This window comes from Methylomarinovum tepidoasis (genome assembly GCF_030294985.1).
GTDB classification, from domain to species: Bacteria; Pseudomonadota; Gammaproteobacteria; order Methylococcales; family Methylothermaceae; genus Methylohalobius; species Methylohalobius tepidoasis.
Window position 1 is genome coordinate 847003 of sequence record NZ_AP024718.1, and the last position, 52171, is coordinate 899173.

At 64.2% G+C, this 52171-nt stretch carries 71 protein-coding genes, 1 tRNA gene, 1 pseudogene and 1 riboswitch (2 of these 74 running past the window's edge); of the genes and pseudogenes, 50 read left to right on the forward strand and 23 right to left on the reverse strand.

The annotated features are described in order from the left end of the window. Positions 1 to 35, forward strand: partial view of a DUF2231 domain-containing protein gene (locus MIN45_RS04220; protein WP_286293554.1) — the 3' portion only. Its footprint begins 556 nt before the window's first position; only the last 35 of its 591 coding nucleotides appear in the window; its start codon lies beyond the left edge, outside the window; its stop codon occupies positions 33 to 35. Here the strand turns inward: MIN45_RS04220 and MIN45_RS04225 are convergent. Further along, on the reverse strand, positions 29 to 1114 hold the full coding sequence (locus MIN45_RS04225) for a sulfite exporter TauE/SafE family protein (RefSeq protein WP_286293555.1): 1086 nt from the start codon (positions 1112 to 1114) through the stop codon (positions 29 to 31). The two genes, MIN45_RS04220 and MIN45_RS04225, sit on opposite strands and share 7 nt — an antisense overlap. A 301-nt stretch (positions 1115 to 1415) precedes the next feature. Between MIN45_RS04225 and MIN45_RS04230 the strand changes: the two genes are divergently transcribed. The 5 genes from MIN45_RS04230 (at position 1416) to MIN45_RS04250 (ending at position 5569) form a co-directional block, all read left to right on the forward strand. Beyond that, positions 1416 to 1661 (forward strand): hypothetical protein, encoded by a 246-nt coding sequence (locus MIN45_RS04230; protein ID WP_286293557.1) that lies wholly within the window; start codon positions 1416 to 1418, stop codon positions 1659 to 1661. A gap of 117 nt (positions 1662 to 1778) precedes the next feature. Next, positions 1779 to 1961 carry a heavy metal translocating P-type ATPase metal-binding domain-containing protein gene (locus MIN45_RS04235; RefSeq protein WP_286293558.1) on the forward strand — a complete coding sequence of 61 codons (183 nt, stop codon included), beginning with the start codon at positions 1779 to 1781 and terminating at the stop codon, positions 1959 to 1961. Positions 1962 to 1970: 9 nt separating this feature from the next. After that, positions 1971 to 2393, forward strand: coding sequence for a hypothetical protein (locus MIN45_RS04240; RefSeq protein ID WP_286293559.1), 423 nt, complete (start codon positions 1971 to 1973; stop codon positions 2391 to 2393). Continuing rightward, positions 2393 to 2989 (forward strand): hypothetical protein, encoded by a 597-nt coding sequence (locus tag MIN45_RS04245; RefSeq protein ID WP_286293560.1) that lies wholly within the window; start codon positions 2393 to 2395, stop codon positions 2987 to 2989. Before MIN45_RS04240 ends, MIN45_RS04245 begins: the two co-directional genes overlap by 1 nt. 141 nt (positions 2990 to 3130) lie before the next feature. Further along, positions 3131 to 5569, forward strand: a complete 2439-nt coding sequence (locus tag MIN45_RS04250) for a heavy metal translocating P-type ATPase (RefSeq protein WP_286293561.1) — start codon at positions 3131 to 3133, stop codon at positions 5567 to 5569. Between the two features lie 94 nt (positions 5570 to 5663). Here MIN45_RS04250 and MIN45_RS04255 read toward each other — a convergent pair whose 3' ends face one another. After that, positions 5664 to 6299 (reverse strand): integrase core domain-containing protein, encoded by a 636-nt coding sequence (locus MIN45_RS04255; RefSeq protein WP_286293563.1) that lies wholly within the window; start codon positions 6297 to 6299, stop codon positions 5664 to 5666. Between the two features lie 223 nt (positions 6300 to 6522). Here MIN45_RS04255 and MIN45_RS04260 point away from each other — a divergent pair, with 223 nt between their 5' ends. The 9 genes from MIN45_RS04260 to queE are packed head-to-tail and all read left to right on the forward strand — an operon-like array spanning position 6523 to position 12796. Further along, entirely contained in the window at positions 6523 to 7227 is a 705-nt protein-coding gene (locus tag MIN45_RS04260; RefSeq protein ID WP_286293564.1) for a ribulose-phosphate 3-epimerase, read from the forward strand. Then, a complete protein-coding gene (gene ybgC / locus MIN45_RS04265) occupies positions 7220 to 7621 on the forward strand; it encodes a tol-pal system-associated acyl-CoA thioesterase (protein WP_286293565.1) in 402 nt (133 codons plus the stop codon). Before MIN45_RS04260 ends, ybgC begins: the two co-directional genes overlap by 8 nt. Continuing rightward, entirely contained in the window at positions 7621 to 8292 is a 672-nt protein-coding gene (gene tolQ / locus MIN45_RS04270) for a protein TolQ (protein WP_286293566.1), read from the forward strand. Before ybgC ends, tolQ begins: the two co-directional genes overlap by 1 nt. Beyond that, complete coding sequence (gene tolR, locus MIN45_RS04275) at positions 8289 to 8708, forward strand: protein TolR (RefSeq protein WP_286293567.1); 420 nt, start codon at positions 8289 to 8291, stop codon at positions 8706 to 8708. Before tolQ ends, tolR begins: the two co-directional genes overlap by 4 nt. Further along, positions 8705 to 9562, forward strand: a complete 858-nt coding sequence (tolA, locus tag MIN45_RS04280) for a cell envelope integrity protein TolA (RefSeq protein WP_286293568.1) — start codon at positions 8705 to 8707, stop codon at positions 9560 to 9562. The genes tolR and tolA overlap by 4 nt, the downstream gene beginning before the upstream one ends. A gap of 6 nt (positions 9563 to 9568) precedes the next feature. Then, on the forward strand, positions 9569 to 10858 hold the full coding sequence (tolB, locus tag MIN45_RS04285; RefSeq protein ID WP_286293569.1) for a Tol-Pal system beta propeller repeat protein TolB: 1290 nt from the start codon (positions 9569 to 9571) through the stop codon (positions 10856 to 10858). Between the two features lie 16 nt (positions 10859 to 10874). After that, entirely contained in the window at positions 10875 to 11426 is a 552-nt protein-coding gene (pal, locus tag MIN45_RS04290; protein ID WP_286293570.1) for a peptidoglycan-associated lipoprotein Pal, read from the forward strand. Further along, positions 11416 to 12147, forward strand: a complete 732-nt coding sequence (gene ybgF / locus MIN45_RS04295) for a tol-pal system protein YbgF (RefSeq protein WP_286293571.1) — start codon at positions 11416 to 11418, stop codon at positions 12145 to 12147. Before pal ends, ybgF begins: the two co-directional genes overlap by 11 nt. A 4-nt stretch (positions 12148 to 12151) precedes the next feature. Continuing rightward, on the forward strand, positions 12152 to 12796 hold the full coding sequence (queE, locus tag MIN45_RS04300) for a 7-carboxy-7-deazaguanine synthase QueE (protein WP_286293572.1): 645 nt from the start codon (positions 12152 to 12154) through the stop codon (positions 12794 to 12796). 8 nt (positions 12797 to 12804) lie between these two features. Here the strand turns inward: queE and MIN45_RS04305 are convergent, their stop codons facing one another. Then, positions 12805 to 13335, reverse strand: coding sequence for a Uma2 family endonuclease (locus MIN45_RS04305; RefSeq protein ID WP_286293573.1), 531 nt, complete (start codon positions 13333 to 13335; stop codon positions 12805 to 12807). A 35-nt stretch (positions 13336 to 13370) separates the two neighbouring features. Between MIN45_RS04305 and queC the strand changes: the two genes are divergently transcribed. Further along, complete coding sequence (gene queC / locus MIN45_RS04310) at positions 13371 to 14093, forward strand: 7-cyano-7-deazaguanine synthase QueC (protein WP_286293574.1); 723 nt, start codon at positions 13371 to 13373, stop codon at positions 14091 to 14093. On the opposite strand, the gene MIN45_RS04315 is transcribed toward queC, so the two are convergent. The 3 genes from MIN45_RS04315 to MIN45_RS04325 form a co-directional block, all read right to left on the reverse strand. Then, positions 14059 to 14628, reverse strand: coding sequence for a Uma2 family endonuclease (locus MIN45_RS04315; protein WP_286293575.1), 570 nt, complete (start codon positions 14626 to 14628; stop codon positions 14059 to 14061). The genes queC and MIN45_RS04315 overlap by 35 nt on opposite strands. 176 nt (positions 14629 to 14804) lie before the next feature. Further along, positions 14805 to 16673 (reverse strand): TonB-dependent receptor plug domain-containing protein, encoded by a 1869-nt coding sequence (locus tag MIN45_RS04320; protein ID WP_286293579.1) that lies wholly within the window; start codon positions 16671 to 16673, stop codon positions 14805 to 14807. Between the two features lie 62 nt (positions 16674 to 16735). Next, positions 16736 to 16926: riboswitch (cobalamin riboswitch) on the reverse strand. Between the two features lie 25 nt (positions 16927 to 16951). Beyond that, positions 16952 to 17521, reverse strand: coding sequence for a hypothetical protein (locus tag MIN45_RS04325; protein WP_286293580.1), 570 nt, complete (start codon positions 17519 to 17521; stop codon positions 16952 to 16954). Positions 17522 to 17585: 64 nt separating this feature from the next. On the opposite strand from MIN45_RS04325, the gene MIN45_RS04330 reads away from it, so the two are divergent. Further along, positions 17586 to 18368, forward strand: coding sequence for a secretin N-terminal domain-containing protein (locus MIN45_RS04330; protein ID WP_286293581.1), 783 nt, complete (start codon positions 17586 to 17588; stop codon positions 18366 to 18368). On the opposite strand, the gene MIN45_RS04335 is transcribed toward MIN45_RS04330, so the two are convergent. Genes MIN45_RS04335 through MIN45_RS04345 form a run of 3 tightly spaced genes read right to left on the reverse strand, consistent with a single transcriptional unit; the run spans position 18340 to position 20978 of the window. Further along, a complete protein-coding gene (locus tag MIN45_RS04335; RefSeq protein WP_286293582.1) occupies positions 18340 to 18954 on the reverse strand; it encodes an NUDIX domain-containing protein in 615 nt (204 codons plus the stop codon). The two genes, MIN45_RS04330 and MIN45_RS04335, sit on opposite strands and share 29 nt — an antisense overlap. Positions 18955 to 18966: 12 nt before the next feature. Further along, positions 18967 to 20301, reverse strand: a complete 1335-nt coding sequence (locus tag MIN45_RS04340; RefSeq protein WP_286293583.1) for an ATP-binding protein — start codon at positions 20299 to 20301, stop codon at positions 18967 to 18969. After that, a complete protein-coding gene (locus tag MIN45_RS04345; RefSeq protein WP_286293584.1) occupies positions 20298 to 20978 on the reverse strand; it encodes a response regulator transcription factor in 681 nt (226 codons plus the stop codon). Before MIN45_RS04345 ends, MIN45_RS04340 begins: the two co-directional genes overlap by 4 nt. A 112-nt stretch (positions 20979 to 21090) precedes the next feature. On the opposite strand from MIN45_RS04345, the gene MIN45_RS04350 reads away from it, so the two are divergent. Genes MIN45_RS04350 through MIN45_RS04365 form a run of 4 tightly spaced genes read left to right on the forward strand, consistent with a single transcriptional unit; the run spans position 21091 to position 23357 of the window. After that, on the forward strand, positions 21091 to 21384 hold the full coding sequence (locus MIN45_RS04350; protein WP_286293585.1) for a PilZ domain-containing protein: 294 nt from the start codon (positions 21091 to 21093) through the stop codon (positions 21382 to 21384). Between the two features lie 10 nt (positions 21385 to 21394). Then, positions 21395 to 21799 carry a 6-pyruvoyl trahydropterin synthase family protein gene (locus tag MIN45_RS04355; protein ID WP_286293586.1) on the forward strand — a complete coding sequence of 135 codons (405 nt, stop codon included), beginning with the start codon at positions 21395 to 21397 and terminating at the stop codon, positions 21797 to 21799. 5 nt (positions 21800 to 21804) lie between these two features. Next, positions 21805 to 22257: a DUF1249 domain-containing protein gene (locus MIN45_RS04360; protein WP_286293587.1), complete on the forward strand. Its 453-nt coding sequence runs from the start codon at positions 21805 to 21807 to the stop codon at positions 22255 to 22257. Positions 22258 to 22274: 17 nt separating this feature from the next. Beyond that, positions 22275 to 23357 carry a TRAP transporter substrate-binding protein gene (locus tag MIN45_RS04365; RefSeq protein WP_286293589.1) on the forward strand — a complete coding sequence of 361 codons (1083 nt, stop codon included), beginning with the start codon at positions 22275 to 22277 and terminating at the stop codon, positions 23355 to 23357. Between the two features lie 2 nt (positions 23358 to 23359). Here the strand turns inward: MIN45_RS04365 and MIN45_RS04370 are convergent, their stop codons facing one another. After that, positions 23360 to 23536, reverse strand: coding sequence for a hypothetical protein (locus MIN45_RS04370; protein ID WP_286293590.1), 177 nt, complete (start codon positions 23534 to 23536; stop codon positions 23360 to 23362). A gap of 66 nt (positions 23537 to 23602) precedes the next feature. Between MIN45_RS04370 and MIN45_RS04375 the strand changes: the two genes are divergently transcribed. Next, positions 23603 to 24265, forward strand: coding sequence for an alpha/beta hydrolase (locus tag MIN45_RS04375; protein WP_286293592.1), 663 nt, complete (start codon positions 23603 to 23605; stop codon positions 24263 to 24265). On the opposite strand, the gene MIN45_RS04380 is transcribed toward MIN45_RS04375, so the two are convergent. Both MIN45_RS04380 and MIN45_RS04385 read right to left on the reverse strand, forming a co-directional pair. Continuing rightward, a complete protein-coding gene (locus MIN45_RS04380) occupies positions 24262 to 26280 on the reverse strand; it encodes a class I adenylate cyclase (RefSeq protein WP_286293593.1) in 2019 nt (672 codons plus the stop codon). The genes MIN45_RS04375 and MIN45_RS04380 overlap by 4 nt on opposite strands. A gap of 7 nt (positions 26281 to 26287) precedes the next feature. Next, the gene (locus MIN45_RS04385; protein WP_286293594.1) at positions 26288 to 27067 is read right to left on the reverse strand and encodes a GGDEF domain-containing protein; all 780 of its coding nucleotides are present in this window, start codon (positions 27065 to 27067) and stop codon (positions 26288 to 26290) included. Between the two features lie 163 nt (positions 27068 to 27230). On the opposite strand from MIN45_RS04385, the gene MIN45_RS04390 reads away from it, so the two are divergent. Continuing rightward, positions 27231 to 29276, forward strand: a complete 2046-nt coding sequence (locus tag MIN45_RS04390; RefSeq protein ID WP_286293595.1) for an EAL domain-containing protein — start codon at positions 27231 to 27233, stop codon at positions 29274 to 29276. Here MIN45_RS04390 and argH read toward each other — a convergent pair. Beyond that, the gene (argH, locus tag MIN45_RS04395) at positions 29243 to 30655 is read right to left on the reverse strand and encodes an argininosuccinate lyase (RefSeq protein WP_286293597.1); all 1413 of its coding nucleotides are present in this window, start codon (positions 30653 to 30655) and stop codon (positions 29243 to 29245) included. The two genes, MIN45_RS04390 and argH, sit on opposite strands and share 34 nt — an antisense overlap. 78 nt (positions 30656 to 30733) lie before the next feature. On the opposite strand from argH, the gene MIN45_RS04400 reads away from it, so the two are divergent. The 5 genes from MIN45_RS04400 to MIN45_RS04420 all read left to right on the forward strand — a co-directional run bounded on the left by MIN45_RS04400 (position 30734) and on the right by MIN45_RS04420 (position 33877). Continuing rightward, positions 30734 to 31558, forward strand: a complete 825-nt coding sequence (locus tag MIN45_RS04400) for an HAD-IIA family hydrolase (RefSeq protein WP_286293599.1) — start codon at positions 30734 to 30736, stop codon at positions 31556 to 31558. 49 nt (positions 31559 to 31607) lie between these two features. Then, entirely contained in the window at positions 31608 to 31811 is a 204-nt protein-coding gene (locus tag MIN45_RS04405; RefSeq protein WP_286293602.1) for a YgaP family membrane protein, read from the forward strand. Between the two features lie 87 nt (positions 31812 to 31898). Next, positions 31899 to 32879 carry a tyrosine-type recombinase/integrase gene (locus MIN45_RS04410; protein ID WP_286293605.1) on the forward strand — a complete coding sequence of 327 codons (981 nt, stop codon included), beginning with the start codon at positions 31899 to 31901 and terminating at the stop codon, positions 32877 to 32879. A gap of 104 nt (positions 32880 to 32983) precedes the next feature. Next, positions 32984 to 33613, forward strand: coding sequence for a hypothetical protein (locus MIN45_RS04415; RefSeq protein WP_286293607.1), 630 nt, complete (start codon positions 32984 to 32986; stop codon positions 33611 to 33613). Between the two features lie 63 nt (positions 33614 to 33676). Beyond that, on the forward strand, positions 33677 to 33877 hold the full coding sequence (locus tag MIN45_RS04420; protein ID WP_286293610.1) for a helix-turn-helix domain-containing protein: 201 nt from the start codon (positions 33677 to 33679) through the stop codon (positions 33875 to 33877). Positions 33878 to 33887: 10 nt separating this feature from the next. Here the strand turns inward: MIN45_RS04420 and MIN45_RS04425 are convergent, their stop codons facing one another. The 5 genes and pseudogenes from MIN45_RS04425 to MIN45_RS04440 all read right to left on the reverse strand — a co-directional run bounded on the left by MIN45_RS04425 (position 33888) and on the right by MIN45_RS04440 (position 35875). Continuing rightward, complete coding sequence (locus MIN45_RS04425) at positions 33888 to 34199, reverse strand: BrnA antitoxin family protein (RefSeq protein WP_286293612.1); 312 nt, start codon at positions 34197 to 34199, stop codon at positions 33888 to 33890. 13 nt (positions 34200 to 34212) lie between these two features. Continuing rightward, positions 34213 to 34476, reverse strand: coding sequence for a BrnT family toxin (locus MIN45_RS04430; protein ID WP_286293613.1), 264 nt, complete (start codon positions 34474 to 34476; stop codon positions 34213 to 34215). Between the two features lie 54 nt (positions 34477 to 34530). Beyond that, positions 34531 to 34737, reverse strand: a pseudogene (locus tag MIN45_RS04435) (ISAs1 family transposase); the annotation flags it as partial. Between the two features lie 128 nt (positions 34738 to 34865). Then, on the reverse strand, positions 34866 to 35126 hold the full coding sequence (locus tag MIN45_RS12415; RefSeq protein WP_422732681.1) for a YrrC family ATP-dependent DNA helicase: 261 nt from the start codon (positions 35124 to 35126) through the stop codon (positions 34866 to 34868). Then, positions 35123 to 35875: a metallophosphoesterase family protein gene (locus tag MIN45_RS04440; protein ID WP_286293615.1), complete on the reverse strand. Its 753-nt coding sequence runs from the start codon at positions 35873 to 35875 to the stop codon at positions 35123 to 35125. The genes MIN45_RS12415 and MIN45_RS04440 overlap by 4 nt, the downstream gene beginning before the upstream one ends. A gap of 173 nt (positions 35876 to 36048) precedes the next feature. Here MIN45_RS04440 and MIN45_RS04445 point away from each other — a divergent pair, with 173 nt between their 5' ends. The 7 genes from MIN45_RS04445 to MIN45_RS04470 all read left to right on the forward strand — a co-directional run bounded on the left by MIN45_RS04445 (position 36049) and on the right by MIN45_RS04470 (position 38594). Further along, a complete protein-coding gene (locus tag MIN45_RS04445) occupies positions 36049 to 36273 on the forward strand; it encodes an AbrB/MazE/SpoVT family DNA-binding domain-containing protein (protein WP_286293617.1) in 225 nt (74 codons plus the stop codon). Beyond that, positions 36270 to 36665, forward strand: coding sequence for a type II toxin-antitoxin system death-on-curing family toxin (locus tag MIN45_RS04450; RefSeq protein WP_286293619.1), 396 nt, complete (start codon positions 36270 to 36272; stop codon positions 36663 to 36665). Before MIN45_RS04445 ends, MIN45_RS04450 begins: the two co-directional genes overlap by 4 nt. A gap of 60 nt (positions 36666 to 36725) precedes the next feature. Beyond that, positions 36726 to 37097 carry a hypothetical protein gene (locus MIN45_RS04455; RefSeq protein ID WP_286293620.1) on the forward strand — a complete coding sequence of 124 codons (372 nt, stop codon included), beginning with the start codon at positions 36726 to 36728 and terminating at the stop codon, positions 37095 to 37097. A gap of 193 nt (positions 37098 to 37290) precedes the next feature. Continuing rightward, positions 37291 to 37539 carry a type II toxin-antitoxin system HicA family toxin gene (locus MIN45_RS04460; protein WP_286293622.1) on the forward strand — a complete coding sequence of 83 codons (249 nt, stop codon included), beginning with the start codon at positions 37291 to 37293 and terminating at the stop codon, positions 37537 to 37539. After that, a complete protein-coding gene (locus MIN45_RS04465) occupies positions 37536 to 37871 on the forward strand; it encodes a type II toxin-antitoxin system HicB family antitoxin (protein ID WP_286293624.1) in 336 nt (111 codons plus the stop codon). The genes MIN45_RS04460 and MIN45_RS04465 overlap by 4 nt, the downstream gene beginning before the upstream one ends. A gap of 235 nt (positions 37872 to 38106) precedes the next feature. Then, positions 38107 to 38244 carry an antitoxin MazE-like protein gene (locus MIN45_RS12420; protein WP_422732682.1) on the forward strand — a complete coding sequence of 46 codons (138 nt, stop codon included), beginning with the start codon at positions 38107 to 38109 and terminating at the stop codon, positions 38242 to 38244. After that, complete coding sequence (locus MIN45_RS04470; protein WP_286293626.1) at positions 38241 to 38594, forward strand: hypothetical protein; 354 nt, start codon at positions 38241 to 38243, stop codon at positions 38592 to 38594. Before MIN45_RS12420 ends, MIN45_RS04470 begins: the two co-directional genes overlap by 4 nt. Before the next feature lie 48 nt (positions 38595 to 38642). On the opposite strand, the gene MIN45_RS04475 is transcribed toward MIN45_RS04470, so the two are convergent. From MIN45_RS04475 to MIN45_RS04490, 4 genes are all read right to left on the reverse strand, one after another. Continuing rightward, on the reverse strand, positions 38643 to 39038 hold the full coding sequence (locus tag MIN45_RS04475) for a type II toxin-antitoxin system VapC family toxin (protein ID WP_286293627.1): 396 nt from the start codon (positions 39036 to 39038) through the stop codon (positions 38643 to 38645). Beyond that, positions 39028 to 39291, reverse strand: a complete 264-nt coding sequence (locus MIN45_RS04480) for an AbrB/MazE/SpoVT family DNA-binding domain-containing protein (RefSeq protein ID WP_286293630.1) — start codon at positions 39289 to 39291, stop codon at positions 39028 to 39030. Before MIN45_RS04480 ends, MIN45_RS04475 begins: the two co-directional genes overlap by 11 nt. 213 nt (positions 39292 to 39504) lie before the next feature. After that, positions 39505 to 40709, reverse strand: a protein-coding gene (locus tag MIN45_RS04485) for an IS3 family transposase (protein WP_286293631.1) whose coding sequence is annotated in 2 segments (ribosomal slippage) — positions 39505 to 40460 and positions 40460 to 40709 — 1206 coding nt in all. Because the reading frame shifts where the segments join, the coding sequence is not laid out codon by codon here. Between the two features lie 295 nt (positions 40710 to 41004). Next, positions 41005 to 41994, reverse strand: a complete 990-nt coding sequence (locus MIN45_RS04490) for an IS481 family transposase (protein ID WP_286293632.1) — start codon at positions 41992 to 41994, stop codon at positions 41005 to 41007. Between the two features lie 620 nt (positions 41995 to 42614). Here MIN45_RS04490 and MIN45_RS04495 point away from each other — a divergent pair. From MIN45_RS04495 to MIN45_RS04565, 15 genes are all read left to right on the forward strand, one after another. Further along, positions 42615 to 43859: a tyrosine-type recombinase/integrase gene (locus tag MIN45_RS04495; protein ID WP_286293633.1), complete on the forward strand. Its 1245-nt coding sequence runs from the start codon at positions 42615 to 42617 to the stop codon at positions 43857 to 43859. A gap of 2 nt (positions 43860 to 43861) precedes the next feature. Beyond that, positions 43862 to 44098: a type II toxin-antitoxin system Phd/YefM family antitoxin gene (locus MIN45_RS04500; protein ID WP_286293634.1), complete on the forward strand. Its 237-nt coding sequence runs from the start codon at positions 43862 to 43864 to the stop codon at positions 44096 to 44098. After that, positions 44091 to 44345, forward strand: a complete 255-nt coding sequence (locus MIN45_RS04505; RefSeq protein ID WP_286293635.1) for a Txe/YoeB family addiction module toxin — start codon at positions 44091 to 44093, stop codon at positions 44343 to 44345. The genes MIN45_RS04500 and MIN45_RS04505 overlap by 8 nt, the downstream gene beginning before the upstream one ends. Before the next feature lie 99 nt (positions 44346 to 44444). Then, on the forward strand, positions 44445 to 45140 hold the full coding sequence (locus MIN45_RS04510; RefSeq protein WP_286293637.1) for a hypothetical protein: 696 nt from the start codon (positions 44445 to 44447) through the stop codon (positions 45138 to 45140). Between the two features lie 71 nt (positions 45141 to 45211). Beyond that, positions 45212 to 45409 carry a helix-turn-helix domain-containing protein gene (locus tag MIN45_RS04515; protein WP_286293639.1) on the forward strand — a complete coding sequence of 66 codons (198 nt, stop codon included), beginning with the start codon at positions 45212 to 45214 and terminating at the stop codon, positions 45407 to 45409. Between the two features lie 271 nt (positions 45410 to 45680). Further along, positions 45681 to 46097, forward strand: coding sequence for a hypothetical protein (locus MIN45_RS04520; RefSeq protein WP_286293641.1), 417 nt, complete (start codon positions 45681 to 45683; stop codon positions 46095 to 46097). Beyond that, entirely contained in the window at positions 46090 to 46455 is a 366-nt protein-coding gene (locus tag MIN45_RS04525; RefSeq protein ID WP_286293642.1) for a hypothetical protein, read from the forward strand. The genes MIN45_RS04520 and MIN45_RS04525 overlap by 8 nt, the downstream gene beginning before the upstream one ends. Before the next feature lie 69 nt (positions 46456 to 46524). Beyond that, on the forward strand, positions 46525 to 46992 hold the full coding sequence (locus tag MIN45_RS04530; RefSeq protein ID WP_286293644.1) for a DNA primase: 468 nt from the start codon (positions 46525 to 46527) through the stop codon (positions 46990 to 46992). Next, positions 46989 to 48479 carry a DUF3987 domain-containing protein gene (locus MIN45_RS04535; protein ID WP_286293645.1) on the forward strand — a complete coding sequence of 497 codons (1491 nt, stop codon included), beginning with the start codon at positions 46989 to 46991 and terminating at the stop codon, positions 48477 to 48479. Before MIN45_RS04530 ends, MIN45_RS04535 begins: the two co-directional genes overlap by 4 nt. Before the next feature lie 254 nt (positions 48480 to 48733). Continuing rightward, the gene (locus MIN45_RS04540) at positions 48734 to 48997 is read left to right on the forward strand and encodes a hypothetical protein (RefSeq protein ID WP_286293646.1); all 264 of its coding nucleotides are present in this window, start codon (positions 48734 to 48736) and stop codon (positions 48995 to 48997) included. Continuing rightward, the gene (locus tag MIN45_RS04545) at positions 48997 to 49506 is read left to right on the forward strand and encodes a hypothetical protein (RefSeq protein WP_286293647.1); all 510 of its coding nucleotides are present in this window, start codon (positions 48997 to 48999) and stop codon (positions 49504 to 49506) included. Before MIN45_RS04540 ends, MIN45_RS04545 begins: the two co-directional genes overlap by 1 nt. Continuing rightward, positions 49503 to 49895 carry a single-stranded DNA-binding protein gene (locus tag MIN45_RS04550; protein WP_286293648.1) on the forward strand — a complete coding sequence of 131 codons (393 nt, stop codon included), beginning with the start codon at positions 49503 to 49505 and terminating at the stop codon, positions 49893 to 49895. Before MIN45_RS04545 ends, MIN45_RS04550 begins: the two co-directional genes overlap by 4 nt. A 15-nt stretch (positions 49896 to 49910) precedes the next feature. Continuing rightward, positions 49911 to 50318 carry a terminase small subunit gene (locus tag MIN45_RS04555; RefSeq protein WP_286293649.1) on the forward strand — a complete coding sequence of 136 codons (408 nt, stop codon included), beginning with the start codon at positions 49911 to 49913 and terminating at the stop codon, positions 50316 to 50318. Positions 50319 to 50408: 90 nt separating this feature from the next. Next, complete coding sequence (locus MIN45_RS04560; RefSeq protein ID WP_286293650.1) at positions 50409 to 50753, forward strand: hypothetical protein; 345 nt, start codon at positions 50409 to 50411, stop codon at positions 50751 to 50753. A gap of 358 nt (positions 50754 to 51111) precedes the next feature. Next, positions 51112 to 51588 carry a DUF1441 family protein gene (locus MIN45_RS04565; RefSeq protein WP_286293651.1) on the forward strand — a complete coding sequence of 159 codons (477 nt, stop codon included), beginning with the start codon at positions 51112 to 51114 and terminating at the stop codon, positions 51586 to 51588. A gap of 525 nt (positions 51589 to 52113) precedes the next feature. Here MIN45_RS04565 and MIN45_RS04570 read toward each other — a convergent pair. Next, positions 52114 to 52171 (reverse strand) — tRNA-Phe (locus MIN45_RS04570) (it continues 18 nt past the right edge of the window).

Below are 52171 nucleotides of genomic sequence, written 5' to 3' on the forward strand. Positions count from 1 at the left end.
CGCCCGGGCATGAGCACCATCACCACGCTCACTGAACCGTGAACGCCCCCCAGCGTTGGGGTTCGGTGCAGCGCCACAGGATCAGCCCGGTGCGGGGCGGGGCGAATTCCACCGCATGCAGGCCCGGCGTCAGCGCGATCTTCAGCCCGAAGCTGGGCACTTCCAGTTCACTGCGGCAGAAGGCGTTTTCCGCCACCTGGATTTCCCAGCGCACCGGTACGCCGACCTGAAGCACGAAGTGGTCCGGTTCGAAATCCTCGGCGGTGACCTGCATGCGGACGATCCGCAGCGGTTTTACCGGGGAGCGCATCCGGCTCACCCAGGTTTCGGCGCGGGCGATCAGGCTGGCAATATCGTAATCGCTGCGGGTCAGGATCAGGCCGCGGTTGAGCATCACCGCCCCCATCAGGATCACCACCACGCTGGAGAATTTCACCAGCACCGGCCCGACGCTCTTGGACAGGGTGCTGGCGAAGACCCCGAAACCCAGCATCACCGGCAGGGTGCCGATGCCGAAACAGAACAGCAGCGCCGCCCCTTGGCGCGGATCGCTGGTGCCGGCGGCGAGGATGTACATGGCCTGCAGCGGCCCGCAGACGATCATCAAGCCGTTGAGCAGGCCGATGACGAAAGGGTGGCTGCGCTTCTTGTACTGGCGGCCGATAAAACGCATCAGCGCCGGGGGGGTGCGCAGCTGTACCCGCAGGCGGACGATGCCCAGCAGGTTGAGGCCGAACAGGACCAGAAAGATCCCGGCGGCGATGGCGATCGCCCCCCTCAAGCCCGGGGTGAAGGCGACGATGCCGCCGAGTGCGGCAAATGCCGCACCGATGGCGGTGTAGGACAGGGTCTTTCCCAGACCGTACCAGAAGTGGGAGAGATAGCGGGGCCGTCCCAGGGCGGCATCCTGGGTGGTGTAGCTCAGCACCAGGGCGCCACACATGCCCACGCAGTGGAAACTGGTCATGAAGCCGATCATGAGCGCCAAGGCGTAATTGACCTGGGACAGGGGGTGGTGGCTGTGAAAGCCCGACCGGGCGTCGAGCCAGACGATGAACAGGATGCCCAGCAGGCCGAAGGCCAGGCCGAGCCAGCGTTTTAACCTTGCAGGCATGGGACGGAAATCTCCGCGATTGATCGGCGTTGAACCTTTGAATAAAGCAAAAATCATGCAATTGTGGAATCCAGACCCCTGCACCGTTTGCCTGCTGCCGGTTTTACTGTGAAGTCAGGAGGGGATACAGCACTCAGACTGTGGCATATCCCGCAAAGTGTGGGATATGCCACAGTCTTTTCCGGAATCGTTTCAGGGGATTTTGGATGGGGTTAAGCGGAAACAATGGGTTGAAAAACGTGGCACATTGAATGCTAATTACGGTCATAGTGTTATCGACCGCATTCACGAGGTGACTGCCATGAGCGAAAAAGCCATTGCCACGGTTTCCCAGGCATCCCAATACGATACCGGATCGCTGCTGCTGGGGACGACCCTGACGGTCGCCGCCCTGATCCTGGTGCCCGCCATGGCCTCCCGGCTGGGATTGGGTTCGGCCCTGACCGGGGCGATGCGCATGGCGCTGATGCGCGCCTCGAGCCGAGCGGTCAGTGGCGGCAAGGCCGAGGAATGTGGCGATGCGGGCGGGGGGTTCAGCTGTCATTGAGTTTCCGAATCTTCCAACCTGTCGGCTGGAGAAGGGCGCCAGGGAAGGCGCCCGTTTTTATCCCCCAAGGCCGGTGTTAGAATCGCAGGGTCGGTATTGCAACCCCAAGTGGATTGAATGAGCGAAGAAAAACCCAGCTGCGATCTCTGTTCCCTGCCGGTGGAAATCCCCGATTTCGAATTGAAGACCAAAGACGGCGTCAAGCGCTTCTGCTGCGAGGGCTGTCTGGGGATCTACCGCATGCTGCACGAGGACGAGATCGTCGAAGATCCGCAAACCGCGGAAGAAAAAACCAAGTAGGAGGCGATCATGGCCCACGTACACGGTGACAACAAAAAAATGGCCGAGGCGGCCGCCAAGGCGGCAATGCCGGGACCGATGGCGCCCCACGGTCCCATGCCGATGGGGCCCGGACCCCACGGCCCGATGATGGAAATGCACAACATGATGCACGGTGCCGCCGGCAATCCCGGCGCCCATGTGGTCAAAGCCGCGGCCCAGGGGGCCGCCGTCACTGCCGGAGGAGGTCTGATGCGTCGTCTGTCCCGTCACCCGTTGTTGATGTTCGGTCTCGGCGTGGTCGCCGGGGTCGTGGTGTACAAGTACCGTAAGGAAATCATCGCCACGGTCGCCAGCGTCGGCGAGAAAGGCAAGGACTTCGTGCTGAGCACCAAGGAAAACCTGGAAGACATCGTCGCCGAAACCCAGGAAGAAGGCGAAAGCAAGTCCTGATGCTCACCCGCAAGATCGTCCTGCGCTACCGTGCCCCCGGGCACGTGCGCTTCCAGCTGCCGCCGCAGTTGTGCCAGCCGCCGGCAGCTCAGGAACTGGTGGCGGCGCTGCGGCAGGTGGACGGGGTGTACCGGGTGCGTCTCGGCGGCAACAAGCTGTCGATCCGCTATCACGAGCCTTTCGTATCCTTCCGGGAGCTGGCCCATCGCCTGCACCGCATCGTCACCGAACTGGAACGCAGCGGCAAGCTGAAAGCCCGCCCGCCGGCGCTCCGCCGCCCGCTGCTGACGCGGGTGAAGGAAAGCCGGCCGGTGGCGTGGCTGCGGCATCAGCTTCAGGCCCTCAGGGAAACCGCCACCGCCTTCGGCATTCTCGCCCGCCGCGGGGTGCTGGGGAAAGGCGGCGCCATCATCGAGGATCCGCGGAAGTTCGCCTTCGAGTTCGCCAACGACGTGCTGGTGCTGTATCTCATCAGGATCCACTGGCACCGCATCGTCCACGACTGGATCCCCCATCCGGTCAAGAACCGCTACAACTGGGCGGCGGTGTTCTACCTGACCTATCTGCTGGTGAAGTCGCGGCTGCCGAAGCATTAGCCATATTCACGCTGTGGTGGGGCCGCAGGGAACGGGTTCCGGAGACGCCGTGAACCCTTCCCTGGGGGCTCGATACTCGGCCATCCAGGCCGAGTACGCTCCTCCACCCGTTCCCTGCGGCCTCAGAATTGGGGAAATACGATGCCGAAACATTTCCAGATCGCCCACCGGTTGAGAAGAAGGATCCGTATCGTCTCGCCCGTGCTCAAGGGCGATCCGGAAAAGACCTACCTGTTCGAGATCCTCCTCACCAAGCGGCCGGAGGTCAAGCAGGTCAAGGCGGTGCCGGAGATCGGCTCGGTCACCATCTGGTTCGATCCCAAGGCCCTGCCGGCCGAGAACCTGCTCAGGATCTGCGACGCCATTTTGGAAAACCTGGCCACCGCCAGACCGCGGATCGTCGAGAAAAAGCCCGTCGATCCCAACGCCCCGGTGGTGGAGACCCAGCTCGCCGTCGAGGGCATGACCTGCGCCTCCTGCGCTTTGCTGATCGAAATGCTTTTGCAGCGCGATCCGCGCATCCGCGAGGTGCAGGTCAACTTCGCCAGCGAGACCGCCACCGTCTGCGGGGCCTTACCCAAGGAGGACATCTACCGCCTGATCGAGAAGCTCGGCTACCGCGCCCATCCCCTCGATACCCTGAGTCAGCGCAAACTGCTGATGGAACGCGAGCGCCGGCGCATCGAAGAGGCCCGGAGGCGCTTTGCCCGTGCCGCCCTGCTCAGCGCTCCCGCCATCGTCATCGCCATGGTCATGCCCAAAGCGCGGATCTGGCACTGGGTCCAGTTCTTCCTCACCACCCCGGTGGTTTTCGGCAGCGGCCGGCCTTTCTTCGACAAGGCCCTCGCCCTGGCCAAGCAGCGCCGCGCCAACATGGACACCCTGGTGGCCCTGGGCACCGGCGCCGCCTACGGCTACAGTGTGCCGGCCCTGCTGTTGGGGCGCCACCGCGAGCTCTACTTCGAGGCCGCCGCCGGCATCATCACCTTCGTGCTTCTGGGGCGCTGGCTGGAGGAGAAGGCCAAGGGCCAGGCCCACGAGGCCATCTTCAAACTGCTCGACCTGCAGCCGGAGACCGCCACCCGGATCCGCGACGGCAGGGAGGAGACCGTCCCCATCGACCAGATCCAGGTGGGCGACATCCTCCTGGTCCGGCCCGGCGAGCGTATTCCCACCGACGGCGAGGTGATCGAGGGCACCACCACCGTCGACGAATCCATGCTCACCGGTGAGCCCATGCCGGTGGTGAAAAATCCTGGCGATAAGGTGTATGGCGGCTGCATCAATGGCCCTGGGGCCTTCAAGATGAAGGCGACCGCGGTGGGGCCGGACACGGTGCTGGCGGGCATCGTCCAAATGGTGGACCAGGCCCAGGCCAGCAAGCTGCCGATCCAGAAGACCGTGGACAGGATCTCCGCCGTGTTCGTGCCCACGGTGATGGGGATCTCGGCCCTGACCTTCGGCGGCTGGCTGGCGGCCGGGGCCCGTTTCACCACCGCCCTCGGCAACGCCATCTCGGTGCTGCTGATCGCCTGTCCCTGTGCCCTGGGGCTGGCGACCCCGGCGGCGATCATGGTGGGCACCGGCCAGGCGGCCCGCCGCGGCATCTACATCAAGAACGGCGAGAGCCTGGAACTGGCGGCCCATCTGACCGCCGTCGTCTTCGACAAGACCGGCACCATCACCGAGGGCCGGCCCCAGGTGACCGACTTCGTGCCCTTGAGCGACCGGGTCGAGGACACCACCCTGCTGGCCTGGATCGCCGGGGCCGAGGTGCGCTCGGAACACTTCCTCGCCCGTGCCATCGTCGAGTACGCCCAGGACCAGGGCGTGGAACCGGCCCCGGCGGAAGACTTCGAAACCCGGCCCGGAGAGGGCATCGCCGCCGAAGTGGACGGCCACCGGCTGCTGATCGGCAATCAGGCTTGGCTGGCGCGTCACGAGGTACCGCTGGAAGGGCTGGAAACCGCGGTGGAACGGCTGGCCGAAGCGGGCAAGACCCCGGTATTCGTGGCCCTCGACGGCTGGCCGGCGGCGCTGATCGGCATCGCCGACCGGCCCCGGCCCAACGCCCGCACCGCCATCGAGCGCCTCCACCGGATGGGCATCCGCACCCTGATGGTGACCGGCGACGTGGAAACCGCGGCCCGCTGCATCGCCCGGCAGGTCGGAATCGACGAGGTCGTGGCCCACGCCAGGCCCGACGACAAGCTCAGGATCATCCGCCGGCTCCAGGCCGAAGGCGAAAAGGTGGGGATGATCGGTGACGGCATCAACGACGCCCCGGCCCTGGCGGCCGCCGACGTCAGCTTCGCCGTCGGCAGCGGTACCGACATCGCCATCCACGCCGCCGACATCACCCTGGTCCAGGGCGACATCGAAAAGGTCGCCGAGGCCATCGACATCTCCGCCTTCACCCTGCGGGTCATCCGCCAGAACCTGGCCTGGGCCTTCGGCTACAACACCGTGGCGATTCCGGTGGCGGCCCTGGGCCGGCTCAATCCCATGATCGCCTCCGGCGCCATGGCCCTCAGTTCGGTGTCGGTGGTGCTCAATTCCCTGCGGCTGCAGCGGCGCTGACGATGACGCGAAGCATCCTGCTGGTAGGATGGCTGGTACCGGCTCTGGTTTGGGCCGATCCGGTCGGCCTCGCCGTCGATCTTCAGGTGCAGACTCAGAAAGTGTCAAGCCCCGTGAGATTATATACACGTTTTTTGAAGAGTTCCGGCCGCTTCTTCTGCCAGTCTTTGAGAGCCTGTACTGGTGAGATGTATCCCAGGGCCTTCTGGGGGATCTGATGGTTGTAGACGCTGGCATACTGCATCAGGGCCCGTTCCAGATCCTGGCTGCTGCGGAAGCGGGTGGTTTTGAGGATTTCGGCGATCCGACCGTTGAAGCGTTCTACGGAGGGGGCGTTTTCTCCTTCCTTGGCGGCGATCAGTTCCTTGAGATTGGAGAGGCCATGGCGACGCAGCAGCCGGTCCAGGGCCGAGCGGGACATCTCGGGATGGATGAAGCGGTGAACGACCGCCAGCAGGTCGTCCAGGGGCAACAGCAGGGTTTCGCGCAGACAGACGACGATCGCTTCCTGCTGCGGGGTCAGGGGGGCATGGATGCGATGGGGCCGGTGCGAGGCGTCCTCGACCGAATCGCGCTGGCGCCACTTGCGGATGGTATGACGATGAACCTCGTATTTCCTGGCCAGGACCGTGGCCGGCAGCTTGGAGTTCTGGATCTCCCGGCGGATCTCGGGCGTGGTGCGGGCTTTCTTGTGGAGACGAGAGACCCAGGCTTCCTCCTCGTCCGTCAAGCTTGAGTCGTCTTTCCGGCCTGGGACTCTGCCATCAGCTCGCTCAGAACATCCCAGGCTCGGAACAAAGGATAGCTCCTCTTGGGGATATGATCACACGGGACCCAACACCTATGATCTTTGAGTGAGCGCTCATTCATGCGATTGCCCTGGAATGGTTGGTTTCTTGAATCGGCATGATGGTAAGATTCGCCCCATGGATCTTGGCCCGGAAAGCGGTTTTTTGTCTCAGATCGAAATCCTCCCCTCCCTGATCTGCGCCGATCCCAACCGCCGCCTCGAGGCGGTTCGGGAACTGGAATCTCTCGGGGTGGACGGTCTGCACGTGGACATTCTCGATGGTCACTTCAGCCCTTCGCTGCCGCTGGGGATCGAGGCGGTCAGACAGCTGCGGCGGGAGACCGGACTGCCGTTCGACGCCCACCTGATGGTGGCCGACCATGCCTATTTCATCGACGCCCTGCTCGACTGCGGGGTGCAGCGCCTCTGTTTCCATGCGGAAGCCGAACCCCACATCGACCGTTGGTTGCAGACGATTCAGGCGGCTGGGGTCGCGCCCGGGGTGGCCTTGAAGCCGGCTACTCCGTTGAGCGTGCTGGAATACTGCCTCGAGCGCATCGATTTCGCCCTGCTGATGCTCATCAATCCCGGCTTTGCCGGTCACAAGGGGGAGGCTCAGGTGCCTTACGCCCGGCGCAAGGTGGCCGCTTGCCGCCGTTTCCTCGACGAACGCGGGGCAGGCCATGTCGCCATCGAGATCGACGGCCGGGTCGGCTTCGACAATCTGGCCGATCTGGTGGCGGCCGGGGCTGACCGGCTGGTGGCCGGCACCCGCAGCCTGTTCCACCCCAAGGGCAGCCTGGCGGACAATCTGGCCCGGATGCGGCGTCTGGCCGCCGAGGGACTGAAAAGGAGGAAGGATGGCTGAATTTACCTGGCCGGTGCGGGTCTATTACGAGGACACCGACGCCGGCGGCGTGGTCTATTACGCCAATTACCTGAGATTCTTCGAGCGGACGCGGACGGAATTTTTGCGCGCCCTGGGGTTCGAACAGGATGAACTGAGCGCGCGGGAGGGAATTTTGTTCGTGGTGCGCTCGGTACAGGCCGATTACCGCCGTCCGGCCCGTTTCAACGATCTGCTGACGGTAAGCTGTGAGGTCGCCGAGGTCAAACGTGCCAGCCTGGTGTTCTTCCAGCAGGTGCGGCGCGGCGATGCGGTGCTGTGCGAGGCGGCGGTGCGAATCGCCTGTCTCGACGCCCGCAGTTTCCGTCCCAGACCGATTCCCCCCGCGCTGATACAAAGGATTAAGGATTATTGATGGGCAGCATTTCGATCCTGGATCTGATCGCCGGCGCCAGCCCGGTGGTGCAGGCGGTGATGGCGCTGCTTTTGACCGCCTCGCTGGCTTCGTGGGCGCTGATCTTCCGCAAGTCGCGTCAGCTGGGCGAGGCGGGACGGGCGGCGGAGGCGTTCGAGGCCCGCTTCTGGTCCGGCATCGATCTGGCGGATCTTTACCGCCAGCTGGCCAAACGTGAGGCGGTGGCCGGAATGGAGGCGGTGTTTTTCGCTGGCTACCGGGAATTCGCCCGCCTGTTCCGCCAGAACGCCCCGGCAGGATTGCTGGCGGAGAACGTCGAACGCGCCATGGGGGTGGCCATCGGCCGCGAGCTGGACCGCCTCGACCAGCACCTGCCCCTGCTGGCCACGGTCGGTTCCACCAGCCCCTACGTGGGCCTGTTCGGCACCGTATGGGGGATCATGAACGCCTTCCGCGCCCTGGGCCACGTGCAGCAAGCCACCCTGGCGCTGGTGGCGCCGGGCATCGCCGAGGCCCTGGTGGCCACTGCCATGGGGCTGTTCGCCGCCATTCCGGCGGTGATCGCCTACAACCGCTACACCAGCCGCATCGACCGCCTCGGACGCCGCTACGAACGTTTCGCCGACGAGTTCCTCTGCCTGTTGCAGCGCAAGGCCCTGGAAAAAGCATGAAATCCCGCACGCCGCGCCGCCGTCCGCTGGCGGACATCAACGTGGTTCCCTACATCGATGTCACTCTGGTGCTGCTGATCATCTTCATGGTCACCGCCCCGCTGCTGCAGAACGGCGTGGACGTGAATCTGCCCCAGGCGGCCGCCAAGCCGGTTCCGCCCACGGACACCCCGCCGCTGATCGTCACCGTCGGGGCCGATGGCGGCTTCCGGGTCGATCTGGGCGGCGAGCGGGAAACCGTGGACGTCAAGACCCTGCTGGCCAAGGTGCAGGCGGTGCTGAAATACAAGCCCGGCACCAAGATCCTGGTGGCCGGCGACGACAAGGTGGCCTACGGGCGGGTGGTCCAGGTGATGGCGGCGCTGCAGCGGGCCGGCGTGGAACAGGTGGGGTTGCTGACCCGGCCGCCGTCATGAGGGACTGGCTGATTCCCTGGCTCAAGTCCCTGGGACTTCACGGCGTGTTGCTGGCGGCGCTGCTGCTGGGCTGGCGGTCGGCGCCGACACCGCCCCCGGCCCCGCCACCGCCGCCGGAAATCATCGAGGCGGTGGCGGTGGACGAGGCCGCGGTCCAGGAGCAGCTCCAGCGTCTCAAAGCCAGGGAACAGGCCGAAGTCCGGCGCCGTGAGCGGCTCAAGCGCCAGCGTCTGGCCGAGGAGCGGCGGCTGCGCCGATTGCGCCGCCGTCAGCAGGAGGAGCGCAAGCGTCTTCAGGCCCTGGCCGAAGCCAAACGCCGCAAGGCGGCCGAGGAAGCCCGGCGCCTGGCGGAACTGAAGCGGCGCCAGCGCGAGGAGGCCGAGCGCCTCAAGCGCCTGGAGGAAGCGCGCAAGGCGGCGGAACGCAGGCGTCTGGAGGAACAGAAACGCCGGGAGGCGGAAAGGAAGCGCAAGGCCGAGGAAGCCCGCCGCCGGGCCGAGGCGGAGAAAAAACGCAAGGCCCTCGAGGCCAAGCGCCGGGCGGAGCAGGAAAAGCGCCGCCGGGAAGTGGCCCGGCAGGTCAGCCAGACCGTGGCCCGGATCGCCCGGGCGGTGGAACGGGTGTGGCTGCGGCCGCCGGGTTTCCGTACCGGGCTTTCCTGTACAATTCGGGTTCAGGTGGCCCCGGGTGGCCGGGTGATCGGGGCGCGGGTGGTCAAATCCAGCGGCGACCCCCGTTTCGACCGCAGCGCCGAGGTGGCGGTGCGCAAGGCCTCGCCGCTGCCGATTCCGGACGACCCCGAGGTGGCCGGACAATTCCGGGAATTCAATTTCGTGTTCAAGCCGACAGGATAATCTTCCATGCGACGCAGATTCTTGGCTTCGTGGCTGGGCCTGGCGCTGTTGCTGTGCAGCGCTGCCCGTGCCGAACTGACCATCGAGATCACCCGCGGGATCGAGGGGGCCATTCCCATCGCCGTGGCGCCTTTCGCCTGGACGGGGCCCACGCCCCCGCCGGTGGACGTGGCGGCGGTGATCCGGGCCGATCTGGCCCGCAGCGGCCAGTTCCGGCCCCTCCCGCCCCAGGACATGCTCACCCGCCCTGCCGCCGTCCCCGAAGCGGTCAACTGGCGGGTATGGCAGACCCTGGGGCAGGATTACCTGGTCATCGGCCAGGTGGAATCCCCCAGCCCGGAACGTTACGAGGTCCAGTTCCACCTGCTCGACGTTTATCGCAAGGAAGCGCTCGCCGGCTACCGTCTGCCGGCCAGGCCCGCCGGCCTGCGCAAGACCGCCCACCGCATCGCCGACATCCTCTACGAGAAGATCACCGGCAGGCCGGGGGCCTTCGCCACCCGCATCGCCTACGTCATCGTCACCGAGGCCGACGGCCGCCGCATCTACCGGTTGCAGATCGCCGATGCCGACGGTTACAACCCGCGCACGGTGGTGATTTCCCCGGAACCTTTGATGTCGCCGGCGTGGTCGCCGGACGGGCAGCAGATCGCCTACGTCTCCTTCGAGCGCCGCCGTCCGGCCATCTACGTGCAGACCCTGGCCACCGGGGCGCGGGAGAAAATCGCCGCCTTCCCCGGCATCAACGGCGCGCCGGCGTGGTCGCCGGACGGCGGCAGGCTGGCGCTGACCCTTTCCAAGGACGGCAGTCCCGACATCTACGTGCTCGATCTGGCCAGCCGCCGCCTGCGGCGCCTGACCCACAGCTTCGCCATCGACACCGAGCCGGCGTGGTCGCCGGACGGCAAGCGGCTGGTGTTCACCTCCGACCGGGGCGGCAGTCCGCAGATCTATACCATCCCCGCCGGGGGTGGGGCGGTGCGGCGCCTGACCTTCCAGGGCAACTACAACGCCCGCGCCACCTTCTCCCCGGATGGCGGCAAACTGGCCCTCGTCCACGGGGGACAGGGCTATCGCATCGCCGTGCTCGATCTGGCCAGCGGCCGGCTGCAGGTCCTCACCGACGGCCCCCTGGACGAATCTCCCAGTTTCGCCCCCAATGGCAGTATGATTCTCTATGCCACCCAGGCGGGTGGCCGCGGCCAGTTGGCGGCGGTGTCGGTGGACGGCCGGGTCCGGCAGCGGCTCGGGACCGAGCAAGGGGACGTGCGCGAGCCGGCGTGGTCGCCGTTTTGAAGCGGAGGATGAAACGATGAAACGATGGTTAGGACTCGGACTGGTGTTGGCCCTGGCAGGTTGCAAGACCCTGACCGGGAACGATCAGGAATCCCAGGCGGGCGCCCGCGCGGCGGGGGCGCAGGCCGAGGCGGCGCATACCCAGGGGTTGGCCGGTGAGGAAGGGGCGACTCTGTACGAAGTGCAGAGCGGAGTTTCCGAAGGTGCGGGGCCCGGCGCCGACGCCGGCGCTCTGCTGCAGCGCCGCACTCTGTACTTCGACTTCGACAGCGCCCAGGTGCGGCCGGAGGACGTGCCGGTGGTGCAGGCCCACGCCCGCTATCTGGTCGATCACCCGCAGTTGCAGGTCACCCTGGAAGGGCATACCGACGAACGCGGCTCGCGCGAATACAACGTCGCCCTGGGCGAGGCCCGGGCCAAGGCGGTGGCGCGGCTGCTGGAGCTGAACGGAGTGCCGGCCCAGCGCATCCATGTCGTTTCCTACGGTGAGGAAAAACCGGTGGCCCTGGGGCACGACGAGACGGCCTGGGCCAAGAACCGGCGGGTGGAGATCGTCTATGGCCGTTAAGCGCGTGGTTCTGGCGTTGGGGCTGGCGGCGGCGTTTCCGGCCCTGGCCGGGGACGAGGACCTGGAGCGCCGGGTCCGGCTGCTGGAGCAGCGGTTGTCCAGCCAGGCGCTGATGGACATGCTGCAGCGGGTCGATGCCCTGCAGCGGGAGGTCCAGGCTCTGCGCGGCCAGGTGGAAGCGCTGCAGCACGAGGTGGACCGGCTGCGTCAGTCCGCCCCTTCCGGCACAGCCCCGGCGGCCGTGACGTCCGCGCCGGAGGCCCCGCCGGTGCCTCCGGCTGCTGAGGCGGCATCGCCCCTGGCCGTCGAGGACCAGGCCCAGCCGGCCGATCCCGAGGCGATCCGGCAGGCTTACCGCCAAGCCTTCGATCTGCTTCAGGCCGGGCATTACGATGCCGCCATCGACGCCTTTTCCACCTTCCTGCAGCGTCATCCCGATTCTCCCCTGGCCCCCAACGCCTATTACTGGCTCGGCGAGGCCTATTACGTCAAGCGGGATTTCCGCGCCGCCGCCGACGCCTTCGGCCAGGTGGTGGCGCATTTCCCGGGCAGCGCCAAGGTGCCGGATGCCTTGCTCAAGCTCGGTTACATCGCCGAAGCCCGGGGGGACCGGCAGGCGGCCAGGCGCTATCTGGAGAAGGTGCGTGACACCTGGCCCACCGCCCATGCCGCCAAACTGGCTGCCGAACGCCTGGCGCGCATGGAACAGGCGCGTCCTTGAACCCGTGAGCGAAACCCTGAAGATCAAGGAAATATTCCTCTCGATTCAGGGGGAGGCGGACACCGTCGGCTGGCCGACGGTATTCGTGCGCCTGAGCGGTTGTCCATTGCGCTGCCGCTGGTGCGATACCGCTTATGCCTTCCAGGGCGGCGAGCGGCTGACGCTGGATGCCGTCGTCGCCCGCGTGCGGGAATACGGGGTTCGTCACGTGACCGTCACCGGTGGCGAGCCGCTGGCCCAGCCTGCGTGTCTGGCGCTGTTGACCCGGCTGGCCGATGCCGGCTTTGCCGTGTCCCTGGAAACCAGCGGGGCGCTGGACGTTTCCGGGGTGGACCCGCGGGTGGTGAAGGTCATGGATCTGAAGCCGCCCACCTCCGGCGAGGCGGCGCGCAATCGCTGGGAGAATCTGGCTTTCCTGCAGCCGGCCGATCAGGTCAAGTTCGTCATCGCCGACCGCGGCGACTACGAGTGGTCCAGGGAACAGCTGGAAGCCCACCGTCTGGCCGGGCGCTGTCAGGTCCTGTTCTCGCCGGTGGCCGGGGAACTGGCGCCGCGGCAATTGGCCGAATGGATTCTGGAAGACCGCCTGCCGGTGCGGTTCCAGTTGCAGCTTCACAAACTGTTATGGGGCGATCAGCCCGGACGGTGAGGGAAGATTCAGGGCCAGAGCCGCTGCAGGTCGATCTTCACGGTACAGGGGGCGAGATCGAGGGTCAGTGCGGCGTTGGCGGGAGGGTGTTCCTGGTAATCCTGGCCTGTCAGTTCGAGCACCCTGAGGCGGCGTTCGGCGGGATCGACGATGAGGTAGAAACGCACGCCCTGCTCGGCGTAGAGCCGGCGCTTGAGTCGTTCATCCTTGCTGCGGGTCGCGGGGGACAGAACCTCGACGATCAGTCGGGGAGGGCGGGTCAGGTAATCCTCGCTGACCGGTTCACAGGTCACCAGGATGTCCGGCCTGACCACGGTGTCATCGCTTACGATCCAATCGGTTTCGTAAACCGCAATGCAGTCGGGGCAGGTTTCCAGCGCGGTTTCGATCTGCACGAACAGGCGTCCGGCGATGCGTTGGTGGAGGAAAGAGGGACTGGGTACCATGGCGTAGGGGATGCCCGCGATCAGCTCCCAATCGCCTTCCCACTTTTGATAATCAGTGACGGTGTAATGAGGAAGATATTTTTGCTTCAGCATCGGTTTCGTCGGCAAACGGCAGCAGGACGGAATTTATGGTAGCACGCAAAAAAGCCGTCGTCCTCCTCTCCGGAGGGCTCGATTCCATGACCACCCTGCTCATCGCCAGGGACCAGGGTTATACGTGCCACGCCCTCAGCTTCGATTACGGCCAGCGCCAGCGGGCCGAGCTGGAGGCGGCCCGGCGCATCGCCCAAAGGTACGGCGCGGCGGCCCACAAGGTCGTCCGCATCGGCCTCGACGATATCGGCGGTTCGGCGCTGACGGACGCTGCCATCGCCGTGCCGGAAACCCCAACCGAAGGGATTCCGGTGACCTACGTGCCGGCCCGCAACACCGTGTTTCTCGCCTTCGCCCTGGGCTATGCGGAAGTGTTGGGGGCGTTCGACATTTTCATCGGCGTCAACGCGGTGGACTACTCCGGTTATCCCGACTGCCGGCCCGAGTACATCGATGCCTTCGAGCGGCTGGCGAATCTGGCCACCAGGGCCGGGGTGGAAGGGGGGCGCTTTGCCATCCATGCGCCGCTGATCCGGCTCAGCAAGGCCGAGATCATCCGCAAAGGCATCGAACTGGGGGCCGACTACAGCCTGGCGGTATCGTGCTATGCCGCCGATGCCGAGGGCCGGGCCTGCGGCAAGTGCGATGCCTGCCGCTTCCGCGCCGAGGGTTTCCGCGCCGCCGGGGTGCCGGATCCGACCCGTTATCAGGCCGGAAAGCGGGTCAGATCTCGGTCTGGAAGACGGCTTCCAGAGTGACGGCCAGGCCGTCCAGCACGTTCGAGGTCACGGCGCCCTCGCCGCTGGCGAAGCTGACCGAAGCGTAGGCGTCGCCGTCCAGCCCCAGCACGTCCACCGTCCGGTTGCCCGGGTCCACCAGCCAGTATTCCCGCCCCCCGAAGCGTTCGTACAAGCGCTGCTTGAGGGCGTAGTCGCGGTGGACCGAAGACGGGGATACGATCTCCACCACCAGATCGGGCGGGCCGAAGATGCCCCGCTCCTGGATGATGTCGCGGCGCTCCCGGGCGACGAACAGGATGTCCGGGTGGACGACGTTTTCGGGACTGAGGATGACGTCGATGGGGGCGTGGAAGACGTGTCCCAGCTTGCGCTCCCGCACGAACTCGAACAGCAGCACTTCCAGATTGCGAGAATACCGTTGGTGAAACGAGGAAGGGGCGGGAACCGTCAGCAGTTCTCCGTTGATGATTTCGTAACGGCGCTCATCGTCCAGCGCCAGGTAATCCTCGTAGGTCCAGCGGCGGGTCTCCCGGGGCAGGGCGGCGGTGGGCATGGCGAATCCTCGTAAGGGGGCTTCATCGACATTTTACCTTTCGGGAGGAGGCAGGGAAGGGTCTGCCGGACCGAAATTCGTCCGTAAATTTAGGTCCGGGGCGGCCTTCCTTGGCCGCCAGCAGACCCTTCCCTGCCCCCCCGACGCAAGTTGAATAATAACTGCCGAGGCGCGCCTCAGAAGGTCAGCCGGAATCCGCCGTATCCCGCCACCCGGCTGGTGCCGTAGCCGGGCACTTCCTCGTATTCCTGATCGAAGGCGTTGTCGATGCGGCCGTACAGGGTCAGCCAGCGGTTGATCCGGTAGTCGCCGGCCAGGTTGACCACCACGTAGCCCGGCAGTTTGCGCTTGATGCTGAAGGCGCTGAAGCGGCGGCTGCCCAGCGTCAGGACGTTGACGTGGAGGTGGGCCGCCTCGGTCAGGGCCAGATCGGCGTCGAAGCTGCCCTTGTGGCGGGGCCGGCGCAGCAACTGCTGCTCCTGGTCGTCCTCGGTGTTGGTGTAGGTGTAGGTGCCGCGCAGGGTCAGGAAAGCCAGCGGCCGGATTTCCGCATAGGTTTCCAGCCCGGCGCTGCGGGCGCTGGCGACGTTGACGTAGCCGGTGCCGAACTGGAAGTCGATCAGGTTGCTGAACTGGTTGTGGAACCAGGTCGCCCCCAGCAGGATGCGTTCGTCCCAGAAGCTCTGGTCCACCCCCACGTCCCAGCCGCGGCTGCGCTCCGGTTCCAAGTCACGGTTGCCGATGGGGCCGAAGAATCCGGCCGGGGCGAACAGCTGGTACAGGCTCGGGGCCTTGAAGCCCTTGCCGTAGCTGCCGTGCAGCTTGGTGCCGGTTTCCGGGAGCAGGACCGCCTGGGTGACGCGCCAAGTGACCTTGTCTCCGGCGTGTTCGTGATCGTCGAAACGGACTCCGGCGCTGGTGATGAAGCGCTCCAGCCACTTGATCCGGTTCTCGCCGTAATAGCCGTTGATGGTGGCCGAGTGGGTGGGGAGGGTGTCGGCGTTCATCCATTCGGTTTCGCTGGTGATGCCGAACACCAAGGTATCCCAGTCGGTGGGGGTGACGGTGTTCTGCCAGTCGAGCTTGAACTTCTCGCCGCGGAAGGCGCTGTTGTCGACGAAGGTGTCGGCCGGATCGGGGCGGTCGCGGGTGTGGCGTTCGGTGCGGCTGTAGGACAGGCGCAGCTGCTGGCGCCAGCGGTGGTCCAGCAGATCCAGGGTGCCCTGGGTGCGGGCGAAGATCTGATCGCTGTCCTGACGGTAGTTGGGATCGTCGCAGCCGGGGCCGCCGCAGTTGTCGAGATCGGCCTCGCTGTGATGGAAACGCACCACCGCATCCAGGCCCAGATTGTCCAGCGCCTGCCAGTCGGCGCGGGCCGAGACGGTGGTGTTCTTGTAGCCGTCGTCCTCGTGGTTGCCCAGACGGCTGTCGGCGGCGGAGAAACCGTCGCTGTGCAGTTGGCTGGCGGCGATGCTGTAAGCCAGCCGGTCGTGCTTGCCGCTGGCGGCGCCGCCCAGCTTCCAGGTGCCGTAGCTGCCGCCTTCGGCGTTGAATCCGAAACGGGGCTCGCCGTGCCCCTGTCTGGTGAAGATCTGGATCACCCCGCCGATGGCGTCACCGCCGTACAGGGTGCTCTGGGGGCCGCGGAGAATTTCGATGCGTTCGATGTTGTCCACGGTCAGATGGGCGAAATCGAAGCCGGCGCCGGGGCTGGCCGGATCGTTGACCTCGATGCCGTCGATCAGCACCAGGGTGTGCTGGGAATTGGCGCCGCGCAGGAACACCGAGGTGGTCCTGCCCAGGCCGCCGTTTTGGACCACGTCGAGGCCGGGCACCGAGCGCAGCACGTCGGCGACGGTGAAGACCTTGCGTGCGGCGATGTCCTCGGCGGTGATGACGGTGATGCTGCTGCCGCTCTCGCGCACCGGGACCGGAATCCGGCTGGCGGTGACGGTCAGGGTGTCGAGGCGGCTGGGGGAGAGATCTGCGGCCAGGGCCGCGGTCGCCGGCAGGGCCAGCAGAAGTACGCGAAGTTTGCAAGTCATGGCATATCTCCCAGTGGGCGTGCCCACCGCACGCCCAAGGTGGATCGACACGGCGCCATGGCGCCGCACCCGCCTGCCAGGCCGGTCTCCGGGCTCGTGAGCGCCGCTCGGGCCGGCGGACCGCCTTCCCAGATCTCCCTGACCCGGTGGCGTTTTGGCCGCCTTGACTCACCTACCGTTGCGGGGGCAGCGCCGGACTCCGACCGGCTTCCCGTTTCACCCTTCGCAGGGCACCTGGCAGGGGCGCCTATTGTAGGGGGCAGGGGGAGAAATGCAACTCAGGGCGTGGTTGGTGCGGTCGCGGCGCTACGCCACTGACGCACAGCCCAGCGCCCGGCGAGCGCCAGGCCGGTATAGGCGAGGGTGACACCCAGGTAGGACGGCAGGTAGCGGGCGACCCGGAGGGCGTATTCCGTCAGTCTCATCTCCCCGAACCGCCCCGAGAACCCGTAGAAGCCGACATTGGAGATCACGAAGGCGAGGGTGGTGGCAGCTGCCGCCGCCAGCAGGGTCGCTGCGATAGCGGCGGCATTGTTCGGGGACAGGTGCCGGCACCCGTATCCGGCCAGCCACGAGACGCCGTAAGCGGGAATCAGGAACAGGTAGGCGGGGGTGACGCACCAGCCGCTGACGCCGCCGTAGCGGATGGCGATAAAGTCGATGAGGCCGGCTTCCAGCAGCAGCACGGCGAAGAAAGCCGGGCGGGCGATAAGCAGCCCGGCGAGGAAGAACGCTGCCAAAGAAGCGTCGGGCAGGGTCTTGAAGTCACCGAAGTGGTGGAAACGGGTCGCGGCCATCAGCCCCATGAGGGCGATGGCGGAGAGGGAAAACGTTCTGCTTGCGGTCATGGTGAACTCCATCGGCGCTGAATTTGGGATAAGGTTAAAGGAAAACCCCGCACGAGGTCGAGCGATGACGAAAATTTGGATGCTGGCGCTGTTGCTGTGGTTCCCGCCGCTGCAGGCGGCGACGGTGACGATACCGGTCTCCCACCGCCCGCCCGCCGAGCTGGCGCACATCCTGGCGCCGCTGCTGGAACGGGACGAGGCGGTGGTGCCGGTTCCCGACGCCCTGGTGGTCAAGGCGCCGGAAGGGCGGATCGGGGAGATCCGCCGGCTGGTGAAACAGCTGGACCGCCCGCTCAGAACCCTGACCATCCGGGTGATCCAGAGCGACCGCCTGACCCTGGACGAACTGGAGGCCGGCGGCGGGTTTTCGGCCACCCTTCCCGAGGGACCGATCCGCGCCCGCGGCCACGTTTACCGCACCGAGTCCGACCGCGGCGTGGCCGAGGCCCAACATCTCAAGGTGCTCGAAGGCCAGCCGGCGTTCATCGCCGTGGGCGAGGAGCGGCCGGTTCCCAGGATCTGGGTCGGGGGCTGGCCGCCGGCGGTGACGGGCGGTATCGACTACAAGCCGGTCACCAGCGGCTTCAGGGTCGTGCCCCGGGTGGTCGGTTGCCGGGTGCGGCTGGAGATCGCGCCCTGGTCCCAGCGGGCGGGAGATCTGGGGGACGGTCGCATCGAGGTGCGGTCGGCGGCCACCGTGGTGGAAGTGCCTGCGGGACGCTGGGTCGAGCTGGGCGGCAGCGACCGGGCGGGGACGGCGGCCGGGGGCGGGATCGGCTTGCGCCAGACCACCGAGCGCCGGCACCGGCGGATCTTTCTCAGGGTCGATCCCCCGGCGGGTTGCTGAGGGGGCGCAGCTGCTCCCGGTGCAGGGCCAGCCACTGGAGGGCGAGGATGGGAATGGCCGAGTCGATCTCGCCGCCTTCCACCTTGGCGCAGGCGGCAGCGAACGGCAGCACGTGGACGCGGATGTCCTCGTCCTCACAGCGCAGGCCGTGAATGCCGCCCGCCCCTTCGGTTTCGACGTCGGCCCAGAACAGGGTGATCTTCTCCGAGGAGCCGCCGGGGCTGGTGTAGAACTCGGTGACGGGGGTCATGGCGCGCGCCCGGCAGCCGCATTCTTCCTGCAGCTCGCGCCAGGCCACTTCTTCCGGGGTTTCCCCGGGTTCGATGGCGCCGGCGACGATCTCCAGCATCCAGGCGGGATCGCCGTTTTTCAGCGGCCCGACCCGGAACTGTTCGATCAGGAGCACTTCGTCGCGGCGGGGGTCGTAGGGCAACACGGCGACGCAATTGCCGCGCTGGAACAGTTCCCGCACCAGCACCCGGCTCCAGCCGCCGCGGAACAGCCGGTGGCGCAGTTTCAGCCGCAGCAGGTTGAAAAAACCGCGGTAGGCCACTTCCTCTTCCAGGATCTCGTATTCGTAACGCATTCGCTTTTGCCTTCAGCTTGAAACCGGCAACCGGATTTCCCAGCCGGCCCCGCCCCAGGGGCTGTCATGGTAGCGCAGGGTGCCGCCGTGGAGGCGCACCAGTTCGTTGACCACCGCCAGGCCAATGCCGTGGCCGTGGGTGGATTGGTCGGCGCGCACGCCCCGTTCGAGCACCGTCTGACGTAGATCTTCAGGAATGCCGGGGCCGTCGTCCTGGATGCGCAGACGGATCTCCCCGCCGGTGGCTTCCGCCCCGACCCGCACTCGGCGGCGGCACCATTTGTAGGCGTTGTCGAGCAGGTTGCCCAGCAGCTCGTACAGATCGCCCTCGTCCAGCGGGAGGCGGAGTTCGGTGTCACAGTCCAGCGCCAGGGTCACGCCCTTGTCGCGATAGACCTTGTCCAGACTGGCGCCGATCCGTTCCAGCACGGGACGCAGCCGCACCGATCGCAGCGGAGAGGCGGCGCCCTGGGCGGCCGCTTTCTGCAGCTGATAGTCCACCAAGTGCTGCATCCGCGCCACCTGGTCGGTGAGGGTGCGGCGGACGTCCGCCGGCAGCACCTCGCGCTCCAGGCCGCGGAGGACGGCCAGCGGGGTTTTGAGGCTGTGGGCGAGGTCGGCGAGGGTGTTGCGGTAGCGGGTCAGATGGGCGCGTTCGCTGTGGAGCAGGGCGTTGAGGTTGGTGGCCAGGCGTTGCAGCTCCCGGGGGTAGTGGCCTTCCAGACGTTGCTTGCGGCCGGCCTCGATGGCGCTCAGGTCACCGGCGATGGTGCGCAGGGGTTTCAGGCTCCAGCGCAGGATGGCGATCTGCGTTCCCAGCAGCAGCCCGCCCAGCCCGCCCAGCCAGACCCAGAGGGTGCGGCGGAAATCGTTGACCTCGGCGACCAGGGTGGCGGCATCGGTGGCCACGGCGATCACCAGGGGAACCGGATGGCCGCGCTCGGTTTCCCAGGTGATGCCGTGATACAGCACCCACAGGGACGGATTGCCATCCAGACGGGTGAAGAAACGCCGCCCGCTGTCGAGGCGGACGGAAGGCACGGAGATCCCCAGGGCGGAGGGGGACTGCCACAGCACCTCGTCGTACAGGAAGATGAAGCCGTAGAGTCCGGAGCCGGGAGTGGAAAAACGCCGGTCGAGGCGGCGGGTTTCCATGGTCACCCGGCCGCCTGGGTCGATCTCGAAGGTGGCCAGCAGGGTGTAGATGTAGGCCTGCAGGCGTTCTTCGGTGGCCTTCGCGGCGGCTTCCCGGAAGGCGCGCTCCAGGGCGACGCCGGCCAGCCCCAGGAACGCGATCAGGATTGCCCCGGCGGCGATGCCGAGGCGGGCGTGCAGCGACAGGGTCATCGGCGTTCGGCGAGCGTCCAGCGGTAGCCGCGGCCGCGCAAGGTTTCGATGGGCTGGAGGGCGCCGTCGGGATCGAGCTTGCGCCGCAGCCGGCCGATGAAGACCTCCAGCACGTTGCTGTCGCGTTCGAAGTCCTGGTCGTAGAGATGCTCGGTCAGCTCCGTCTTGGAGATCACCTTGCCCGGATGCAGCATCAGATATTCCAGCACCTTGTATTCGAAGGCGGTCAGGGCGACCGGCTCGCCGTCGCGGGCGACGGTCTGGGCGGCGGTGTCGAGGGTGATGGGGCCGTGCTTTACCTGCGGCCGGGCCTGGCCTGCGGCGCGGCGGATGAGAGCGTTGATGCGGGCCCACAGCTCCTCGAAGTGAAACGGTTTGACCAGGTAATCGTCGGCCCCCGCCTCCAGTCCCTCCACCTTCTCCTGCCAGCGTCCCCGGGCGGTGAGGATCAGGATGGGGAAATCGCACCCGGAGGCACGCCACCTGCGGATCAGCTCGAGGCCGGAAAAGTCCGGCAGCCCCAGGTCGACGATGGCGACGTCGATGGGATACTCCTCCCCCAGATACTGGCCTTCCCGGGCGTTGGCGGCGGCATCGACCGCATAGCCCTTGGCGGCGAAAAAGTCCCGCAGCTGCGCCAGCAGCGGCGCTTCGTCTTCGACGATGAGAATGCGCATGACCGTTCTCCTTGACCGGAGCGTCAACATAGCAGATTTGACAGCTGTTGGGCAGTCGCCGTTGGGCTATGATGAAAGCTGCACTGTAGCAACTTCCCCACGAGGTTTCGCCATGCTCGACCACGGAGAAAGACGCCGGTTTATCCGCATGGAAGCCCGGTGTAAAATGCGTTGCCGGATTCCTCAAAGCGACGAGGAATTCACCGCCACCTGCCACAATCTCAGCGGCGCGGGGGTGATGTTCACCACCGACCGTCCCGTCGAAGTCGGCAAAGCGCTGGAAATCCGCATCGAACCGGAAAGTGCGGTGACGCCGCCGCTGGAGGCGTTCGTGGAGGTGCTGCGGGTGGAGAAGCGCGACGGCGAATACGCGGTGGCGGCGGAAATCAAAGGCATCAAGGGCTGACAGAGCGAACGTGGGTTATTCGGTCACCAAGGAAATCCGGTTCTGTTACGGACACCGGCTCATGAACCATCCGGGCAGGTGCCGCCATCTGCACGGCCACAGCGTGCGGGCGGCGGTGACGGTGTCCGCCGCCGCGCTGGACGCGCAGGGGATGGTGTGCGATTTCGCCGATCTGAAACGGGCGGTCGCCGGGTACGTCAAGGAAACCCTGGATCACAACCTGCTGCTCCATGAGGCCGATCCGCTGGTGCCGCTGCTGCGGGACGCCGGCGAGCGCTTTCTGACGCTGGCCGAACATCCGACCGCGGAGGTGCTGGCGCGCCTGATCTTCGAACACGTCGAGGCGCAGGGCTATCCGGTCACGGAAGTCGCACTGTGGGAAACCGACACCAGCTGCGCGCGTTACCGGCGCTGAAACCGATGCCCAACCTGAAGCCCATCCATCCGCTCCGCACCCTGCAGGAGCTGTGCGAGTCGAACTACCGCAAGCTGCGCCGCCTCATTCCCGGCCTGCGGCAGTTGGAAAGCGGGGCGGTCGCCTTCCCGAACGGTCAGCCGGCGTTGCACGTCAGGCTGTTGGAGAAGGCGCCTTTCACCCTGACCCTGGAGCTGAGCTACTGTTTCGATCACGGGCCGCAGCCGCTGTTCGAGCCGGCCCTCAGGCTGCGGGTCTATCTCGATGCCGGCATGGTGGAGGTGCTGGAAGATGCCGAACGCCCGCCGCTGCGGATCCGGGGGCCGGTGGACCGGCAGGTGCTCGAGCACAAGTGGCAGATGAACTATTTCCTCGACAAGTGGCTGGACCATTGCCTCCAGCGCGGGTATCGTTTTAGCGCCGACGACCGCCCCGAAGCGGCCACCGCCAATCTTTAGACACCAAGGAGACCGTTATGCAGCGACGTCGTTTTCTGCACCGACTGGGAACCGGCGCCCTGGCCGCCGGAGCGACCCTGGCCACCCCCTCGGTGGCGCTGGCGAAAAAGACCTTCCGCTGGAAGATGGTCACCGCCTGGCCCAAGAATTTCCCCGGTTTGGGGACCGGCGCCAATCGCCTGGCGGAACGCATCACCGCCATGAGCGGCGGCCGCATCCGGGTCAAGGTCTACGGCGCCGGCGAGCTGGTGCCGGCTTTCGAGGTCTTCGACGCGGTTTCCCGCGGCACCGCCCAGATGGGCCACGCCGGCGCCTATTACTGGAAGGGCAAGGGGGAGGTGTTCCAGTTCTTCTCCGCGGTGCCGTTCGGCTTCACCCCCCAGGAGGTCAACGCCTGGCTCTATTACGGCGGCGGCATGGAACTGTGGCGCGAGCTGTACGCCAACTTCGGCCTGGTGCCCACCGCCGCCGGCAACACCGGCACTCAGATGGCAGGCTGGTTCCGCAAGGAAATCAAATCCCTCGACGACCTCAAGGGACTGAAGATGCGGATTCCGGGCCTGGGGGGCGAGGTGCTCAAGCGTGCCGGCGGCACGCCGGTCAACATTCCCGGCGGCGAGCTGTTCACCGCCTTGCAGTCGGGCACCATCGACGCCACCGAATGGGTCGGCCCCTACAACGATTTGGCCTTCGGGCTCTACAAGGCGGCCAAGTACTACTACTATCCCGGCTGGCACGAGCCCGGTTCGGTGATCGAGTGCTTCATCAACAAGGCCGCGTTCGAAGCGCTGCCCAAGGATCTGCGCCAGATCGTGCTGGCCGCCTGTCAGGCCGCCAACCTCGACATGCTGGCGGAGATGACCGCCCGTAACCAGCAGGCGTTGGAGACCCTGGTGCAGGAACACGGAGTCCAGGTGAAGGCGCTGCCGGACGAGGTGCTCAGGACCCTGCACCGGTTGGCGGATCAGGTGGTGGAGGAAATCGCCGCCGGCGACCCCTTCGCCCGTAAGGTGTACGATTCCTACCGCAGCTTCCACCGCCAGGTATCGGCGTGGTCGGGCATCGCCGAATACGCCTTCATGCGGGCGCGCAGCCTATAGGCTCAGATCGTCTTGAGCTGGGCCAGCACCTTTTCCAGGGCGGCCTTCTTCTCCTTGAGTCGCTCGCGGAAGTCGGCCGAGTCGGTGTCGGCGATTTCGTAACGCAGGTCGGACAGATAGCTTTCCAGGGTTTCGATGAGGTGTTTTGTTTCTTTGTCGCTGAGGTCGAGCTGGATCATGGCGCAGATTCCCCCTGTTGAAGTTTCGCTAACGTTTTACTCTCCCGCTTGAGAGGCGTCAACACGATGCAAGATTCTTCCCTGGAAGCGGTCGTGGTGGAAACCGGTCCCGATCCCGACGCCTGTATCGTCTGGCTGCACGGGCTGGGGGCCGACGGCCACGACTTCGAGCCCATCGCCGCGGAGCTGAACCTGCCCGGGGCGGTACGTTTCATCTTTCCCCATGCGCCGGTGCGGCCGGTGACCATCAACGGCGGCATGGCGATGCGGGCCTGGTACGACATCGCCAGCCCCGACCTGCGCCGCCGGGTGGACGCGGCGGGCATCCGCCAGTCCCAGGCGTCGATCGACCGCCTGCTCGACAGCCAGATCGCCGCCGGCGTTCCGCCGGGGCGGATCGTCCTCGGCGGTTTCTCTCAGGGCGGGGTGATCGCCCTGGAGACCGGGGTGCGCCGCCGCCCGCCCCTGGCGGGCATCGTCGCCCTGTCCACCTACGTCGCCCTGGCGGACGAATTCCCCCCGGCGCCGCCGGATGCGGCCCCCATCCTGATGATGCACGGCAGCCTCGATTCCATCGTGCCGCTGGCCTTGGCGGAGGACAGCCGCCGCCTGCTGGAGGCGCTGGGTTATCCGGTGGAATGGCACGTCTTCCCCATGGCCCATGCGGTCTGCACCGAGGAGCTCGCCATCCTGCGCCGCTGGCTGTTGGCGCGCTTCGGCTGGCGTTAGTCCAGCGGGTACCAGACCAGACGTCCCCGACGCTGCCGAAAGTGGTAAACCCGGCCGGCGGCGGTGAGCTCGGCGGGGTGTCCGGCCGGCAGCGCCTCCGTCAGCTGCCGGTAGCACGCCGTCATCCGCCGGGCCAGCGTCGGGGCGGAAAAGCAGAAGGATTGCAACGTCAGCGCCTCCCCACCCTGTTGATACAGGTGGCAGAGGGCGTCGAACCAGCCTTCCAGCCCCTGATAGCGCTGGCTTTCCCATTCCCCCCAGGTGTTGAGGGTGAGGATTTCCACGGTTTGGAGCAGACTGCGGCGTTCGGCGCCGTAGTCGAGCGGATCGAAGCGGGCGCTGGCGATTTCGAAATCCCCGCGCCGGGGACGGGTGGGGCGACCCGGATTGGCGGCCAGCAAGGCCCGCTGCAATCTTGCCGGCCGTGCGAAAGCGTCCAGTTCCGGTTCCCCGGCGGCCTGGAGAAAACGCCGGAGTTCGCGGTTGAGGGCGGCCAGTTCCGCCGCCGTCACGGGGGTCCCGGGCGGCAGCTGCCAGCGGGTGGCGGGGACGGCGAGCCGGTTGACCCAGCTCCAGGCCAGGGCGCCGAGCAGGGTGTCGGCCTGATGCAACGGCGTCGGTGATTTGCCGGGAAGGGCGATCTGCCACCGTTCGGTTTCCGGATCCCGGGACAGTTGCAGCCACGGCTCCGGGGTTGCCTGGAGTCGGATGACCGGAACCTTGCCCGGGCGGCTGCCGAGCACCGCCTGGAGGCGCCGGGTGAGCCGCTGCATGTCCGCCGTGGAGGAGTCCGGTTCACCGGCGAGGTGGCGGATCGTGGCGTAGGCATTCTCCAGGGCGTCGGTCAGCGCCTGCCATTCCTCCAGCGCCTGGGTGATCGCCAGTGTGCCGCGGCGTCGGGGTGGCGACAGTTCGCCGCGTTGTACCAGAGTGGCCGTCAGGCGGCGGTAGTCCGGATGCCGTTCGGCGTCGCCGATCTTGAGCGCGAAGCAATGGCGGGCGAGCTGCACCAGTGCCGGTGATCCCGTCCGCTGGGCGGCCTCGGTGGCGCGGTGGTACAGCAGCAGATACGGATCGAGGACGAAAGGATCGGGGGGGCCGGCGTACACTGCGGCCTTGATGGTGGTGGCGAGCCAGCGCGGTTGAGGGTGGTCGGCGGCGTAATCGAGCAGCAGCAGCAGTTTGAGCAGGGCCTTGTGCGGGGCGTCGAGGGCTTTGTGCAGATGCCACAGGCCGGCGCTGACCAGTTCCTGCGTCGGCAGCTGTTCCAGGCCGCCGAGGTCGATGAGGCCGCCGGGATCGATGAAGCGTTTGCCGAGGAGAAAATCGGCGTATTCACGGTAACGTCCTTCCCATTCCGGCGGCACCAGCCACCACAGCGGCCGCTGCCCGGCCAGGTGGATGGCGGTGCGGTAGAACTCCTCCAGCAGCAGGATGTGCTGGGTGCTGCCGGCGCTTTCCTTGGACAGCGCCGGCGGGATCCCCCGGCGCAATGCCTCCGGCGACACCAGGAAACAGTGCAGCTCCAGCCCGAAACCGGCCATCCAGTCCTCGATGGCGCGGCATTTGGCCTGCAGGGCCGCCAGATCGCCGGACTCCAGGTCGCCGCGGTGGCAGATCCACAGATCCAGGTCGCTGCCGCGGGAAAACGCGATGCTGCCGACGCTGCCCATCAGAAACAGCGCCAGCAGCGGGGCTTCGGAATGGCCGCGGAGGCGGTGGTCGAGGCCGGGGAAGTGGCGTCTGGCCGCCCGGCGCATGAAGGGATCGGGACGATAGTCGCGGATGCCGGCGGGAGCGGGGCCGAGATCGTAGCCGGGCAGGGCGGGATGGTGCTGGTGCAGCAGCAGCGGCAGCAGCGCCAGGGCGTCGCGCTGGCGGGGGCTGAAGGTATCCGCCAGCAGCTGCAGTCGCTGGCGGTGGAAATGGAGGAAGCGCCGAATCAGGTGGTTGAGATCGCGGCGGCTGATCTCTCCGCCCGGCGCCGCCAGACGGATGGCGCGTGCCCGGTTCAAGCCGCGGTCAGGACAGCAAGGCGCTGAGGTCGATTTCCTGGTCCTGGGATACCCGCTTGAGCAGTTTGCCCAGATCGTCTCCCTTGTTCCAGGCGGCGACGCCGTAGCGGATCTTGCCTTCGCCGTCCTGGAGCTGGAAGGCGGCGCGGTCGCTGAGGAGCTTGACCGCCAGCTCGCGGGCATCCTCCAGGCCGGTCTCCGGCAATACCAGCAGGAAGGTGTCGTCGTCCAGGAGGCCGATTTCGTCGGCCCAGCGCAGTTTGTCCTTGAGCGCCTGGCTCAGCGCCCGCATCAGTTCCCGGCGCCGGGTCTCGTCGCTGTCGATTTCGAGGCTGAGGCGGATGACCGACAGCGGGTTCTCGTAACGACGGCTGCGGCTGATCTGACGGTCCAGCTCCCGCAGGATGGCGCGGCGGTTCTGCAGCCCGGTGACCGGGTCGCGGGTCTCCAGGGTTTCGAGGCGCTGCTGTAGCGCCTCGAGGTCGTCGATCATGTGCCGTTGCTCGGTGACGTCGGCGAAATAATGGGCCTCCCCTTCGGGAAGCGCATGGACGGACTGGCGCTGGAACCAGCGAACCCCGTCGGGCGTGGCGACCTCCACCAGATCCTCGCGCCACAGGCTTAGCGGTGTGTCCGCCAGAGGGCGGCCGATGAATTCCCCTTTGGGAAGGCCGGCCAGATCGGCCAGGGTCTGGTTGAGCCAAGCGATCCGGTTCCGCTGGACGATGAGGACGGCCAGGGGGGCCTTGTCGAGCGCGACGCTCAGGTCATCTTGCGTGACGATCATGAGGGGTTCCCGTAGATTCGAATGATTTCGACAGTATGGCACAACCGCTCGGCGGTTGGTCAAGTGTTGCGGCAGTAGTAGTGTCAATGCGCTTTCCTGACCTATACTACTTTAAAAATTTGAACCACGACTCGCAAAAGAGTATGCGAAAGGACCGGTCTTTATGTCTCCATCCTTTTCCGTGGCGGCCTCCCATCTGCAGGCGATTCTGGAAAGTCTGACCCGATTTCAGCGCGATTACGGGGGCCTGATCGAGCAGCTCGAATCCACACAACGAGAGCGCCTGCACACCATCCAAGAAACCTTTTTGAAGCATTTGCTCAACGGCGTCAGGGTTGACGGTGACGCGTTGGCTCGGGTGTTTCTGGATTTGGCACTGCCCTTCGATTTGCTGCTGGGCAGTCTCAACCATCTGAAGGCAGAAGTGCTCCGCTATGAAACGGTGGCGGGCCGGCAAGTGGAGCATGACGAGGCGCTGCAAGCCTTCGGTGCCATCAATCAAATTTTTTCCCTTGCCCGGAACCAGGCCGCAGAGGTCTATCTGCGGGTGGAGGTGCGTCGCCCGCTGTTGCTTGAGAAAGCCCAGATGCGGAGCAAAATGCTGATCCGTCTCTGTTTCGATTGGCTGGCGCAGATCAACGATGCCATTTTGAATGATTTGACGGCTTTCCCCCTCACGCCGGCCAAGGACAGTCCGTTTGCGAAAGCCCTCTACTATCCCGAGAGCCTGCTCATCTGTTTGGACATGAAAGTCTGCGACCAGCTGCAGGAGCGCCATCGCCTGTTGCTGCAGAATGCGGCCATTCTCTATGCCATGTTGACGGATCGGCGTTTCGAAGCGGCTTATCTGCTCTATCGGGAGATTCGTCGGCAACTGGCCGAGTTGCTGGATTTGCTGGGGGTGCTTTATTTCGAGAGCCAGACCAACCGGGTTCAAACGTTCTTCAAATTTCTCCAGGGGTTATTGTTTCTGCCCCGTGCCAAGTATCTCGGGGTCATCAATCTGAAGGAACTGACACGTATCAATCAGGTTTATGGTATCGAGGCCGGGGACCGGTGTATTACCCTGCTGGAACAGTGTCTGAACCAGGTGTTCGAGCGTCACGCTGCCTGGATGGTGTTCACTCGGGGGATTGCCGGGGATTTCTATCTGGCCTGTTATGGGGCTGACGGCCGGCAGGTCGGAGCGCTGCTGGCCGAGATCGAAGACTGTCTGAAACAGTGCAGCGAGGCGTTGCCGTATCAGGTTTCTCTGCGTTCGGTGGCCATCCGCTTCGACGAGCTCAAAGAAATGACCACCGAGAACATGCACCTGGTCATCCGTTATCTTTCCCAGCTGGCCCGCCGGCATCACAATCAGGTGCTGGAATCCTTTCAGGATCAAAGCGCTATGTGGGACTGGGTGCGAGCGCAATATCGGCAAACGCTGGATATCCGCAGTCGTCTGCAAGCATCGGAACTGGAAATCTTCGTACAGCCATTGATGTCCCTGGAGACATGGGGGGAGCTCCATGCCTTCGAGGTGCTGGGAAGATTCCGTGAGGGCGATGGTTACCTATCCGCCGGTCTGTTCATCGATACCCTGGTCGAAATGGGGTTGGTGCAGACATTCGACCACCTCGTTCTGCAGCGGATCATCGCGCAGCGGGAGACTCTGGCGCAGCTGACCCGCCGCCTCTTCATCAACGTCTCGGCCGCCAGTCTGGAGGACGAATCCTATCTGAAGGCGCTGAAAGCCGCTCTCCAGGGCCCTCTGGCAGGATTCGAGGTCGTGTTGGAGCTGACCGAGCAGGTATTGTTGGAAAATCTTGAGCTGATATGTTGTCTCCATCACCGCTATGACATGATCTTCGCCAGCGACGATTTCGGCAGTGGCTATTCCTCCCTGCAGACGGTCATTGAGCTGGCCCTGGGGGGCGGGTTGCGCTATCTCAAGATCGACGGTTCCCTGATCCGTCAGCTGGGAGAGAACCCCGCCAGCGAGCGCATCGTCCGCATCGTGCACCAGATGGCCCAGGAGCTGGAACTCAAAACTGTGGCCGAATACGTCGAAACCCAGACTCAGCTGGATAGCCTGCGCCAGGTGGCGGTCGACTTCGGCCAGGGGTATTTGCTGGGGGTGCCGGATCGGGTCGAAGTCTGGCTTAGCAAGCGGGCCTACCTTCAGAGCCGGTCTCAAACCGAGGCTCCCCCGGTACTGTTCAGCTGAGCCAGCCTCGCCCGTGCTTCCTCGACCGCTTGGCGCACCTGCTCCGGGGCGGTGCCGCCGTAATGACGGCGGGCGGCGACCGAGCCTTCCAGGGTCAGCACTTCATAGACGTCTTCCCCGATGGCCGGACATAGCGCCTGCAGCGCCGCCAGCGGCAGCTCGGCCAGATCGCAGCCTGCTTCCATCGCCTGCCGCACCGCCTTGCCGACGATTTCGTGGGCGTCGCGGAAGGGCACGCCCTTGCGCACCAGGTAGTCGGCCAGGTCGGTGGCGGTGGCGAACCCCTGGCGGGCGGCGGCCTTCATCCGCTCGCGCTTGGGGCGGACGTGGGGCATCATGTCGGCGAAGGCGCGCAGGCAGGCGCGTACGGTATCGACGGTGTCGAACAGCGGTTCCTTGTCCTCCTGGTTGTCCTTGTTGTAGGCCAGCGGCTGGGCCTTCATCAGCGTCAAAAGTCCCATCAGGTGGCCGAACACCCGCCCGCTCTTGCCGCGCACCAGCTCCGGCACGTCCGGGTTTTTCTTCTGCGGCATGATCGAGGAGCCGGTGCAAAAGGCGTCGGGCAGCTCCAGAAAATCGAACTGGGCCGAGGTCCACAGCACCAGTTCCTCGGAGAAGCGCGACAGGTGCATGAGGATCAGGGATGCGCAGGCCGCAAATTCGATGGCGAAATCGCGGTCCGAAACCGCATCGAGGGAGTTGGCCGCCGGCCGCTCGAAGCCCAGCAGCTCGGCGGTATGGAAACGGTCGATGGGGTAGGGGGTGCCGGCCAGGGCGGCGGCGCCCAGGGGCATGACGTTGACCCGGCGGCGGCAGTCGAGGAGGCGCTCGCGGTCGCGCTGGAGCATTTCGAACCAGGCCATGAGGTGGTGGCCGAAGGTGATCGGCTGGGCCACCTGCAGATGGGTGAAGCCGGGCATGATCGTGTCGGCCTCGCGTTCGGCCAGGTCCAGCAGGGCGGTCTGCAGTCGCGTCAACTCGGCCAGGATCCGGTCGATCTCGTCGCGCAGCCACAGGCGGATGTCGGTGGCCACTTGGTCGTTGCGGGAGCGGGCGGTGTGGAGCTTCTTGCCGGCGTCGCCGATCAGCCCGGTCAGGCGCGCCTCGATGTTCATGTGGACGTCCTCCAGGGCCACCGACCACTGGAATTCCCCCCGCTCGATCTCGTCCAATATCTGGTGCAGCCCGGAAACGATGGCCTGGCATTCCGCCTCCGTGAGCACGCCGATCTTGTGCAGCATCCGGGCGTGGGCGATGGAGCCCTGGATGTCGTAGGGGGCCAGGCGCTTGTCGAAAGAGACCGAGGCGGTGAATTCCTCGACGAATTGGTCGGTGGGCTGGCTGAAACGGCCGCCCCAGGGTTTGTCCTGCGTGGTCATGAAGCTCTCCTTGTGGCTTGGGCGGGACGATTATAGCGAAGTATGATAGTGCGATCTGAATCGGGAGAAGGCAAACACGTGAATCAGGAACGACCTTTGGCGGGTGTGCGCGCCCTCATCATCGACATGGACGGCGTGCTGTGGCATGGCAGCCAGCCCCTGCCCGGCATCCGGGAATTCTTCGCCGCCCTGCGGGCGCGGCGGCTGCCCTTCGTCCTGGCCACCAACAACGCCAGTTCCACCCCCGCACAGTACGTGGCCAAGCTGGCTGGCATGGGGGTGAAGGTGAGCGAGGATGAAATCCTCACCTCCGGCATCGCCACCGCCGCGTGGCTGGCCCAGCGCCGCGATCCCGCCTCCAGCCGGGTCTATGCCATCGGCGAGGCGGGGCTGACCGAACCGCTGCGGCAGCAAGGCTTCACTTTGGCCTGCAGCCACAAGGAAGGTGGCGATTGGCAGGCCGACGTGGTGGTGGTGGGCAAGGACGAAACCCTGACCTGGGACAAGCTCGCCACCGCCACCCTCAATCTTAACCGCGGCGCCGCGTTCATCGGTACCAATGCCGACGTCACCCTGCCGATGGAGCTTGGCATCAGCCACGGCAACGGGGCCATCCTCGCCGCCCTCACCGCCGCCACTGGCCGTGAGCCCACCATCATCGGCAAGCCGGAACCGGAACTGTACCGTCAGGCGTTGCGACGCCTCGAAGCGGCGCCGGAGGACGTAGTGGCCATCGGCGACCGGCTGGAAACCGACATCTTTGGCGCAGTGCGGGCCGGCATCCGCAGCCTGATGGTGCTGACCGGCGTCTCCAGGGAGGCCGACCTGGCTCAGGTGGACTACCGGCCCGATTGGATTCTGGCCGACATCCGCGAGGTCACCCGGGTCCTGGAGGAAGGGTGACGCCGGAAGGATTACAATGGCAGGACGATCATTGAAAGAGGGGGGAGCCATGACCATCGACCGTATCGTCCTCGCAGTCGCCGGCAGCCTGATCCTGATCTCCGTGCTGCTGGCGGTGTTTCACGACCAGCGCTGGCTGTGGCTGACGGCTTTTGTCGGCGCCAACATGCTGCAGTCGGCCTTCACTGGTTTTTGCCCGCTGGCGATCCTGCTCAAGAAGCTGGGCAAGCGGCCGGGAGCGGCGTTCGAATGAACCTGCGGGACCTGACAGCTAGCTGCCGTCCTAGGAGTCCGGACGAAGGTTCGTGAAAAACGGAAACGAGAAAAACCGGCTTTCCAGTTGTACCGCTGGCACCAGGGCAGGCCCGTCAAGGTGACGCTGGGCCGCTTTCCGGCCATGACCGTTGAGCAGGCGCGCCAGGCCGCAAGGAAGCTGCTTGGCGAAATGGCCGAGGGCAAGAATCCGCAGGCCGAGAAACGCCGCCGCCGGGCCGAGGCCGTCACTCTGGCCCAGGCGGTGGACGACTATTTGGCCATCCGCGACCTGAAGCCTGGCACTGTGGCCGACGTGCGCAAGATGATGGCCTGGGGGCTGGCCGACTGGCAGGACAAGCGCCTGAGCGCCATCCGCCAGGACATGGTGGAGCGTCGCTATCAGGCTCTGTGCGAGAAGTCACCGGCCTGCGCCAACCAGACCATGCGCTACCTGCGGGCGGTGCTGAACTTCGCCATGGCCCGCTACAGCGCGCCCGACGGATCGCCCATCCTGCCGGCCAATCCGGTGCAGCGCCTGACCCTCACCCGCGCCTGGAAGCGGGTGGACCGCCGCCGCACCCTGATCCGTCCGCACGAGCTGCCCGCCTGGTGGCAGGCCCTGGACCAGATCAATCTGCTGCACGCCGACTTCTTCCGCCTGGTGCTGCTCACCGGCCTGAGAAAGTCCGAGGCCCTGGGGCTGACCTGGGAAGACGTGGACCTGAAGGCCCGCCTGCTCACCGTCACCGACACCAAGGCCAGGCGGCCGCACGCCCTGCCATTGACCGACTACCTGGCCGGGATGCTGGAACGGCACCGCCACCGGCAGCGATGTGACCGCCGGCTACATCGTCATCGATACCGAGCGGCTGCGGGACCCGATGCAGCAGGTAACCGACTACGTGCTGAAAACGGTGGGGGAGAAGGAAAGCGCCGCTGTCATGCCATTGCGACAGAAGGAGGTTTGACCATGTGCCGACAGGAGACCGCCGAACGCATCCGGGAGATGGCCCAGGAACTGCCGGAGGAAGACGCCATCGCCCGGTGCCGGTACCACACTGAGTGACCCGATTTCGCCGCGCCTAGGTTGGCCACCGAAAGCCGGGAAACCCCTTGCCCGGTTGGCGCGGCGATCCTTCACAAGGGGGACTGCGTTGGAAGGGGGACGCAATGCTGCCTGCCTGGGTAAATCAATATCCACCGCTGCTGGCCGAACTGGAAGAGGCGGTTGATCTATTGCGAAAACGAGATCGCTTTTTTCCCGGTCCTGGCAGGGGAGCGATCCTCAACCAGGATACCAAAGACATGCTTGCCCTGGTGGCGCAGATGAAAGCCAAACTGGCGCGAGTCTTGGAAGAAAATTCCATCATCGCGTTCTTAGAAATCACCACGCGCCCAATCTCCCAGGATGCAAAGGAAACCTGCGAATGGTTGCGCGAACACGACGAACTGCTTGCCGAGGCTTACAAAGCGGGGCGCAATCTGTACCTGATGCAAGCCTGCCTGATGGGATTCGAGAATGCCTTGCTGGGATTGCAGGCGCACACCAAACCTCAGCGCAAGCGCCCCGGCAAGTATCTTGAGTGTTTTGTCATACACCACATCTTACGTGCCTGCGACTGTCACCTCATCGAGGACAAGGTGCGAAGGCAGGCGCTGGTCGATTTTGTCTTTGGCAAGGCTGGTGTTGAGCCGCCGTCAGAACGCACCTACAGGCGGTGGGTGCGGCACCAGGCCAAGGTGAGGCGGCAAATTATGGAGATGAGGACAAAAATACCCCCAAAATTCATCGATTTTTGACCGGACACCAACACCGGTTTCCCAGAAACTGCTCCCCATCACCAACACACGATGGAGAGCACTATGCGTTCACCGCTGATCACCCCAGAAGAAGCCTCCGAGATACTGGGCGTCAGTCCCCGCACCCTCGCAACGTGGCGGTGCCTGGGCCGTTACAACCTGCCGTATGTGAAAGTCGGCGCACGGGTTCGCTACCGTCTGGCAGATGTCGAGGGTTTCATTGAGCGCCGCACCCGCGAGCACACCGGGGGGGAGGCCGCCTGATGCCCTCTGCTCACTGCTGCGACTCGATCCACTCCTTCAGCGCCTCGTCCATCCGGGTCTGCCAGCCGGGGCCCGTGGCGCGGAAGTATTCCAGAACCTCCTGGCTGAAGCGGATGGAGACCAGGCGTTTCGTCGGCGCTTTCTGGGGGCCGCGTTGCCCACGACGGCGCTTGAGCGCGCCGGCCTTGTATGCGGCCACGACTTCCGGCACCACCTCGCTGGCAGGGCGCATCTTGCCGAAATCCTCATCGGTGAGTTCCCGCGTGTCTGGGTCTGCCTCGATACCGCGCTGGATTTCGGCATCATCTTCCGCAGTTGGCACATGTAATGGCTTCTTACCCATAGCGTCTTACCTCTCTGCTGTTGGCCTTGCGCAGACTGATGACGCGAATTCGGCGCCCACGCAGGGTGAAGACAAGGCAATGGAGACGATCGCCGATCGGGCCATAGGCGATGAAACGGTGCTCACCGTAGTCTCTTCGGTCGTCTTCAAGGATGGTGGCCGCTTCCCAATCGAAGTCCATCACCGCCTCGAAGGTTACCCCGTGGTTGCGCAAGTTGGTGGCCGCTTTGTTGTCGTCCCATTCGTATTCCATCATTGGACTGTAGATACAAAAAAAAGTGCGGTCAAGGGCAGGGCAATTGCATGAAGCCTACGCCAATCCAAGCAGCTGAGCCCGGTAGTGGTCACTGGAGGCGGCCAAGAGCCGTCTTGCCTTGATACCTCCGCGACGGTTGGTGGGGTCAAGGCGAAAGAGGTTGAGCACCATCTGTTTGAGCAGCGCCAGGTTATGGGCGGCATGTCGGGTTCGAAGGCGCATCTGGTCATCGCCCAAGGCGACATCCATACACCAGTGAAGCGGGGTAACTCCACCACCCTTGGGTGAAATTGATCTGGAGGATTGTGTCGACCAGACTGACCGCGCCGTTGAAGACCATGTGATCGTAGCTTCCCGGCGTGTTGCCCCAGATGTTGAGCGAGACGATGCTAAATAGTGCCGTTACAAGATTGATGCCCAAATGGCAATACAGCGGATGTGCACGGCGGCGACACCGGCGAGCTGGCCCTGGTTATGCGATCAGCATCCACAAATTCCAGGGCGCGGACCTTGACCCGCAGGATGCAGAAGCCGCTCTCCTCGCTGTGGAAGGTAATCCGCTCGACGGTGCCGGTGACGTGGGATTTAAGTTCTTGTTCTTTCTTGCCCAGTCCGGACTGGGCAGACTCGATATCCCGCCGCCGAATCAGACACGTCCCCTCCGTACATGAGCATCGGCATACCGTTTGGCGCTCCGGGTCGAAGGCATGCCCGGTCGGATCCGCCTTCCATCCAGCGTCGTCACGCCGGTCAGACCGACGCCAAGCACCCGGATATCGGGAACGATTTCGGCCTCGTAGTCGGTGTGATGGTGGCCGTGGACCACCCATCTGGCCCCCAGGGACCGGGCCAGCTCGTCGATGGCGATAAACCCATGAGGGTGACAAGTGGGCGCCTCGTGGGTCACCAGAATGTCGGCCCGGTTCCGCCTCAAAACCTCGAAATCTTCCGGAAAGATCGACACCCGGTGTTTCCTCGGCAGTCCACCCCGCCAGCGGTTACCCTTGCCCATCGCATGTAGCCATTCCTTTTTGGTGGGCCAACCTCTGGTGTCGGCATTTTCGCGCGGATACCAAACTTTCCGGCGGAACACGCCGCCCAAACCGGCAATCCGGAGTGTGTTGCCAATCTGGACCACCCGGCCGTGCAGGTTGCGGTCGGCCAACCCGGCGCCGAACAGGTGGTCGTGCCACTCGTCCCGGTCGCCATCGTGGTTGCCCGGAATCCAATAAACCTGGGTGATCCCCAGAATGGAAGCGAGAACCTCGTCCAGGGGACGCTCCAGGTCCAGATCCCCCAGGATGACTAGGGCATCGGGACGGTGTTCGAGGACCGCCTCGATCATGGGATCGAACGCGCCGTGGGGATCGCCGGCAAAGAAGATGGTCAGTTCGCTCATCCGTTCCTGCCAATCCTGTTGCCGATAACCACGCAATACAATCTTATGATTTATAACGGCTTTTATCGAAATCCCGAACCTGCGTCCGTGGTTCCGTCGCCGATTCAAAAGATCCGACATGGTGCGGCTTCCGGGTTATAATATTGGTTATAACGATACAGCGGTACCGAATCATGTTGAAAGTCAAAGTTACCACCGTCGGCAACTCGGTGGGTATCGTTTTGCCCAAGGAAGCACTGGCCAAACTGAAGGTGGGCAAGGGCGATGTACTCTATCTGGTCGAAGGCCCCGAAGGGTTGACATTGACGCCGTACCGGGAGGATTTCGAGCAGCAGCTCGATGCCGCCAGGAAAGTGATGCGCCGTTACCGTCACGCCCTGCGCGCGCTGGCCAAATGACGCCGAAGTGGTTGCTGCCCGAGGCGGTGCTTGCCATTCACCAGATGCTGCTTGCCGAACACGGCGGCGCGTCGGGCGTTCGAGATCCAGGGCTGCTCGAATCGGCGCTGAACCGTCCAAGACACCGCTTCGAGTACGGGCAGACGGTTTCGCTGTTCGATCTGGCGGCGGCCTATGGTTACGGGATCGCCCGCAACCACCCTTTCGTGGACGGCAACAAGCGGACGGCGCTCGCCGTCTCGGCGGTGTTTCTGGAGATCAACGGCCGGATGCTCGAGGCGCCCGAGGCGGAGACGGTCGTCGTGATCGAATCTCTGGCCGGCGGCGATATGACCGAAGCGGAGTATTCCCGCTGGTTGCAAAAGTGGTCGCACGCAAAGTCCGGGCTGTGACCGCTGTGTGCTGTGCATAGCGTGCGCTATGCGCTTGGGAAAATCGTCGAGAAATTTTCAGTGAACGCCGTCGTCTATCGTAACCGTCCCGACTCCCTCCACGAGCTCGCCTGCCGTGTCCGCGAAGGCGGCGATTTCAGTATCGAGTTCCGCGAATTTCTCGATCACTGGTATGGTCTTTCCGGCGACGACGCCAGGACGGCCGCCATCGCATCCGAGCCGGAGGAAATCGGCGAAGTGGAGGACACCTGGCTGGCGCTTCGGGCGGGACTTCGGCCGCCGCGATGGGTCAACCACCCCAAGCGCTTTCTCAAGCGGGCCTATTTCGCCGGCGGCCTGGAATCGTTGAAGGCGGTCCTGCTGGTGGAATCCCCGACCCCTTTCCGCCGCCGGCAGGTCTTCGTGTCGGCCAACGCCTTGTCGAGGGCCTGAAGGCGTCTTCGCCACCGTTTTCTCCAACTGTATAGCGCGCGCTATGCAGTCTCCATACATTGTCGGTGTTGCCTCCGCGACCGCAGAGCATTTGCATTTCACGCGGCTACATCATCCATGCGATAGCAACTAAAAATGGTTGCACACATCCGCAACAGCAACTAAAATTGATACCAGGGCAAAGGGGGATGATATGGCCGCCCGGAACAAGCTGCTGAACAAACTGCACAATGCCAACAAGACGTTTCCCTGGAACGACCTGGTGACGCTGTTGAACCATTTGGATTACGAGAAGCAGGAAATGGCAGGTTCCCGGGTGCGGTTTTACAACCCCAAGACGAAGCACATGATCCGCTTGCACCGCCCGCATCCCGAAAACGCCATCAAGGGCGGCGCCTTGCGGGACATCAAAAACACCCTGAGAGCGGAGGGCTACCTGTGACGACTTACCTCACCCACAAGGGTTACCTTGGCTCCATCGAGCCGGATCTGGAAACCGGTCGGCTGTACGGCAAGCTGCTGTTCATCCGTGATCTTGTCACCTACGAGGCGGAAACCCTGGAGGACCTGAAAAAAGAGTTCATCGCTTCGGTCGAAGCCTATCTGGAGGATTGCAAGGCGCTCGGCAAAGAGCCGGACAGGCCCTGCAAAGGCACCTTCAACGTCCGCATCCCGCCGGAACTGCACCGGAAGGTTGTCCTGGCAGCCAAAGGCAAAAGCCTCAACCAATTCGTGCGTGAAGCGCTGGAGGAAAAACTGTCCCATGCGGAGTAACGCTGTGCCAACCGATTCCATCCGCCGCCTTAAGGAGGATGGCAGGCTCGTTATCGAACCCGTTCCCCGGGGAAGAAAGCTCAAGGAGTTGCTGGATCGGTGGGAACCCCTGGAGTAGGAATTCCCCGACATCAAGGACATGCCCGTGGAACCGGAAGACATTTTCTGATGTCCGGCTTCCGGTACCTGTTCGATACCAACATTCTCTCCTCGTCATCGCCGCAGGCTTTGTCAGATCCGGGTTCCGGATACCGGGAATCCGAGGTTCCGGGAAGAATGCCGCCGGCAATCGAGAATGCTCAGAGACGACGATCAGGAACAGGAGCTTCTCGACTGGATTGGGAATGTGGCTGACAGGACGGGCTGGGAGTGAACCGCTATCACCCTTTCCACGACCGCGCCGCCGCCAAGCAGTGGTTCTGGTACTGCCATCTGGCCGACCACCTGGCCCGCCATCCGGAGAAGATCGAGCGCTGCAAACAGAATCTCGCCCGCATGCGCGAGAGCAATCCATGGGGCAAGCTGTTCCACGACAGGTGGGAACGGCTTCTGGAAGGCCCCCTGGACGCGCTCCTCGAGGCGATGAAGGACCCCTCTTCGGAAATGTGCGACCTGCGCCAGGAGTCGCCGTTTTGCGGCATCATCAGCCAGAAGGAGCGTCTCCGGATATTCATGTCCTTCGAGGACGAGTTCGAGGCGATGCGAAAGCGGGTGCTTGGTTGACCCAGAAGATCGTCGCCGAGCGTGCCGGGATCTCCAGGGGAACGCTGATCAGCGCAAGAGATCGATCCGAATTCCCAGGTCGAGCAAGGTCCAGCTACGGTCGGCGGTCAACACACCGAGATGCAGACGACTTCCCAGGGCCAGGCAAGCGCGGTCCCCCAGGGAAAGCCCTTTGGAGCGGGTGAGGGGATACAGCTTCGCCACGCCATGCGCATCCTCCTCGGAAAACGCCACCACCTCCAGTCCCAAAGCCTGCAATCTCGAGGCGATGGCGTGGGCATCCTTGCCTTTTGCTGCCGCTTTCGAAAGCACCTCGGCCAGGTTGACCGAACTGATGGCGGCGCCTTCAGCCAGGGCGGCGCTGACCTTTTCAAAGCCGGTTTCGCGTTGCAGATAGGCAAGTACTGCCGAGGCGTCCAGAACGACACTGAGCTCAGTTTTCACGGGCGGCTTCTTCCCGTCGTTCAGCGATCAGCGTCTCGGCCAGATCTTCCTCCACATCCTCAAACATGGCCCACAGCTCCTGCTCAAGGTCCCGACGGGGTTTGAGCACCAGGCGGCCATCCTCGACCCAAGCCACCACGACATCGCCCGGCTTAAGCCCCATGGCCCGGCGTAGCCGTTTGGGGATGAGCAGGCGCCCCTGGGCATCGAGAGGAAGAGGATAGATTTCTGGTGATTTTAATGTTTTCTCCATGAAATTAATTTTATGGCAATATATAAAATCGTGTCAATTCGGCAGCGTAAGGAGGACCTGCCCCGGCGGGTCCAGGTTAAGCCGAAATGGTGAGTTCGGAACAAACATGTCCGCAGCATCGAAAAAGCAATCGGTAGTCTTACTGCTGGCCGGGTTTTCCCTGGCTTTTCTGCTTGGCATGTTTCGGGCAGGATGGCAAATCGTCACATGGAGTTACCCCGCTTCAGTGGACAGTTCCACATTTTGGGTCTGAATCCCGCCCTTGCGCTGGGTATGCTGACGCTCGAAGTTGATCGGCGACAGATAGCCCAGCGCTGAATGCCGACGATGCGGATTGTACCAACCCTCGATGAACTCGAAGATGGCACGCTCCGCCTCGGCACGTGTGTGGAATGTGCTCCGGTCCAGCAACTCACATTCCAGCGTGGCGAAAAAGCTCTCCGCCATGGCATTGTCGAAGCAGTCTCCGACGCTGCCCATCGACGGCCGTACACCGGCTTCCTCACAGCGTCGGCTGAAGGCCAGCGACGTGTACTGGCACCCCTGGTCCGAGTGATGAACGACTTCCTCGGGCTGGCGTTGCCACAGCGCCATGTTGAGCGCCGAGAGCACCAGTTCGGTCCGCAGGTGCGCCGCCATGGCCCAGCCCACGATACGCCGGCTGAACACATCCAACACTACCGCCAGGTACAGGAACCCCTCCCAGGTCGGCACGTAGGTAATATCCGCCACCCACAGCCGGTCCGGGGCCTCGGCGGTAAATTGCCGCTCCACCAGGTCCGGCGCCGGCCGGGCAGCTTCGTCGCGCGATGTCGTGCACCAACCCCTGCGGCGGCTGGCGCCCTCCAGCCCCTTGGCCTTCATCAGCCGTGCCACCCGCTTGCGGCCGATCCGCTCGCCCTCAGCACGCAATTCGGCATGGATGCGAGGGGCGCCGTAGGTCCCGCGAGAGCGCTTGTGAATCGCCTCGACCTTGTCAGCCAGCTCGGCATCCCGCCGCGCCCTGGCCGACTCAGGACGCTTCAGCCACGCATAAAACCCGCTCGTGGAGACACCGAGCAGCCGGCACATCGTGGCAACAGGATAATCGGCCCGATTCACCTTCACGAACTCGAAGATTTCGGGGGCACCGAGTCGGTCTCCCGAGCGAACCAGGCCGCGGCTTTTGCCAGGATCTCCCGTTCGATCTTCAGCTGGCGGACCTCATGCCGCAGGCGGCGCAACTCCTCTCTCTCCGGGCTTGTCAGGCCATCCTCACAACGTCCCTCGTCACGGTCGGCCTGCTTGACCCAGTTGCGGATGCTCTCCGCCGTCGGCTCGAACTCCCGAGCCAGCGACTCCGGCGTCCGTCCAGCCCGAACCAACTCGACCATCTGTCGCCGGAACTCCGGCGGATACGGTTTTCTCGTCTTTCCCATTTCCAGACACCTCCTCTCAAATCATCAGGTGTCCACAAAAACGGGTCAACTCCAGTTGTTGGCCGAGATGGTCCTTCCGAGAGGCGTTTCAGCCGTTCCAGATAGCTATTCACGGCCCCCTTCTCCTTGCAGTAGCTTGGGATTGATGTGGTATTCAACGGTGGGACGCCCCTCGGTATCAACCGTTTTTGACCGCACCCATCCGAGATCCTCCAGCACTGTCAGGGATCGGATTGTGCCCTGCCGGTCTAGGAGTCGCCAACCTTTGCGATAAACGTCCCGGGGCCGGAAAGGGTTAGATGTCAAGCCCCGTGAGATTATATACACGTTTTTTGAAGAGCTCCGGCCGCTTCTTCTGCCAGTCTTTGAGGGCCTGTACTGGTGAGATGTGTCCCAGGGCCTTCTGGGGGATCTGATGGTTGTAGACGCTGGCATACTGCATCAGGGCCCGATCCAGATCCTGGCTGCTTTGGAAGCGAGTGGTTTTGAGGATTTCGGCGATCCGACCGTTGAAGCGTTCTACCATGCCGTTGGTCTGGGGGTGTTTGGGCGGGATGAGGCGGTGCTCGATGCCATGGCGTTGGCAGCCCTGGTCGAAAAGGTGACGGCCGGTCGGTTCGCGCTCCCCGGTGGCGCAGAAGCGGTCGGTGAACTCTTTGCCGTTGTCGGTCAGGACCTTGGTGATTGTGAAGGGGGCCTTGGCGATCAGGCGCTCGAGGAAGGCGGCGGCGACCCTGGCTTCCTTGGTGGGATGGATTTCCAGGTAGACCCAGCGGGTGGCCCGATCGATGGCGACGAAGAGGTAACGGCCCCGGCTCTCGTCGGGCATCTTAGGCAGGTACTTGATGTCGATGTGGACAAACCCGGGCTCGTAGTCCTTGAAGCCCTTCTTCTTGCCCTTGGAAGGGGCGTTCTCTCCTTCCTTGGCGGCGATCAGTTCTTTGAGGTTGGAAACCCCATGGCGGCGCAGCAGCCGGTCCAGAGCCGAGCGGGACATCTCGGGATAGATGAAGCGATGAACGACCGCCAGCAGGTCATCCAGGGGCAACAGCAGGGTTTCGCGCAGACAGACGACGATCGCTTCCTGCTGCGGGGTCAGGGTGGCATGGATGCGATGGGGCCGGTGCGAGGCGTCCTCGACCGAATCGCGCTGGCGCCACTTGCGGATGGTATGACGATGAACCCCGTATTTCCTGGCCAGAACCGTGGCCGGCAGCTTGGAGTTCTGGATCTCCCGGCGGATCTCGGGCGTGGTGCGGGCTTTCTTGTGGAGACGGATGACCATGACTTCCTCCTCGTCCATCAAGCTTGAGTCGTCTTTCCGGCCTGGGACTCTGCCATCAGCTCGCTCAGAACATCCCAAGCACGGAACAAAGGATAGCTCCTCTTGGGAATATGATCACACGGGACCCAACAGCTAACCAAAGCGGACCTGAAGGCGCTTTGGCCTGTTAGGAACCAGTTCGGGGCCGCCTTTGTGCCACCGCGGCCGGAGGAGTCCACACCGCCAGCGGTAGCCTCGGACAGTCGTGTCCTCTGCGGCGATTGTATCCACTTCCAGCCGGATACGATAGGAGATGGGTCAGGCATAGGGAGCTGCAGGGCAGAGGCCAAGACGACGGCACCCTTGTTTCCTCGGATACCGCGCTGTTGCGCTAGCTTCTGCCCTAAGAAGCCGGATGAAGATCCGTGAAAAGCGGCAACTGAACGGTAACGAAAAAAGCCGGCGAACAGCCGGCTTTTTTGTAAGTTATTGAATCTATTGGTGGCCAGGGACGGAATCGAACCGCCGACACGGGGATTTTCAGTCCACCGCATTAGCGGTTGACGCAGTTTGACGTGGTTCGCTTGCCATTGATTTTCCAGCGATTTACCATTGCCGGAAATTGACGGAAATCGCTGGAAATGGCTACCGAACATAGCACCGGCATAGCCCCACCCGACAAAGGGACCCTCACCAAGCGGGTGGTGGAATCCATAGCACCGCCTAGCACCGGCCGCCGATTCGTCTATGACGCCAAGGTGCCCGGCCTGCGGGTGCAGGTCACCGCCGCCGGCACCAAGTCCTTCCAGTTGTACCGCTGGCACCAGGGCAAGCCCGTCAAGGTGACCCTTGGCCGCTTCCCGGCCATGACTGTTGAGCAGGCCCGCCAGGCCGCAAGGAAGCTGCTGGGGGAGATGGCCGAGGGCAAGAATCCGCAGACCGAGAAACGCCGCCGCCAGGCCGAGGCCGTCACCCTGGCCCATGCGGTGGACGACTATCTGGCCATCCGCGACCTGAAGCCTGGCACTGTGGCCGACGTGCGCAAGATGATGGCCTGGGGGCTGGCCGATTGGCTGGACAAGCGCCTGACCGCCATACACCAGGACATGGTGGAGCGCCGCTATCAGTCCCTGTGCGAGAAGTCGCCGGCCTGCGCCAACCGGACCATGCGCTACCTGCGGGCGGTGCTGAACTTCGCCATGGCCCGCTACAGCGCGCCCGACGGATCGCCCATCCTGCCGGCCAATCCGGTGCAGCGCCTGACCCTCACCCGCGCCTGGAAGCGGGTGGACCGCCGCCGCACCCTGATCCGTCCGCACGAGCTGCCCGCCTGGTGGCAGGCCCTGGACCAGATCAATCTGCTGCACGCCGACTTCTTCCGCCTGGTGCTGCTCACCGGCCTGAGAAAGTCCGAGGCCCTGGGGCTGACCTGGGCCGACGTGGACCTGAATGCCCGCCTGCTCACCGTCACCGACACCAAAGCCAGACGGCCGCACGCCCTGCCATTGACCGACTACCTGGCCGGGATGCTGGAACGGTGCCGCCGCCTGGCGGTGGCCGATCACGTCTTCGCCGACCACCACGGGCGGGTGGTTTCCAACTTCCGCTATTCCCAGGCCAAGGTGGAGGCCGTCAGCGGGGTGAAGTTCTGCATCCACGACCTGCGCCGCACCTTCGTCACCATTGCCGAAAGCCTGGACATTCCGGCCTACGCCCTCAAGCGCCTGCTCAACCATGCCACCGGCAGCGATGTGACCGCCAGCTACATCGTCATCGATACCGAGCGGCTGCGGGACCCGATGCAGCAGGTGACCGACTACGTGCTGAAAACGGTGGGGGAGAAGGAAAGCGCCGCTGTCATGCCATTGCGACAGAAGGAGGTTTGACCATGTGCCGACAGGAGACCGCCGAACGCATCCGGGAGATGGCCCAGGAACTGCCGGAGGAAGACGCCATCGAGGTGCTGAAGTTCATCGAGTACCTGCGCTTCCGGCGTCTGGCCGGAGAAGACGAGACCACCTATTTATTGAGGGAACCGGCCAACCGCCGCCGCCTGCTGGAGGCGGTGGAGAACATCCGCAAGGGACGCGATATCGAGGCCAAGGAGCTGCTGCCGGATGATTAGCTTCGAGCGCCAGGCTTGGGAGGATTACCTGTACTGGCAGAAACACGACAAGGCCAAACTCAGGCGCATCAATCAGTTGATCCGGGACATCCAGCGCGATCCATTCACCGGCCTTGGCAAACCTGAACCGCTCAAGCATGAACTGGCCGGCTTCTGGTCCCGCCGGATCGATCACGAGCACCGCCTGGTTTACACCGTCCAGGGCGATCACGTCATCATCGCCCAATGCCGATACCACTATGACTGAGTGACCGAGTTCCGCCGCGCCTAGGTTGGCCACCGAAAGCCGGGGAAACCCTTGCCCGGTTGGCGCGGCGACCCTTTGAGGGAGTGCCTGGAGGGGGGTATGAAGATTCCCGAGTGGGTGCCGAAGGAAGGCGCTGACTATCTGGCCTGGTACCACAAATTAATGACAAGGCGTGCAGATTCTCATCCGATGGATGAGAACGTACTCAGGCAGAAAATCCAAGTATTGGAAAAACTGGCCATTTCTGACGAGATACGAACCAATGCTGTTGAGCCGCTGAAACAGATGGGATTCACCCGGTGGCGAGATTTCTATGGTGCCGCTGTCAATGCTTGCCTAGCGGCCATTTCCTCGATGGCCTATGAATTGAACATGCCGCCTAATGAATACAAAGCGGAACTGAACCGCTTTGCCGCAACTGCAAAAGACTTGATTGCCCGCTGGGAGCGTCTCAACATCGGCGGCCTTGGGTATGTCGAAAACGTGCCCTTGGAAGACGGCTATTGGATAGCTGAGCGCCTGAAGCAATTGGCAACCGAGATTGAGGCGGTTTCTGATGTCCATCTATTGTTTGCCGGTATCCGTGCCGGCCATCATAGGAATATGGCAAGGGATGAGGCTGCGATGGCCATATGCACCTATTTACACGAGGTAACAGGGCGCCCCAGGTATCGGATTGTGGCGGCTGTGTTGCGAGCATCCAGAATAGACTGCCTTGCCTCTGAAGACACGGTGCGATCCATCTGGCGCCGCAGCTATGACCTAAGTGGTCAAAATTCTCAAGAAAACGGCTGATTTTTCACCGCGACGACTGCGCCGTTTTTTCCGAAACTGTCCCCCGTCATCAACATGCAATGGGGGACACCATGCCTTCACCGCTGATCACGCCTGAGGAGGCCGCCCGGATGCTGGGTGTGAGCCCGCGCACCCTCGCGACGTGGCGGTGCCTCGGCCGCTACCGCTTGCCCTACGTCAAAATCGGCGCCCGTGTCAGATACCGCCAGGAGGATGTCGAGGCCTTCATTGAGCGCCGCACCCGCGAGCATACGGGGGAGGCGGCATGACCGCCTTGACACCCAAAAGCGGCAGCGCATATCCTGAGCCTGCACCGGCAAAATCCGGTGTCCGGGTCCGCCAACCCGGAACGCTCACGGCGCCTGGGCGCCACATCACGAGCGCCTTTTTTGTGCTCTGGAAGTCGATGGTGTCCTGTACGGATTCCCCTTCGGGGGAGCCGGTGTCCCGTGAGGCCGGTCTTGGCGGGTCCGTGCAGGACGCCGCCCCTCTCGCCAAGATGAGGGCGGCAAACGCCAATCTACTCACGGGAGATTTGCCATGAGCACTACATCCACCACCCGCGCCCCCGAGCGCCCCCACATATCCGACGCAAAAGCCGAACTGGCAAGTAAGCTTTACCGTGTCAGCCGCGACCTGGCATACATGGCCGCCGACATCGAAGCTGCCGTGGATCGCCTGGCCGGTGAGGGCGGGACCGACGCCGCCCTGGCTGCCGCCGCCCTGATCCGTAGGGCATCCGACGCCTGCGACTTGGCCAGCGGGAGCGCTCCCGGCGATCTGGTCGCTTTTCTCCACCACCTTGCCTACGATCTGAAGATGTCCTGCGAGCGGCTGGACGACATGACCGACCGCATGCCGGGGCGCTTGGGCGATCTGTTTGACCTGCTGCGCCTGGCCAACCGCGCCGCTATCGAGGCCGCCACCGAGTTGGCGGGGGAGGTGTGCGATGAGTGAAGTGCACAGCATCGCCAGCGCCGTGGCCGCCTTCCAAAAGCACTTCGCCCGCGACGTGACCTTTGGTGCGCGCGCATACACGGCAGAAGAACTGGAGCTGCTTGACCGGATCGAGGGCATGAGTCAGCCCAAACTTGAGGCTGAAAATCTGGCTTCAGCGCTCAAAGCGTTGTGGAACGCCGTCCAGTCGGGCGAGCTTGACGAGGAAGATTTGGCGAACACGATCTGGTTACTACACGAGCATGCCCGCCTTGTAGCCGACGCCATCAATGCCGCCTTTGGCGCGGCGATCCTGCGCTACGAGGCCCGCTTGGCCGCAGAGGAACAGAAGGCTGCTGCCCCCGAGGCGGAGGCCTAGCTAGAACGCAAAAGCCCCCGCCGGCGCCTACCGACGGGGGCATCAACCTTTCACCGCGTGGAGGTTATCGTGCAACCGAATTTTAGCCAAAAACATCCCTCAACGCACCGTCCCATTGATCTAATTCTGCCCCGCCTTGAAAAGGCACGACGCAGCAAGAACGGCTGGATCGCCCGCTGCCCTGCCCACTTGGATAAGACGCCGAGCCTCGGCGTTCGAGAACTCGACGATGGCCGGGTGTTGATCCATTGCTTCAGCGGCTGCGATGCCGCCGACGTGGTGGCGGCCGTCGGCCTGACGCTGGCCGACCTGTTCCCGCCGCGGCCGCCGGGACCTGAAAGGCAGTTTGCGCCGTCATCGAATCCCGCCTTCTCGCCCTTCGACGTTCTGCGCCTGATCCAACACGAAATCCATATCGTTCTGGCCGCTGCCTGCACTGCCTTGAATGGCGAGCTTACACGCGAAGACATCGAACGGTTGCAGACGGCAATCAACCGCATCACCGACGCGATCCGACTGGCGGGGGTGAAACGATGAGCGCGCAAATCGAGGCAATCGCCGACCGCATCGAGGAGCGCCTTCACGGCAAGAAGCGGCACGGCAAGAAGCAGTCGTTGACCGAAGCGGATAAGGTCTGGCTTCTCAAGGCGGCAGAATCGCGGTTGCTGAACTCGCCCATCGATCTGCCCGAGTACTCGGCCGAGGCCCTGGGACCACTGGCGCCGGTAGCGCGCGCCATCGCCGATGGTGGACAGATGGACATCGCCTTGGCCGGCCAGTCGGTACTGGGGGCGGCGGCATTGTGTACCCAGGCTGTGGTCAACGTGGAGACGCTGACAGGGGATGATCCGCTTGTTCTGTATCTACTATCCATCGCAGACAGCGGCGACGGCAAGACGCTGGCCGAAAACGCCGCCCTGGCGCCGATTCGGCACTACCAGCGCGAGCGCACCGAAGCATACAAGGCCGCGCTGCGGGACTGGAAGCAGGCCAAACCCGACGACCGCGACGAGGAGCCGCCGCGCGCGCCATATCTGCTGATGAGCGACGCGACGATCGAAGGTATCCGCCGATCTTTCATGGAGGGATCGCCATCCCAGGGACTGTTCTCGTCAGAGGCGGCCGTAGTGCTGACCGGATACGGCATGCAGCCAGAGCACAAGGCCAAAACCGCCGCCGAACTGAACGCCTTGTGGGACCGGGGCGAAATTTCGGTGACCCGTGGCGGGATCGGCCGCGTTCAATTGTACGACCGGCGCCTGTCGGTCCATCTGATGATCCAACCGTCAGCCGCCAGAGCAGCCTTGTTCGATGACCTGTTCGCAAACATTGGGTTTTGGCCGCGATTCCTTTTCGCCTGGCCGCAGCCTGCGCCGCCGCGCAAGGCCAAGGGGTTCCGGCCGGACAAGGACCCGGCCATCGGTCAATTCTGGCGCCGCTGTGCGCAGCTACTGCCCGCGACGGAGCGGGAGTCATGCGACGACCTACCCACGCTGACGTTGAGCAATGCCGCCCGCCGCCGGATCGAAACCTTTTTCGAGGGGCTGGAGCGATCCGCCAAGCTGGCCGGCGGCCGCTACGAGCAAATCAAGCCGTTCGCTTTGCGGGCATCACAACAGGCTTGTCGAATCGCCGGAGTTCTCGCCGCCTACGAAGACGCCACCGCCGTCAGCGAAGCGCACATTGACTGCGGCATCAGATTGGCCACCTACTCGCTCGAATCATGGCGCGCAGCATTCGGCGACCGCGACGCCGCCGAGAACGCAAGACGCGCCTATCGGCTGTTTGAATGGCTGGTGAACGTTCGCAATGGCGCCGCGACCGAGACCGACATGCTCAAGAACGGACCAAAACCGAGGAGCCGCAGTATTCGGGATGCCGCAACCGCCCTTCTGCATGCGCACGGATTCATTGACCTGGATGCCGACCAAAAACCGCCCAAGTGGATCGCCGTTCGCCCCGAAGAAGGCGGCGGGGCGAATCTTACGCCGGGCGAAAGGGGCGAATTGGGCGAAACGCCTTGATTCATGCGGGGGTGCAGGCGAGGCGAACGTGGGCGAAAAAGGCGAATCCTGGGGCGAATCGCCCGTTTTGCCTGGGATTTTCGCCCCGTTCGCCCCGTGTCCAAACACCTGGCAAACGCCAGAGAAGCTAGCAACTATGCGGGTTTTCGCCTTTTTCGCCCCGCGTTCGCCACTCAGAGAAACAAGAAGCCATGCGGGTTTTCGCCCAAATCGCCCCTTTCGCCCGGGGTAAGATTCGCCCGAAGGAGTAGCACATGAAAATCGACGACGTTCTGACGGAAATCTGCACCGATGACATGAGCCACGAACCTGCATCCAGCCCAAACGAAACCGGCGCCGATGGCCCGCTGAGGATGCAGCACTGCCGACACTGCGACACCGCCACCCTGCACCAGCGCATCGATGGCCGCTGGCAATGCACCCGCCTTCACCGGGCCAAGATCATCGCCATGCCACCCAGGGACAGCCGCCATGCCGAATGGCTGGCCCGATACGACGAAGACTTCGAAGTGTTCTGATGCTGGCCGAGAAAATCACCGCCGCCGGGTTCGCCCTGGAGACCGATGGCGCCCGCCTGGTGGTCAAGCCATCTGGCAAGCTGACTGCCGCCCAATGGGATTTCATCCGCCGCCACCGTGACGCCATCATCGCCGAACTGGTCGGCCAAGCTGCCAACGAAGGCGGTGATACCCTCGCCGAAGCCCTACGGCAAGCCTGCCAGGGATTGACGGTGACTCCGGATCAGGTACGGGCCGCCATGAGCGCCGAGGACCTGGACGACTGGCGCGCCGGCCGGATACCGCTGGCCGAGCTGGAGGCCTTCGCCAAGGCGCTGGATCGGCGACTGCATCGGAAACCGGACCCGGCGCTGGTGGTGGACGATCCGCTGACGGTGCCCTGTTGGACCTTGGCCGGGAGTGTGGTGCTGATCCGGGCCTGCGACGCTGAACATGCCAAATGGCTTCGCCGGTGGAATCCGGCGCCGCCGATTGATTCAGAAACGCAATCAGAGGAACCGACAGCATGATGCAAGCCGCCATTCACGGCCGCCTTGGCCGCGACCCTGAGACCCGCATCACGTCCACCGGCAAGACGATGGCCACCTGTTCGGTGGCGGTGGACGTGACCGCCCACAACGCCGAGGCCGATGAAACCATCTGGATTCGCCTGGTCGCCTTCAGACGCCTGGCCGATCAATTGGCGCGCCACCGCCAGGGGGATATGGTGTCGGCATTCGGCCGCCTGGTGCTGAACCGATGGATAGGCCGCGACGGTGAGGAGCGCACCGGCTGGGAGATGGTGGCCAACGATCTGGTGTCCGCCCGTACCGTTCGGCCTGGTGGGGGGAGGCGTAAGAAAGCAGCCGCCCAACCCGCGCCAGTGGCCGCATTCGATGACGATCCGATGCCATTATGAGGAGAGGAGATGACCATGAAGTTAACACCGAAACAGGAGCGCTTTTGCCTGGAATACGTCAAGACCGGCAACGCCAGTGAAGCCTACCGCTGCGCCTATGACGCCGACAGGATGAAGCCGGAGGCGGTCCACGTGGCCGCCTGTCGGCTGCTTGAGAAGGCTAAGGTTGCGCTAAGGATTGACGAGCTGCGCCAGGCCATCGAGGAGGAAGCTATTGCCGACGCCAAGGCCCGGCAGCGGTGGTGGACGCAGATCATGTACGACGAAACCGCCGAGCTGAAAGACCGCCTGAAGGCATCGGAACTGCTGGCCAAGGCCCAGGGCGACTTCATCGAACGGCGGGAGGTCAGCGGCCAGGGCGGCGGGCCGGTGATTCTGAAGATCGGCGACAAGGATATTGACCCGGAGGCCCTTGGTTGGTGATGTGCTGCTACCTTCCTGGGCAGATGGCCGGCGGGTGACGGCCTATCCGCTGGATGAGGGTGTCGATCCGAACGATCTGGGAGAATCGCTATGGCCGATCGGCGAGCTGAAAACGCTTTGAAAACCCTGCATGAGGTGGTGTGGTATAGCCTGGACTTCGGTCATGGCGCCGAATATCCGGCGATACGCGACGATCTGGCCGGCATGGACATGGATGAGCCGCAAGCAGAGAGATTGCGACGTCTGGACGAGCTTGCCATCGATTACATCCTGACCGCCGATCTGGACGACATCTGGCCCGGCCTGCTCGAAGACCACCCCGACAGGCCCATCGAACGCTGGTGGTGGCATCTGGGCGCCATCCGCCGCGGCCGCTATCCTATCGAAACCCTTCCCGAACACCTGCAACGGGCGATCCGCGAGGCAAGCGCCTGAGTGCCACTTTCCCACCTCCACCGCATCCCTGGCCGATCTGAGGCGGTCGGTCTGCGGCGGAGGGTGTTGCTATCAAGAAACAATCAAGCAGGATGCCAATCCCGTGCCACGCTGGTGAAGAATGACGCTATGACGTGCTGCACAGTTTTTGGTCAGCCTGTATCCAGCGCCATACAACGATGGAAAAATCCGTGCCATGTTACCCGAGTGAAACAATCACCAGGGCGCCGCCGCTGGGGAAGTCAGGGGAATGTCGTGGTGACGTGGCGCGCCGGGTCCTTCCTGGCAAATCGTGGGTTGCGGGGAGTTCGAACCCCGGTTTTCGACAGTTTTTCAACTCCCTAGGCGACCACCACCCATGTCCAACGATCTGGCCAAAACCGCCGTTTCACTGCGCCGTCTGGCCGCACTCACCGGCTTGCATCGGGACACCATCCGCCGCCGGCTGGAAGACATCGAACCAAGACACAAGCTGGGCGGGCATCCCGCCTATGAACTGGCCGAAGCCTTGCGCGCCATCTGCAAGCCATCTTCGAATGTCGATCCTGAAGCATTGCCGCCAGCTGACCGCAAAGCCTGGTACGAAAGCGAGTTGAAGCGCCGTCAGCTACAGGTCAATGACCGCGAGCTGATCCTGGCCGCCGAGGTGGAACGGGTGGTGGCCACCGCCTTCGCCGCCCTGGCCCAGGGGCTGCGGTCCATCCCGGACATCATCGAACGCCGCTGCGCCGTCGGTCCCGAAACGCTGGAGCAGATCGAGCGCATCATCGATGCCGAGATGGACGCCATGGCCGACAGGCTGGAACGACTGGGCGGCAAAGTGGGGGGCACCTGACCGAAAGCCAGCGGGCGATGGTGGCGGCGGAGGTGGCGAATATGAGGCGCGAAGACACGCTGAATCGCGGTTCCCGAAGGGCAAATTTGCCTGACGGAAAAACTTCCACCACCGAAGCCGCCGCCCTGCTCAACGTCTCGCCCAGAAGCAGGTGAAAGCCGCCTTCCTGCTATTCTTGCCTTGTGGTTGCAAGACAGACGGGGCGAAGCATGATCCTATTCGTACCCACCAGGAAGCGGCCGCGATGGATTGAATGGCTGGAATGGGCGGAAGCCGGGTGCATCTGTGCACTTTTCCTGGTCGCCTATTTCAATGAGGAGCGACGGGGTGAGGCCATCGTCGCCCTCATCTTATGGCCAATCGCCCGCGCGGCAATCTTGGGATTCCGGGATGGCTGGATGCGCAGCAAATCTCGCCGGTGAATGAATTGAGGCGCCAGGGACGCATTTCTGATCCAGACATAGCACCGGCATAGCCCCAAGAAAAAAGCCCTGCCAGAGCAATCCGGCAAGGCTTTGATTTCATTGGTGGCCAGGGACGGAATCGAACCGCCGACACGGGGATTTTCAGTCCCCTGCTCTAC

Coding starts and splice junctions, on each gene's coding strand:
- MIN45_RS04405 (WP_286293602.1), top strand. CDS start 31,608: ATGACCATCGACCGTATCGTCCTCGCAGTCGCCGGCAGCCTGATCCTG.
- tolR (WP_286293567.1), top strand. CDS start 8,289: ATGAAATCCCGCACGCCGCGCCGCCGTCCGCTGGCGGACATCAACGTG.
- MIN45_RS04335 (WP_286293582.1), bottom strand. CDS start 18,954: ATGCGTTACGAATACGAGATCCTGGAAGAGGAAGTGGCCTACCGCGGT.
- MIN45_RS04430 (WP_286293613.1), bottom strand. CDS start 34,476: ATGATGGAATACGAATGGGACGACAACAAAGCGGCCACCAACTTGCGC.
- MIN45_RS04520 (WP_286293641.1), top strand. CDS start 45,681: ATGAGCACTACATCCACCACCCGCGCCCCCGAGCGCCCCCACATATCC.
- MIN45_RS04560 (WP_286293650.1), top strand. CDS start 50,409: ATGGCCGATCGGCGAGCTGAAAACGCTTTGAAAACCCTGCATGAGGTG.
- MIN45_RS04375 (WP_286293592.1), top strand. CDS start 23,603: ATGCAAGATTCTTCCCTGGAAGCGGTCGTGGTGGAAACCGGTCCCGAT.
- MIN45_RS04345 (WP_286293584.1), bottom strand. CDS start 20,978: ATGCGCATTCTCATCGTCGAAGACGAAGCGCCGCTGCTGGCGCAGCTG.
- MIN45_RS04305 (WP_286293573.1), bottom strand. CDS start 13,335: ATGCTGAAGCAAAAATATCTTCCTCATTACACCGTCACTGATTATCAA.
- MIN45_RS04235 (WP_286293558.1), top strand. CDS start 1,779: ATGAGCGAAGAAAAACCCAGCTGCGATCTCTGTTCCCTGCCGGTGGAA.
- ybgF (WP_286293571.1), top strand. CDS start 11,416: ATGGCCGTTAAGCGCGTGGTTCTGGCGTTGGGGCTGGCGGCGGCGTTT.
- MIN45_RS04315 (WP_286293575.1), bottom strand. CDS start 14,628: ATGCCCACCGCCGCCCTGCCCCGGGAGACCCGCCGCTGGACCTACGAG.
- MIN45_RS04445 (WP_286293617.1), top strand. CDS start 36,049: ATGTTGAAAGTCAAAGTTACCACCGTCGGCAACTCGGTGGGTATCGTT.
- pal (WP_286293570.1), top strand. CDS start 10,875: ATGAAACGATGGTTAGGACTCGGACTGGTGTTGGCCCTGGCAGGTTGC.
- MIN45_RS04230 (WP_286293557.1), top strand. CDS start 1,416: ATGAGCGAAAAAGCCATTGCCACGGTTTCCCAGGCATCCCAATACGAT.
- MIN45_RS04225 (WP_286293555.1), bottom strand. CDS start 1,114: ATGCCTGCAAGGTTAAAACGCTGGCTCGGCCTGGCCTTCGGCCTGCTG.
- MIN45_RS04385 (WP_286293594.1), bottom strand. CDS start 27,067: ATGATCGTCACGCAAGATGACCTGAGCGTCGCGCTCGACAAGGCCCCC.
- tolB (WP_286293569.1), top strand. CDS start 9,569: ATGCGACGCAGATTCTTGGCTTCGTGGCTGGGCCTGGCGCTGTTGCTG.
- MIN45_RS04490 (WP_286293632.1), bottom strand. CDS start 41,994: ATGGTCATCCGTCTCCACAAGAAAGCCCGCACCACGCCCGAGATCCGC.
- MIN45_RS04250 (WP_286293561.1), top strand. CDS start 3,131: ATGCCGAAACATTTCCAGATCGCCCACCGGTTGAGAAGAAGGATCCGT.
- MIN45_RS04245 (WP_286293560.1), top strand. CDS start 2,393: ATGCTCACCCGCAAGATCGTCCTGCGCTACCGTGCCCCCGGGCACGTG.
- queC (WP_286293574.1), top strand. CDS start 13,371: ATGGTAGCACGCAAAAAAGCCGTCGTCCTCCTCTCCGGAGGGCTCGAT.
- argH (WP_286293597.1), bottom strand. CDS start 30,655: ATGACCACGCAGGACAAACCCTGGGGCGGCCGTTTCAGCCAGCCCACC.
- tolQ (WP_286293566.1), top strand. CDS start 7,621: ATGGGCAGCATTTCGATCCTGGATCTGATCGCCGGCGCCAGCCCGGTG.
- MIN45_RS04550 (WP_286293648.1), top strand. CDS start 49,503: ATGATGCAAGCCGCCATTCACGGCCGCCTTGGCCGCGACCCTGAGACC.
- MIN45_RS04325 (WP_286293580.1), bottom strand. CDS start 17,521: ATGACCGCAAGCAGAACGTTTTCCCTCTCCGCCATCGCCCTCATGGGG.
- MIN45_RS04350 (WP_286293585.1), top strand. CDS start 21,091: ATGCTCGACCACGGAGAAAGACGCCGGTTTATCCGCATGGAAGCCCGG.
- MIN45_RS04515 (WP_286293639.1), top strand. CDS start 45,212: ATGCCTTCACCGCTGATCACGCCTGAGGAGGCCGCCCGGATGCTGGGT.
- MIN45_RS04510 (WP_286293637.1), top strand. CDS start 44,445: ATGAAGATTCCCGAGTGGGTGCCGAAGGAAGGCGCTGACTATCTGGCC.
- MIN45_RS04535 (WP_286293645.1), top strand. CDS start 46,989: ATGAGCGCGCAAATCGAGGCAATCGCCGACCGCATCGAGGAGCGCCTT.
- MIN45_RS04525 (WP_286293642.1), top strand. CDS start 46,090: ATGAGTGAAGTGCACAGCATCGCCAGCGCCGTGGCCGCCTTCCAAAAG.
- MIN45_RS04545 (WP_286293647.1), top strand. CDS start 48,997: ATGCTGGCCGAGAAAATCACCGCCGCCGGGTTCGCCCTGGAGACCGAT.
- MIN45_RS04415 (WP_286293607.1), top strand. CDS start 32,984: ATGCTGCCTGCCTGGGTAAATCAATATCCACCGCTGCTGGCCGAACTG.
- MIN45_RS04505 (WP_286293635.1), top strand. CDS start 44,091: ATGATTAGCTTCGAGCGCCAGGCTTGGGAGGATTACCTGTACTGGCAG.
- MIN45_RS04555 (WP_286293649.1), top strand. CDS start 49,911: ATGAAGTTAACACCGAAACAGGAGCGCTTTTGCCTGGAATACGTCAAG.
- tolA (WP_286293568.1), top strand. CDS start 8,705: ATGAGGGACTGGCTGATTCCCTGGCTCAAGTCCCTGGGACTTCACGGC.
- MIN45_RS04500 (WP_286293634.1), top strand. CDS start 43,862: ATGTGCCGACAGGAGACCGCCGAACGCATCCGGGAGATGGCCCAGGAA.
- MIN45_RS04390 (WP_286293595.1), top strand. CDS start 27,231: ATGTCTCCATCCTTTTCCGTGGCGGCCTCCCATCTGCAGGCGATTCTG.
- MIN45_RS04450 (WP_286293619.1), top strand. CDS start 36,270: ATGACGCCGAAGTGGTTGCTGCCCGAGGCGGTGCTTGCCATTCACCAG.
- MIN45_RS04330 (WP_286293581.1), top strand. CDS start 17,586: ATGACGAAAATTTGGATGCTGGCGCTGTTGCTGTGGTTCCCGCCGCTG.
- MIN45_RS04240 (WP_286293559.1), top strand. CDS start 1,971: ATGGCCCACGTACACGGTGACAACAAAAAAATGGCCGAGGCGGCCGCC.
- MIN45_RS04340 (WP_286293583.1), bottom strand. CDS start 20,301: ATGACCCTGTCGCTGCACGCCCGCCTCGGCATCGCCGCCGGGGCAATC.
- MIN45_RS04460 (WP_286293622.1), top strand. CDS start 37,291: ATGGCCGCCCGGAACAAGCTGCTGAACAAACTGCACAATGCCAACAAG.
- MIN45_RS04360 (WP_286293587.1), top strand. CDS start 21,805: ATGCCCAACCTGAAGCCCATCCATCCGCTCCGCACCCTGCAGGAGCTG.
- MIN45_RS04365 (WP_286293589.1), top strand. CDS start 22,275: ATGCAGCGACGTCGTTTTCTGCACCGACTGGGAACCGGCGCCCTGGCC.
- MIN45_RS04495 (WP_286293633.1), top strand. CDS start 42,615: ATGGCTACCGAACATAGCACCGGCATAGCCCCACCCGACAAAGGGACC.
- MIN45_RS04320 (WP_286293579.1), bottom strand. CDS start 16,673: ATGACTTGCAAACTTCGCGTACTTCTGCTGGCCCTGCCGGCGACCGCG.
- MIN45_RS04565 (WP_286293651.1), top strand. CDS start 51,112: ATGTCCAACGATCTGGCCAAAACCGCCGTTTCACTGCGCCGTCTGGCC.
- MIN45_RS04420 (WP_286293610.1), top strand. CDS start 33,677: ATGCGTTCACCGCTGATCACCCCAGAAGAAGCCTCCGAGATACTGGGC.
- MIN45_RS04540 (WP_286293646.1), top strand. CDS start 48,734: ATGAAAATCGACGACGTTCTGACGGAAATCTGCACCGATGACATGAGC.
- MIN45_RS04480 (WP_286293630.1), bottom strand. CDS start 39,291: ATGGAGAAAACATTAAAATCACCAGAAATCTATCCTCTTCCTCTCGAT.
- ybgC (WP_286293565.1), top strand. CDS start 7,220: ATGGCTGAATTTACCTGGCCGGTGCGGGTCTATTACGAGGACACCGAC.
- MIN45_RS04370 (WP_286293590.1), bottom strand. CDS start 23,536: ATGATCCAGCTCGACCTCAGCGACAAAGAAACAAAACACCTCATCGAA.
- MIN45_RS04440 (WP_286293615.1), bottom strand. CDS start 35,875: ATGAGCGAACTGACCATCTTCTTTGCCGGCGATCCCCACGGCGCGTTC.